The organism is Pseudomonas sp. BGI-2, from assembly GCF_004310295.1.
Classification (GTDB): Bacteria; Pseudomonadota; Gammaproteobacteria; order Pseudomonadales; family Pseudomonadaceae; genus Aquipseudomonas.
Genome location: NZ_SISB01000008.1, coordinates 57,672 through 115,342 on the forward strand (window position 1 = coordinate 57,672; position 57,671 = coordinate 115,342).

36 protein-coding genes and 4 pseudogenes (2 of these 40 cut by a window edge) are annotated in these 57,671 nt (G+C 60.5%); 28 read left to right on the plus strand and 12 right to left on the minus strand.

All coding sequences use genetic code 11. The features are described from left to right. Together EYC95_RS07810 and pvdM are read right to left on the minus strand one after the other, a co-directional pair. On the minus strand, positions 1-1,106 hold the 5' portion of the coding sequence (locus EYC95_RS07810) for an aminotransferase class V-fold PLP-dependent enzyme (protein ID WP_131059838.1). 175 nt of this gene lie to the left of the window's left edge; 1,106 of the gene's 1,281 nt are visible here — the first part of the coding sequence; the start codon lies at positions 1,104-1,106; its stop codon lies beyond the left edge, outside the window. Between the two features lie 29 nt (positions 1,107-1,135). After that, entirely contained in the window at positions 1,136-2,485 is a 1,350-nt protein-coding gene (pvdM, locus tag EYC95_RS07815; protein ID WP_131059839.1) for a pyoverdine-tailoring dipeptidase-like protein PvdM, read from the minus strand. 301 nt (positions 2,486-2,786) lie between these two features. On the opposite strand from pvdM, the gene EYC95_RS07820 reads away from it, so the two are divergent. Next, positions 2,787-4,415 (plus strand): PvdJ/PvdD/PvdP-like protein, encoded by a 1,629-nt coding sequence (locus EYC95_RS07820; protein ID WP_131059840.1) that lies wholly within the window; start codon positions 2,787-2,789, stop codon positions 4,413-4,415. Positions 4,416-4,529: 114 nt separating this feature from the next. On the opposite strand, the gene EYC95_RS07825 is transcribed toward EYC95_RS07820, so the two are convergent. From EYC95_RS07825 to EYC95_RS07835, 3 genes are read right to left on the minus strand one after another with little or no spacing between them, the layout of a single operon-like run. Beyond that, on the minus strand, positions 4,530-5,924 hold the full coding sequence (locus tag EYC95_RS07825) for an efflux transporter outer membrane subunit (RefSeq protein ID WP_131059841.1): 1,395 nt from the start codon (positions 5,922-5,924) through the stop codon (positions 4,530-4,532). 7 nt (positions 5,925-5,931) lie between these two features. Next, positions 5,932-7,905 (minus strand): MacB family efflux pump subunit, encoded by a 1,974-nt coding sequence (locus EYC95_RS07830; protein WP_131059842.1) that lies wholly within the window; start codon positions 7,903-7,905, stop codon positions 5,932-5,934. After that, on the minus strand, positions 7,906-9,078 hold the full coding sequence (locus EYC95_RS07835) for an efflux RND transporter periplasmic adaptor subunit (protein WP_131059843.1): 1,173 nt from the start codon (positions 9,076-9,078) through the stop codon (positions 7,906-7,908). 482 nt (positions 9,079-9,560) lie between these two features. On the opposite strand from EYC95_RS07835, the gene EYC95_RS07840 reads away from it, so the two are divergent. The 6 genes and pseudogenes from EYC95_RS07840 (at position 9,561) to EYC95_RS07865 (ending at position 17,036) form a co-directional block, all read left to right on the plus strand. Next, positions 9,561-10,043 (plus strand): sigma-70 family RNA polymerase sigma factor, encoded by a 483-nt coding sequence (locus tag EYC95_RS07840; RefSeq protein WP_131059844.1) that lies wholly within the window; start codon positions 9,561-9,563, stop codon positions 10,041-10,043. 122 nt (positions 10,044-10,165) lie between these two features. Beyond that, entirely contained in the window at positions 10,166-11,503 is a 1,338-nt protein-coding gene (locus EYC95_RS07845; protein WP_131059845.1) for a lysine N(6)-hydroxylase/L-ornithine N(5)-oxygenase family protein, read from the plus strand. A gap of 322 nt (positions 11,504-11,825) precedes the next feature. Beyond that, a pseudogene (locus tag EYC95_RS07850) lies at positions 11,826-12,536 on the plus strand (cation transporting ATPase C-terminal domain-containing protein); the annotation flags it as partial. A gap of 102 nt (positions 12,537-12,638) precedes the next feature. Next, positions 12,639-13,049: a response regulator gene (locus tag EYC95_RS07855; protein ID WP_131059846.1), complete on the plus strand. Its 411-nt coding sequence runs from the start codon at positions 12,639-12,641 to the stop codon at positions 13,047-13,049. 142 nt (positions 13,050-13,191) lie between these two features. Continuing rightward, positions 13,192-13,812 carry a response regulator transcription factor gene (locus tag EYC95_RS07860; RefSeq protein WP_131059847.1) on the plus strand — a complete coding sequence of 207 codons (621 nt, stop codon included), beginning with the start codon at positions 13,192-13,194 and terminating at the stop codon, positions 13,810-13,812. A gap of 36 nt (positions 13,813-13,848) precedes the next feature. Further along, positions 13,849-17,036 (plus strand): annotated as a pseudogene (locus EYC95_RS07865) (transporter substrate-binding domain-containing protein). Positions 17,037-17,039: 3 nt separating this feature from the next. Here the strand turns inward: EYC95_RS07865 and dkgB are convergent. From dkgB to EYC95_RS07885, 3 genes are all read right to left on the minus strand, one after another. Further along, positions 17,040-17,843: a 2,5-didehydrogluconate reductase DkgB gene (dkgB, locus tag EYC95_RS07870; RefSeq protein ID WP_131059848.1), complete on the minus strand. Its 804-nt coding sequence runs from the start codon at positions 17,841-17,843 to the stop codon at positions 17,040-17,042. A 234-nt stretch (positions 17,844-18,077) separates the two neighbouring features. Continuing rightward, on the minus strand, positions 18,078-18,617 hold the full coding sequence (locus tag EYC95_RS07880) for a PaaI family thioesterase (protein ID WP_131059850.1): 540 nt from the start codon (positions 18,615-18,617) through the stop codon (positions 18,078-18,080). A gap of 94 nt (positions 18,618-18,711) precedes the next feature. Next, positions 18,712-19,620 (minus strand): LysR substrate-binding domain-containing protein, encoded by a 909-nt coding sequence (locus tag EYC95_RS07885; protein WP_131059851.1) that lies wholly within the window; start codon positions 19,618-19,620, stop codon positions 18,712-18,714. A gap of 104 nt (positions 19,621-19,724) precedes the next feature. Between EYC95_RS07885 and EYC95_RS07890 the strand changes: the two genes are divergently transcribed. The 4 genes from EYC95_RS07890 (at position 19,725) to EYC95_RS07910 (ending at position 23,600) form a co-directional block, all read left to right on the plus strand. Next, positions 19,725-20,591, plus strand: coding sequence for a pirin family protein (locus EYC95_RS07890; RefSeq protein WP_131059852.1), 867 nt, complete (start codon positions 19,725-19,727; stop codon positions 20,589-20,591). A gap of 125 nt (positions 20,592-20,716) precedes the next feature. Next, positions 20,717-21,343, plus strand: coding sequence for an isochorismate family cysteine hydrolase YcaC (ycaC, locus tag EYC95_RS07895; RefSeq protein WP_131059853.1), 627 nt, complete (start codon positions 20,717-20,719; stop codon positions 21,341-21,343). Between the two features lie 182 nt (positions 21,344-21,525). Continuing rightward, positions 21,526-22,968, plus strand: a complete 1,443-nt coding sequence (locus tag EYC95_RS07905) for a mechanosensitive ion channel domain-containing protein (RefSeq protein WP_131059855.1) — start codon at positions 21,526-21,528, stop codon at positions 22,966-22,968. A gap of 191 nt (positions 22,969-23,159) precedes the next feature. Further along, positions 23,160-23,600 carry a carboxymuconolactone decarboxylase family protein gene (locus tag EYC95_RS07910; protein WP_131059856.1) on the plus strand — a complete coding sequence of 147 codons (441 nt, stop codon included), beginning with the start codon at positions 23,160-23,162 and terminating at the stop codon, positions 23,598-23,600. Here the strand turns inward: EYC95_RS07910 and EYC95_RS07915 are convergent, their stop codons facing one another. Next, positions 23,601-24,875 (minus strand): DHA2 family efflux MFS transporter permease subunit, encoded by a 1,275-nt coding sequence (locus EYC95_RS07915; protein WP_256656918.1) that lies wholly within the window; start codon positions 24,873-24,875, stop codon positions 23,601-23,603. It lies immediately after the preceding gene. Positions 24,876-24,953: 78 nt separating this feature from the next. Here EYC95_RS07915 and EYC95_RS07920 point away from each other — a divergent pair. From EYC95_RS07920 to EYC95_RS07930, 3 genes and pseudogenes are all read left to right on the plus strand, one after another. After that, positions 24,954-25,238: pseudogene (locus EYC95_RS07920) on the plus strand (MFS transporter); the annotation flags it as partial. 181 nt (positions 25,239-25,419) lie between these two features. Continuing rightward, positions 25,420-27,147 (plus strand): ShlB/FhaC/HecB family hemolysin secretion/activation protein, encoded by a 1,728-nt coding sequence (locus EYC95_RS07925; protein WP_131059857.1) that lies wholly within the window; start codon positions 25,420-25,422, stop codon positions 27,145-27,147. A 105-nt stretch (positions 27,148-27,252) separates the two neighbouring features. After that, positions 27,253-31,764, plus strand: coding sequence for a hemagglutinin repeat-containing protein (locus tag EYC95_RS07930; RefSeq protein WP_131059858.1), 4,512 nt, complete (start codon positions 27,253-27,255; stop codon positions 31,762-31,764). A 120-nt stretch (positions 31,765-31,884) separates the two neighbouring features. Here the strand turns inward: EYC95_RS07930 and EYC95_RS07935 are convergent, their stop codons facing one another. Both EYC95_RS07935 and EYC95_RS07940 read right to left on the minus strand, forming a co-directional pair. After that, positions 31,885-33,066, minus strand: coding sequence for an acetyl-CoA C-acyltransferase family protein (locus EYC95_RS07935; RefSeq protein WP_131059859.1), 1,182 nt, complete (start codon positions 33,064-33,066; stop codon positions 31,885-31,887). Continuing rightward, positions 33,063-33,845 (minus strand): enoyl-CoA hydratase, encoded by a 783-nt coding sequence (locus EYC95_RS07940; protein WP_131059860.1) that lies wholly within the window; start codon positions 33,843-33,845, stop codon positions 33,063-33,065. Before EYC95_RS07940 ends, EYC95_RS07935 begins: the two co-directional genes overlap by 4 nt. 229 nt (positions 33,846-34,074) lie before the next feature. Between EYC95_RS07940 and EYC95_RS07945 the strand changes: the two genes are divergently transcribed. From EYC95_RS07945 to EYC95_RS30525, 13 genes and pseudogenes are all read left to right on the plus strand, one after another. Continuing rightward, positions 34,075-35,178 (plus strand): polyamine ABC transporter substrate-binding protein, encoded by a 1,104-nt coding sequence (locus EYC95_RS07945; RefSeq protein ID WP_131059861.1) that lies wholly within the window; start codon positions 34,075-34,077, stop codon positions 35,176-35,178. A gap of 31 nt (positions 35,179-35,209) precedes the next feature. Further along, positions 35,210-36,628, plus strand: coding sequence for an aminotransferase (locus EYC95_RS07950; protein WP_131059862.1), 1,419 nt, complete (start codon positions 35,210-35,212; stop codon positions 36,626-36,628). A gap of 53 nt (positions 36,629-36,681) precedes the next feature. After that, positions 36,682-37,518: a helix-turn-helix transcriptional regulator gene (locus tag EYC95_RS07955; protein ID WP_371928409.1), complete on the plus strand. Its 837-nt coding sequence runs from the start codon at positions 36,682-36,684 to the stop codon at positions 37,516-37,518. A 598-nt stretch (positions 37,519-38,116) separates the two neighbouring features. Further along, a complete protein-coding gene (locus EYC95_RS07960; RefSeq protein WP_131059864.1) occupies positions 38,117-38,479 on the plus strand; it encodes a DUF6124 family protein in 363 nt (120 codons plus the stop codon). A gap of 493 nt (positions 38,480-38,972) precedes the next feature. Beyond that, positions 38,973-40,385, plus strand: coding sequence for a TolC family outer membrane protein (locus tag EYC95_RS07965; protein ID WP_131059865.1), 1,413 nt, complete (start codon positions 38,973-38,975; stop codon positions 40,383-40,385). Between the two features lie 133 nt (positions 40,386-40,518). Next, positions 40,519-42,657, plus strand: coding sequence for a type I secretion system permease/ATPase (locus EYC95_RS07970; protein WP_131059866.1), 2,139 nt, complete (start codon positions 40,519-40,521; stop codon positions 42,655-42,657). 96 nt (positions 42,658-42,753) lie between these two features. After that, positions 42,754-44,169 carry an HlyD family type I secretion periplasmic adaptor subunit gene (locus EYC95_RS07975; RefSeq protein ID WP_131059867.1) on the plus strand — a complete coding sequence of 472 codons (1,416 nt, stop codon included), beginning with the start codon at positions 42,754-42,756 and terminating at the stop codon, positions 44,167-44,169. Between the two features lie 77 nt (positions 44,170-44,246). Beyond that, positions 44,247-44,723, plus strand: coding sequence for a hypothetical protein (locus EYC95_RS07980; RefSeq protein ID WP_131059868.1), 477 nt, complete (start codon positions 44,247-44,249; stop codon positions 44,721-44,723). A 226-nt stretch (positions 44,724-44,949) separates the two neighbouring features. After that, positions 44,950-51,330 carry a S8 family serine peptidase gene (locus EYC95_RS07985; RefSeq protein WP_256656916.1) on the plus strand — a complete coding sequence of 2,127 codons (6,381 nt, stop codon included), beginning with the start codon at positions 44,950-44,952 and terminating at the stop codon, positions 51,328-51,330. Between the two features lie 231 nt (positions 51,331-51,561). Beyond that, complete coding sequence (locus tag EYC95_RS07990) at positions 51,562-52,062, plus strand: sigma-70 family RNA polymerase sigma factor (RefSeq protein WP_131059869.1); 501 nt, start codon at positions 51,562-51,564, stop codon at positions 52,060-52,062. 40 nt (positions 52,063-52,102) lie between these two features. Next, a complete protein-coding gene (locus tag EYC95_RS07995) occupies positions 52,103-53,077 on the plus strand; it encodes a FecR family protein (RefSeq protein ID WP_131059870.1) in 975 nt (324 codons plus the stop codon). Positions 53,078-53,174: 97 nt separating this feature from the next. Continuing rightward, on the plus strand, positions 53,175-54,529 hold a 1,355-nt coding region (locus EYC95_RS30520; protein WP_256656917.1), incomplete at its 3' end, for a TonB-dependent receptor. A 1-nt stretch (position 54,530) separates the two neighbouring features. Continuing rightward, positions 54,531-55,598, plus strand: a pseudogene (locus EYC95_RS30525) (TonB-dependent receptor family protein); the annotation flags it as partial. Between the two features lie 176 nt (positions 55,599-55,774). Here EYC95_RS30525 and EYC95_RS08005 read toward each other — a convergent pair. Next, entirely contained in the window at positions 55,775-56,926 is a 1,152-nt protein-coding gene (locus EYC95_RS08005; RefSeq protein WP_131059872.1) for an MFS transporter, read from the minus strand. 271 nt (positions 56,927-57,197) lie between these two features. On the opposite strand from EYC95_RS08005, the gene EYC95_RS08010 reads away from it, so the two are divergent. Further along, positions 57,198-57,671 carry the beginning of an SRPBCC family protein gene (locus EYC95_RS08010; RefSeq protein ID WP_131059873.1) on the plus strand. The gene runs 678 nt beyond the window's last position, so 474 of the gene's 1,152 nt are visible here — the first part of the coding sequence; the start codon lies at positions 57,198-57,200; its stop codon lies off the right edge, out of view.

A 57,671-nucleotide genomic window follows, 5' to 3' on the forward strand; every position in this document is an offset into this window, starting at 1 on the left:
AAGGTGAAACCGGCCGACAGGTCCGGGCTTTTTGGCGTGACCAGTTCGATCTGCGGGTGTTCCAGCAGCCGGTTTTTCGCATAAGTGTTAAGCGCGTGAATGCGCGCCTGCACCTCGGCCTTGCCCAATTCCAGGTGCAGCTTGAACGCTTCGTCCAGGGCCCAGCGGTGTTCGAAGCTGTGGTAGCCGCCCGGCGTCATGATGGTCGAGAAGGTGGTGGCTTCGGAGAAGGTCGGAATCGTCGGTGTGACGTCCTTGAGCTCAGCGGAACGGGCGCAGATGATCCCGGTGCCGCGCGGGCCGAACATCCATTTGTGGGTGCCGGTGATGAAGAAGTCGCAATGCATGTCGGGGAAGTCGAGGTCGTCGACGCCGAAACCGTGCACGCCATCGACCACATACAGGATGCGGTCCTTTTCCTCGCGATTGCGATTCTGCTCCTCCACCAGTTTGCCGATCTCTCCGATCGGCAGTTTCACGCCGCTGCCGGACTGCACCCAGGTCATGCCCAGTACGCGGGTTTCGGGACGGATACCTTTGGCGATCGCGCCCAGCACCTCATCCACCGAGACCTTGTGACTGTTCTCGAACAGTTTGAGCTTGCGCACCTTGACCCCGTCCTTTTGCTGGCGGTAACCCAAGGCGTAATTGGTGGCGTAGTGTTCGTGCTCGCTGGTGAGAATTTCCTGATCCGCGCGCACATGGATGCCGCCATAGATCAGCGACAGGCCTTCGGTGGTGCTGCCGGTCAGCGCGATTTGCTCAGGCTTGGCCTTGAGATAGCGGCCGGCCCAGACGCGAACCTCCTGCTCGCGTTTTTCGGTTTCGCCCAGGTCCCAGTCCATCGCCAGGCCCGGGTTGCGGTCGAGGTTGGCGCGGTGGCGTTCAATCGCCTCACGCACCGGACGCGGGTGGGACGTCACCAGAAAATTGGCGAAGTGCAGGTAGTCCGGATCCTGGTCGAACAACGAGCGCAATTGCGCCCATTTGTCCTTGGGCTGTGGCGTTGGATTGGCAGCCAGCGCCTGCAGATTCACGGCAGAACTCAGTGGCAGGCCAGCGGCGAGAATACCGGCCTGCTTGAGGAATGAACGGCGGTTAGTCATGAACTCGGTTCGCTTATGCAAAGGGGGAATCAGTTTTTCGCAACCGGTTTGGACGACTTCTGCACCTGGTCCCAGACCCGCAGGAAATTCCCGCCCCAGAGCTTGGCGATATCGGCCTCGCTGTAGCCGCGACTGATCAGCTCGGCCGTCACGTTGCGCGCTTCGCTGACATCCTTCCAGCCATCCAGACCGCCGCCGTCGTTGAAGTCGGAACTGATGCCGACGTGGTCGATACCGATTTTCTTCACCGCGTAGTCGATTGCGTCGCCGTAGTCCTTGAGCGTGGCTTTCGGTTCTTCGTCGACGATGGCGTAGAGCTGGCTGGCGTACTCGCCGAAACGCTGTTCGGACCAGACGGTGATGATCGGGTCACCCGGCATCAAAGCCATTTCCAGGCCTTGCAACGGTTGCAGGTCGAAGCGTGCGCGCAGGGCGTTGAGTTTGTCCTGAGTGGCCTGGCTCAGCGGACGGATATAGGTGGGAAAGCCGACAATCTGCACCACGCCGCCGCTGTTTTTGATCAGTTGCATTTCCTGATCACTGAGGTTGCGCGGGATGTCCACCAGTGCACGCGGTGCCGAATGCGAGGCGACCATCGGGGTGCGGCTCAGTCGTGCGACTTGCTCCAGGGCCTTGGTCGACATCTGCGACACATCGATGATCACGCCGAGGTCGTTCAGGCGGTGCACGGCCTGCTTGCCGATCTCCGACAGGCCACCGAGGGCATCCCGCGAATCATTGAAGAACGGCAGCGGTCGAGACGAATCAGCCCAGGCGTTGTTGCCCACGTAACTGAAACCGAACATGCGCATGCCGCGAGCGGCCCACGTGTCCAGGGCGTTCAGGTCGTTGCCCAGCGGATAGGCGTTGAGCATGCTCATGAAGATCGCGAATTTGCCTTCGCCGTGCAGGCGGCGGAAATCGTCCGGGGTGTAGGCGATGGCGACCTGGTTGGGAAAGTCGCGAACCATCGTGCTGATGATTTTGTAGCGGGTTTCCTGCTCGAACCGGGCTTCGTCGACGAAACCGGCGGTCGGGCGATGCGGGGCGTTGGCGCCGTTCCAGATTTCCGGCCAGCCGAAAATCGTCAAGGCCGCGCCGGACAAGCGTCCGCGGCCAGTCTTGACCAGGTCGAATTGCCCGGTGCCATCCTTGTCCGCTTCATTGCCGGCGGTGCCGAAGTCCAGCGGGACGGTGACGTGGCTGTCAAAGGAGAGGAGGCGCTCTTGCAGCTCATCGGCCTGTTTCATCACCTTGATCGGGTAGCCGGGATTGTCTTTGAACCAGTAATCCCAGGCCGCAAAGCCTGCCCCGGCACTGATCGCCAAGGCCAGCGGCAGGCCGATGTAAAGAGCCTTTTTCGAACGTGGTTTTGTCATTGCAATCTCAGTCAGGTTCGCCACCCCGGTGCGGGCGCAGGGGCCTTTGCTATCTGGGAAGAACGAGTGGCTGGTCAGAAAATTTAGGCGGATTCACCCGCGGTAGTGATCGTTCCCACGCTCCGCGTGGGAATGCAGCCCGGGACGCTCCGCGTCCCTTCCAAAGCCGAACGCGGAGCGTCCGTTGAGGCATTCCCACGCAGAGCGTGGGAACGATCTTTCGGGGGCACCATAAATTTTTGGAGGCAACAAACGTTCTAGCTTGGATAAAGCCTGCTTCATGGCTGACACAGGTAGGGCAATGACGATTTCTCGACGATGGTTCATGGCAGGCCTGGCGCTGACCGGCGCCGCCGTGCCTGCGGCTTTTTATGGGCATCGCGAATGGACGAAACCGGATCCGGCGATCACTCCCGGCGAAGCTTCATTCGATGTGGCGGATGTCGCAGGCCAGCATTTGGCGAACACCTTGCGGGGCGTCTGGCAGATTCGTTTCGAAGGTCGAGACGCCGGTATCGAAGGCCTGCCACGGGACGGGCTGGAACTGCTTCTCGACGTCGGCCACAAAGGTCGCGGCTTGATCGGGTTCCTCGACACCGCCCAGCGTTTGCGCTCCAGCGATGAACCGCGCTACCGGGTGCTGGGCGATCTGGCGGAAGCCAAACCGGCTGAACTGAGCTGGCGGCTGGTCAGTGCCGACGCTACCAACGGCACGCCGGATTATGAATTCAGCATGGCCCTGGATGAAGTCTGGGCCGGTTTCGGCAATGCCGGCAGCGGTACACTCAGCGGCCGGGTGTTGAACCTCGATCGCCCGCTGATGATGACCGCGCAGGATAATCGCTTCATCGCCGTGAAGCGTGTTTTTCCCGAAGCTCGCGAGCGAACCGGTCTGAATGCACCGCTGCTGGCCTGGCTGGTTTCCGCCGAGCATCGGCTGTTTCACCAGCTCTGGCATGCCTCGCGGGACAAGTGGCACACCCTGTCCGAGGACAAGCGCAACGCCCTGCGTGGCATTGGCTGGCAGCCCGGCCCGCGGGACAAGGAGCGTGATGCCCGTGGCGCGCGCAAGGACCGCAACGGCTCGGGCGTGGACTTTTTCTTCATGCACCGGCACATGCTGGGTACAGCGCGTTCGATGCAGGATTTGCCGTCATGGCAGCACTTTCCGTTGCCGCAGCCGGAACTGGCTCGTGATCGCATCGGCTTCGCCAATTACTGCGATAACCACGACGGCACCGCGCTGCCGCCGACCTGGCGGGCCGACGACGATGCCGAGTATTCGCAATGGGTCAGCGACATCAAGACCGCCGAGACTTACCACAGCAACTTCCAGGTCTGGGAGTCGCGCTACCGTGATCCGCGTTATCTGTCCAAACTCACCCTGGGGCAGTTCGGTTCAGAGGTCGAGTTGGGGCTGCACGACTGGCTGCACATGCGCTGGGCCTCGGTGCCGCGTGATCCGTCCAATGGCCAGCCGGTGCCGTTCGCCCGGGATCCGGCAGACTTCTCCGCGCGCTGGTATGCGCCGGAAAACGACTTCCTCGGCGACCCGTTTTCCTCCCATGTGAATCCGGTGTTCTGGCATTTTCACGGCTGGATCGATGATCGTCTGGAAGACTGGTTCCGTGCGCACGAGCGCTTTCATCCGGGGGAGGTGAGTCGGCTGGAGGTCAACGGCGTGGCGTGGTTTGCGCCGGGGCGTTGGGTTGAGGTGAATGATCCGTGGCTCGGGCCGAGCACCCATGGGTGCAGCACGACGCCGGGGTTGCAGACGGGCAAGTCGGTTGAGATGGACCCGGAAACCATGAAACTGGCGCTGCGCATTACCTTTGGCGAAGACGAGAAAAAACTGGCGGACCTGTTCCGCAAAGTGCCACAGCGGCCTTGGTATGCGCGGCATCTGAAGGTGAAGCCGGTTACCACTTAAGCGGGTGATACCGCGTTATCGTTCTTCGCGGGCAAGCCTCGCTCCTACAAGGGCGTCATTTATCCCTGTAGGAGCGAGGCTTGCCCGCGAAGAGGCCCTCAATAACAGAGCAAATCACAAAACCTGCCACCCACCCCCCAGCGCCTTGTACAGCGCAATACTCGCCTGTAACCGCGACAACCGCAGTTGCACATTCAAATCCTGCGCCGCATACAGCGTGCGCTGGGTCTCCAGCACCGTGAGCAAATCCTCGGCCCCGGCCTGATAACGGCTTTGCGCAATATTGAATGCGGTCTGCGCCTGGTTCAGTTCTTCGCTTTGCCACTGGCGCTGTGCATCCAGCCCACGAATGCTGTTGAGGGCTTTTTCCACGTCGGCGAAGCCATTGATGATCGCCCCGCGATACGTCTCCAGCCGTTCTTCCTGGCGGGCCGTGGCTTTATCGCGCTCGGCGCTCAAGCGACCATTGTTGAAGACCGGCGCAAGCAATCCGGCGGTGAGGTTGTAGAAAGGACTGCGCAGAATGTCTGCCGCCTGATCGGCTCCCGATCCCAGTTCGGCGCTCAAGGTCACCTTCGGCAACATCGCCGCGCGGGCGACGGTGACGTCGGCTTGTGCGGCGGCCAGTTGCGCTTCGGCACGGGCGATGTCCGGGCGACGGGTGAGCAGCTCGCTGGGTACGCCCGCCGCGATGGTCGGCCATGACAGTTGCTCAAAGCGCTCCTGATCCAGCGCCAGTTCCTGAACCGGCCGGCCGAGCAGCGCAGCGAGTCCAATCAACGCGTCCTGCGCCTGTTGCTGCACCAGCGGCAATTGCCGTTGTTGCGCCGCCACCAGGCTCTTCTGCTGCGCCAGTTCCAGCGCTGTCGCAGAGCCCGAATCAAAACGCGTCTGCACCAGTTTCAACACGTTCTGAGCGTTCGCCAGGTTCAACTCGGCGATGCGACTTTGCTCGCGCAGCGACAAGGTCTGCGCGTAGGTATTCGCAACACCGCTGAGCAGCGTCAATTCCACGGTGGCCTGATCGAACTCGCTCGCCTGCAACCCGAATTGCGCGCTGTCACGGGAGGCCCGTTGACCGCCCCAGAAATCGATTTCGTAACTGGCACTGAGGCTGGCGTTGAAGTAATCGACGGCCTTGTTATCGCTGTCGGCATCGAGCTGGCTGTAACCGTTGCCGCGCAGCAGTTTTTGTCGATTGGCGTTCAGGGCACCCTTGACTTCGGGTAGCTGAGAACCGCCGGCAACCACCGTCTCGGCCTGCGCCTGGCGCACCCGTGCGATGGCGGCGGCCAGGTCGTAACTGCCGACCCGCGCCTGCTCGATCAGTTGATCCAGCTGCGGGCTGCCGAACTGCGTCCACCATTGCAGGTTGCTGCGGGTGGCGCTTTGCGTGTGCGGCGATTGCCAGGAAGAGGGCGGAGCAATGCCGCTGTCCGGGCGCTGGGCGGGCGTGCCGCAGGCACCGAGCAACAGGCAGAGGGTCAGTAAACTCAGTTGCGGCTTCATGGGGAGATCATTCACTGGTAAGGGCCGTGACCGGGTCGAGTCGGGCAGCTTTGCGGGCCGGCATGAAGCCGAAGACAACACCGGTGACCAGGGCGCAGCCGAAGGCGCCGAGCACCGCTATCAAAGAGAACGCGACGGCGACTTCGCTGAGGATCAGCACGCCGCCGACGATCAGCGCCAGGGCGATCCCGGCGAGCCCACCGACCACCGACAGCATCACCGCTTCCGTCAGAAACTGACGGAGGATGTCGCGCTGGCGGGCGCCGGTGGCCATGCGGATGCCGATCTCCCGGGTTCGCTCGCGCACGGTCATCAGCATGATGTTCATCACGCCGATCCCGCCCACCAGCAGCGAAATGGCGGCAATCGAGCCGAGCATCAACGACAGGGTGTTTTGCGTGCGCGCTTCGGCCTGGATCATCGCGGCGTTGTTGGTCAGTTCGAAATCCTTCTTGCCGTTGTGCAGGCGCAGCATCAATTGCTCGATGGCAATCTCAGTCTCCTTGACCTTGCGTGCGTCGGCGGCGGCGATGGCCACGTACTCGGGATTGTGGGTGCCAAACAGCCGCACGCTCGCGGCGGAATACGGGATGGCGATGCGGTCGTCGCTGTCGGAATCGCCCGAGCTGGCGCCTTTTTCCGTGAGTACGCCGACTACCTGGAACGGCACGTTCTCGATCAGGATGTACTGGCCGATCGGGTTGGCTACGTCCTTGAGCAACCTGGTCCGCACTTTGTGGCCAATCACCGCAACCGCCGCGGCGTTGCGCTCATCGTCCTGGGTGAAATAGTTGCCTTGCACCACCGGCCAGTTGAAAATCGCCGGGAAATTGGTGTCGTTACCGCCAACGTAGCTCAAGTGGTCGAGGTTGCCGAAGCGCACCCCGGCTTCCTGACCGTTGACCGGCATGATCCGCGTCACTTGCGGCAGGCTTCCCACCGCCGCGACGTCATCCAGGGTGACGATGCCCAACGGCGTACGCGGATTGGGTGATGAGCCGCTGAGGTAAATGATGTTGGAGCCGAAAGCACCCATTTGCGCCATCACCTGGCGTTTGCTGCCTTCGCCGACGGCGAGCATCACCACCACCGACGCCACACCGATGATAATCCCGAGCAGTGTCAGTGCCGTGCGAAAGCGGTTGATCCACATCCCCCGCCACGCCGCTTGTACGGCGTCGATCAGTTCGCCTTTCCACGCGCCGGTGGCTTGCGCTCCTTCCGTCAGACGCTTGCGCAGATCCACCGCTTGCAGCGCGCCGGGGTTGGCCGAGGTTTGCGCTTCAGGGTTGTCACGAGCGCTGTCGCTGATGATCAGCCCGTCACGGATTTCGATGATGCGTTTGGCCCGGGCCGCGACTTCGCGGTCGTGGGTGATGATGATCACCACGTGGCCCTGGCTCGCCAGTTCGTCGAGCAGGGTCATCACCTCGGCGCCGCTGTGGCTGTCGAGGGCGCCGGTGGGTTCGTCGGCGAGGATGATGTGGCCGCCGTTCATCAAGGCGCGGGCGATCGACACCCGTTGTTGCTGGCCGCCGGAGAGCTGATGCGGACGATTGCCGGTACGTGAGGCCAGGCCGAGGCGGTCGAGCAGGGCGGCGGCGCGGGCGTGGCGTTCGGCCGCCGGCAAGCCTGCATAGATGGCCGGCATCTCGACGTTTTCCTGGGCCGAACCAGACGGGATCAGATGATAGCCCTGGAACACAAAACCGAAGGCCTCACGGCGCAGCCAGGCCAGCTCGTCGCTGTCGAGGGCGGCGACGTTTTGCCCGGCGAATCGGTATTCGCCCGACGTGGGGCGGTCGAGGCAACCGAGGATGTTCATCAGCGTCGACTTGCCGGAGCCGGAAGCACCGACGATCGCCACGAACTCCCCGGCATGGATCGACAGGTCGATGCCGCGCAACACGTGAACTTCAGGTGAATCGCCGCCGCCGTAGGCTTTGCGGATGTCCTGCAGGTCGATCAGAGGCGTCTGCATTCAGCCGCCACTCCCGTCGGCCGGGCCGATCAGCAGGTGATCGCCTTCCTGCAAACCGTCGAGGATCTGCACCCGCAGACGATCGCTGATACCGGTGCGCACGTCGCGTTGCTGAATGCTGCCGTTTTTGGCGACGACCTGGGCGATTTGCATGTTGGCCTCAGTGCCGGCCTGCAACGCCGCGACAGGCGCAGTGAGGGTGTTTTTCGCCTGATCCGAAACGAAGAACACTTGGGTGGTCATTTCCGCCATCAACGCGTTGTCGGCGTTATCGACGTCCAGCAACACCGTATACAGCACCACACGCGCGCTGCCACTTTTGCTCGAACTGGCCGGGCTGCCGCCACCCTGGCTGGTCTGATCCAGCGGCTTGGGCGGCACTGGCAGAATTTGCCGCACGGTGCTGCTCCAGCGTCGGTTGCCACCGCTGAGGGTGGTGAACCAGGCGGTCATGCCGGGTTTGACGTGGCCGATGTCGGCTTCCGAAACCTCGGCCCACACCGTCATCGGCGACAACTTGGCGATGCGCAGAATCAGCGGTGTTTGCTGCTGGGCGTTGAGGGTCTGGCCGACCCGGGCGTCGAGTGCAACCACGGTGCCGGCCATCGGTGCGTAAATCCGCGTGTAACCGAGTTCGGCCTGATCGCTGCGCAGGCTGGCCTGGCCCTGACGGATCTGCGCCTGGAACATGTCGATGCGGGCCTGGGTGGCGCGCAGCTCGGCCTGGGCAGTTTGCACGTCTTCTTCGCGGGTTGCGCCGCCAGCCTTGAGGTTCTGTTGGCGCTGGTATTTCTGCCGGGCCAGTTCGTGCAGTGCCTGTTGTTCCTGAAGCTGCGCCTTGAGGTTCTCGATGGAGAACCGGCCGGCGTCGAGTTTGGCTTGCTGGGTGGACGGATCGATCTCCACCAGCAATTGGCCTTCCTTGACCACGTCGCCGACTTCCACGTGGATCTTCTGGATCTGCCCGGACGCCTGGGCGCCGACGTCGACATAGCGCCGGGGTTGCAGGGTGCCCAACGCGGTGACGCTGCTTTCAATGTCGCCACGGCTGACTTGCACGGTGGCGAATTTGTCCCGCCCAGGCGGGATCACTTGCCAGGCGGCGATGGCGATAACGGGGATCAGACAAAGTGCTACAAGCAGGGCGCGTCGGGTCTGTCGGGGACGTTTCATGCAGGGTTCCGGCCAATGGGTATCGGCCCGTCGTTCAACCTGCGCACATAAACCGGCGACAGCCGAACGCTGTCGGGGAGCCGACAGACACGGGGAGCTGTCCTGTAAACGAGGAAAGTAGCGGGGAATTTAGGTGCGGACACAGGTCGATACAAACAGACTGCGGGCGCTTGTGTGGCGAGGGGATTTAGCGAAACGTCGCACCGCCCCGTTAGGCTGCGGAGCGGCCCCGGCATTTCAAAGTTAAAGCGCATTAACGACTGCTTCGCAGCCTAACGGGGCGGTGCGACGTTTCGCTAAATCCCCTCGCCACAAGGTGTAGCACATGACTATTTATCGGGTAAGTCAAACCAACACTTTAAATCTATATGAGAATTACTATAAATTACGCGGCTCGAACTGCCACCATCTTGCCACTGCCTATTTCGGCGGTCGCCGAGGTGGCTCAAGGACAGAAACCGCACCCTGTGCGGCCGGGAGTCATGTTGGAAAACTACTATCGCGAGCTGGTGTGTTTCCTGAACGCCAAGCTAGGCAACCGTCAGGTTGCCGAAGATGTGGTGCATGACGCTTATTTGCGGGTGCTGGAGCGTTCCAGCGACACGCCGATCGAGCAGCCCCGGGCATTCCTTTATCGCACCGCGCTGAACCTGGTGATTGACGATCATCGGCGCAATGCCTTGCGCCAGGTCGAGTCGCTGGACGTGCTCGACAACGAAGAGCGCTACTTCACACCATCGCCGCACAACTGCCTCGATCACGGCCAGCGCCTGGAGATGCTCCAGCGTGCCTTGGCGGAATTGCCACGGCTGTGTCGCGAAAGTTTTCTGCTGCGCAAAATCGATGGCCTGTCGCACCCGGAAATCGCTGAACAACTGGGCATCTCGCGCGCGCTGGTGGAGAAGCACATCGTCAATGCCATGAAACATTGCCGCGTGCGGATGCGCCAGTGGGACGCCCATTGATCCCTTCTCTCTAAATTTTTTTTCATTGTCCTCGTTCCTACTCAACAGACGACCTGCTGTCCTGCATCAGGTCACTTCGGCTTATTCCCCTTGTTGAGGGGTTCATCCAGAGGACACTGGAAATGACACAGGCAATTGCATCGCCCATCGTTCACGACCTGATCGGCGTCGGTTTCGGCCCTTCGAACCTGGCGCTGGCCATCGCTCTGCAAGAGCGCGGGCCGAACCAGGGCGAGCTGGATGTACTGTTTCTCGACAAGCAGCCCAACTACAGCTGGCACGGCAATACCCTGTCGACCCAGAGCGAACTGCAGATTTCCTTCCTCAAAGACCTGGTGACCCTGCGCAATCCGACCAGCCCGTATTCGTTCGTCAACTACCTCAAGCATCACGGCCGTCTGGTGGACTTCATCAACCTCGGCACGTTCTATCCGTGCCGCATGGAGTACAACGATTACCTGCGCTGGGTCGCCGGCCAGTTTGAAGCCCAGAGCCGCTACGGCGAAGAAGTGCTGACCATCGAGCCGGTGCTGCACAACCAGCAGGTCGAGGCGCTGCGGGTGATCTCTCGCGACGCCACGGGGCATCAACATGTACGCACCACCCGTTCGGTGGTGGTCAGTACCGGCGGTACGCCGCGCATTCCCGAAGCGTTCAAGGCGCTCAAAGGTGACGGCCGCGTGTTCCACCACTCCCAGTACCTGGCGCAGATGGCCAAGCAGCCTTGCGTGAACAATCAGCCGATGAGCATCGCGATCATCGGTGGCGGTCAAAGTGCGGCGGAAGCCTTCATCGATTTGAACGACAGCTTCCCGTCGGTGCAGGTGGACATGATCCTGCGTGGCTCGGCACTGAAGCCGGCGGATGACAGCCCGTTCGTCAACGAAGTGTTCTCGCCGGAGTTCACCGACCTGGTGTTCCAGCAGGCGAGCAGCGAGCGCGAGCGTCTGGTCAACGAGTACCACAACACCAACTATTCGGTGGTGGACATCGACCTGATCGAACGCATCTACGGCATCTTCTATCGCCAGAAAGTCTCGGGCGTCGCGCGCCATGCGTTCCGTACTCTGACCACGATCGAAAAAGCCACCGCCACCGAGCGCGGCATCGAACTGGCGGTGCGCAACAATGCCACTGGTGAAGTCACGGTTCGCCTTTACGACGCCGTGGTCCTGGCCACCGGTTACGAGCGCCAGATGCACCGAAAACTGCTGGCGCCGCTGGAGCAGTACCTGGGTGATTTCGAGGTGGATCGCAACTACAAGCTGATCACCGACGAACGCTGCAAGGCCGGCATCTATATGCAGGGCTTCTGCCAGGCGAGCCATGGTTTGAGCGACACCTTGTTGTCGATCCTGCCGATTCGGGCGGATGAGATTGCCGGTTCCTTGTATGACCATGGAAAGAACCGTGGGCATAGCCGGTCGGTGGTGGATTTGTTGCTAGCGACTGCCAGCTAAATCTTCGGCGCCTGTCAGGCCGCCATCGCGAGCAGGCTCGCTCCCACAATGGACCTGTATTCACAGGACAAAATGTAGGAGCGAGCCTGCTCGCGAAGAGGCCCTGAAAAGCACCACAAATCTTGAAAGCTGAACCCTTCCTGAAGAACCCCGCAATTCTCCCACCACCCACCGTTCCTTCGTTTACTCTCCAGAAATCGGGGCGTAAGCTTCGCGCGTTTTCATCAATAGCGGAGACCCTCAGTGGGTACTTGTTCGAGTGACAGTAGTCGGCCGGATTCGATAACCGGCACCTTCCCGGCAAGATAACGCGCAGCCTGGCAGCGCCGTGGACATCGCCAAGGAAGCGGCCGACATCATTCTGCTGGAGAAGAGCCTGATGGTGCTGGAGGAGGGCGTGCTGGAAGGGCGCCGGACCTTCGCCAACATGCTCAAGTACATCAAGATGACCGCCAGCTCGAACTTCGGCAACGTGTTCTCGGTGCTGGTGGCCAGCGCGTTCATCCCGTTCCTGCCGATGCACCTGCTGGTGCAAAACCTGCTCTACGACATTTCGCAGATCGCCATCCCGTTCGATAACGTCGATGAAGAAATGCTCGGCAAGCCGCAGCGTTGGCAGCCAGCGGATGTCGGGCGCTTCATGCTGTTTTTCGGCCCGATCAGTTCGATCTTCGACATCACCACGTTTGCCCTGATGTGGTACGTGTTCGACGCCAACACACCGGACCATCAAACCCTGTTCCAGTGCGGCTGGTTCGTGGTCGGGTTGCTGACGCAGACGTTGATCGTGCACATGATCCGCACACCGAAAATCCCGTTCCTGCAAAGCCGCGCGGCGATGCCGTTGATGGTCATGACCGGGATCATCATGGCAGTCGGGATCTTCCTGCCAATGGGGCCGTTGGCGCACTACTTCAAATCAGAGGCGCTGCCGTCGCTGTATTTCGTGTTCTTGCCGGTGATTCTGCTGGCGTACATGGGGCTGACTCAAGCGGTGAAGGGATTCTACATTCGGCGGTTTGGATGGCAGTAATTGCCGGAATCTGCAGTCATTTAGGAAAAGTCCTACAGAAACCTGTGCGCGCCTCCCGTAGCCTCGCCGCATCAAAAACCAGCCATCACACAAGAGGCTCTGATGCCGAATAAAGCCTTACGCATCCTGATCGCCGACCAGCAGCACTTTCACCGGATGAACATCGAACGGCTGTTCAATCAACTCGGCTATTACCGGGTGGCGCCGGTGCAGGGGCTTGCGCCAATGCTGACCCTGATCGAATACGGTTGCGAGCCGTTCGACCTGGTGGTCGTCAATGCCGCGCTGGCGGCAGGCGAACTGGATGTGCTCGGGTACTTCCTCAATAACCGGCAGGTTCGCCATGCACTGATTTTCGACGGCCAACGGGCGCACTTGCCGCCGATCCCGGCCTGTGAGCAACAGAAGATTCAGGTGAGCCACGCAGCGCTGCCTGATCTGCCGTGCATTCAGCGGCTGATGACGATCATTGATCCATCGCCGCAGGAGCGCGATCAGCGGTATGCCGGGTGATGGCGGTTTACCGTTCGTCGGTACTGTCATTTCTTACAGGTAGATTCTGCCTTTCCTCCATGCAACAGTCATGGCGCAGCCGTTGCGTCTACCCCGACGTTATCCCGTGGGCATTCGCTGAGTCTTTGCACAGGGAGTGGCCATGAAGTCAGTGCTGATTGTCGACGATCATCCGGTGATTCGAGCCGCACTCAAGCTTGTACTTGAACGGGAAGGTTTCAAACGGATTCATGAGGCGGCAAGTGTTGGGGAAGCGTTGACGATACTGCGTCAGCATCCGGTCGATGTGCTAATCCTGGATCTGGTGATGCCTGACGGCAGTGGGCTGGATCTGCTGGAGCGAATCAGGTCCAGCGCCTGGAAATGTGTGGTGCTGGTTTTCACTTCGCTCGATCCGCTGTTTTTCCAGGAGCGTTGCATGCGCGGTGGCGCCTTGGCGTATGTCTCGAAAACCAACAGCCTGGATCAATTGCACAAGGCGCTGCACGCGTTGATGGCGGGCTACACCTATTTCGCGCAGCTGGTTTCCAGCCCGATGAACCCGCTGCAACACAGTGAAAAAAAGATGATCGACTCGCTTTCCAACCGAGAGATGAACATCTTGCAGCACCTTGCCCGAGGCCTCTCCAACAAGGCGATCGCCAAAGCCATGAACCTGAGCCACAAAACCGTCAGCACCTACAAAACGCGTTTGATCATAAAACTGGGGGTCGTGGCGGCGGTGCATCTGCGCGATTTCGCCATACGCAATCACCTGATCTGAGTGCGCCCGATCGTGCATATCTTGCTTCTGATCCTGATGGTGTGCCTGGTGCCCCCGGCGTTGGCCTCGATCGCCGGCGAGCCTGAGCGCTTGCAGCTGCTGGGGCGTTCCACAGTGGAAGGGTACGAGGTCCCTCTGGAGAAACAGGACCGCCAATGGCTGCGCAACAAGCGTGTGTTGCGCGTCGGGGTGAGCGGGCCGGACTACCCGCCGTTCGAGGTGACGCGCAATCACGATGAGCTGGAAGGCATCACCGCCGATTACACCGCGCTGGTCGCGCAACTGCTGAACGTGCAGATCGAGGTGCTGCGTTATGTCACGCGTGAAGCGGCCATGGAGGCCCTTAAATACGGCGAGCTCGATGTGCTCGCGACTTCGAACAGCTTTGAGCTGGCCGACCCCGAGCTGATCCTGTCCAGTGCGTATGCTGAAGATCAGCCGATGCTGGTCACCCGTCTGGACGAGCGCATGCCAGTGGATCTGGCGGGCAAGCGCATTGCCATGGCCGATGACTATCTGCCGGCGCAAACCGTTAAATCGTTCTATCCCGAGGCCAGCCTGCAACGTTATCCGTCGGCGCTAGATGCGCTCGGGGCGGTGGCGTATGGGCAGGATGACGTGTACCTAGGGGACTTCATCAGCGCTAATTACCTGATCAACAACAACTACCTCAATGACATTCAGATGATCGGGCCGGCCGGCCTCGACGCTAACCCGTTTGGCTTCGCACTGGCTCGGGACAACCTGCCACTTAAGGAACTCATCGACAAGGCGCTGGCGGCGATCCCCATGGATCAGCGCTCAATCATCGAGCAGCGCTGGAGCGCCGGCAGGGCCAAAGTGGCGGGACAGCAGCGCGTGAGTCTGAGTGAGAGTGAACAGCGCTGGCTGGATCAGCATCCAATGGTGAAGGTGGGCGTCGTCGGGGACTTTGCGCCGTTGACCTTCTACGATGCCGAGGGTCGATTCAGTGGGTTGACGGCGCAATTGCTGACGCTGATCAGCCAGCGCAGCGGTTTGAACTTTAACGTGTTACGAGGGCAAACCCTGGACCAGCAAATCCAGCGACTCAGAGCCGGCGAAATCAAGGTCTTGCCCGCCATCATCCCCATGACCAAAGACGTCGCCGGATTGCACTTTACCCGGTCCTATATGGCCCATCCGTACACACTGGTCAGTGCAACAACCCCCGGTAGCCCGACGACGCTGGACGATCTGGCCGGCAAACGCCTGGCGATTTATCCCCGTCATCCGATGCGCGCGTTTATTCAGGCGCGGGCGCCGCAGGTGCAGATGGTAGATGTACAAAACCCGGCCGAAGGTCTGGAGCTGGTGGCGAAGGGACAGGCCGATGCCGCGCTCAGTTCATTGTTCATGACCCGTTACCTGATCGCCCGGTATTACCAGGGACGTTTACGGATCAGCAGCACCGTGGGCGATGAACCGGCGCGCATCGCCATGGCAACCGGCCGTGATGAACCGGAGTTGCACTCGATATTGAACAAGGCGTTGCTGAGCATTTCGCCCGAGGAAATGGACGATCTGGTCGCTCGCTGGAGCAATGATGTGGTGGTGGATGACAGTTATTGGCTGCGTCATCGCCAAGGTATTTTGCAGGCGTTTACCGCGGCCGCGGCGTTGTTGATGCTGGCCCTTGGATGGATCGCCTGGCAGCGTCGGCAGATTCGCCAGCGCCAGCAGTGGATGCAGCAGTTACAGGTGGCCAAGGATGCGGCGGACGATGCCAACCGTGCCAAAACCACGTTTCTGGCGACCATGAGCCATGAAATCCGCACGCCGATCAATGCCCTGATCGGCTTTCTGGAAATGGCCTGGAAGCGTGCAGAAGAGGGCGTCGCCGATCGCGTCTCCCTCGAAGTCGCCTCCACGGCTGCGCAGCAGTTGCTGGCGTTGATCGGCGACATTCTGGACATCGCGCGTATTGAGTCCGGGCATTTATCGCTGACCCCCGAACGCGTCAATCTGCGTGATCTGGTGGCGTCGGTGTGCCGGGTCTTTGAAGGACTTGCCCGGGAAAAGCACCTGGCGTGGCGCGTCGATCTGGACCCGCGCAGTGATCGCGCAGTGTTGATCGACCCCACACGCTTCAAGCAAGTGCTGTCCAATCTGTTGAGCAATGCGATCAAGTTTACCTGCGAAGGCGAAGTGAGCCTGACGCTTCGGGTCATACCCGGTACGTTGGGGGGCCTGGCGGTGAATGTGCGCATTGAAGACAGTGGCATTGGCATCAGTGCGACCGACCAGCAGCGGTTGTTCAGTCCGTTCGTTCAGGCCGGCAACAGCCAGCAATCCGCCCGCAAGGGATCCGGGCTGGGGTTGGTGATCAGCCGCACGTTGTGCGAAATGATGGGCGGCCGGCTGGTGCTGCGCAGCGTCCTCGGACGGGGTTCGCAGGTCGAGATCAGCCTGTCGCTGATCGCATTGAAACCGCTGCCTGCCGATGAATCGGTGAAAAGGACGGTGGTGCAGGTCCCCACGCGGCCGCTGACGGTTCTGGTGGTTGATGATTACCCGGCCACCGCTTGTTGCTCTCAAGTCAACTGAGCTACCTGGGGCATCGCGTGATGGAGGCCGAGGATGGCGGGCAAGGGCTGGAACTGTGGCGGGCACACGAGTTTGATGTGGTCATCACTGACTGCAATATGCCAAAACTCAGCGGTTATGAATTGACCGGCGCGATACGCGATGAAGAGCGCGCGCAAGGCCTGCCGCCGACGCTGATTCTGGGTTTTACCGCCAATGCGCAGCCTGAAGAAAAGGTCCTGTGCCTTGAAGCGGGTATGGACGACTGCCTGTTCAAACCCATTCGGCTGGCGGACCTGAGTGGGTGGTTGGCTGGCCGGTTTGCAGAGACGACGAGCAAACAACCCTCATCGTCAGAAATCGACCTGAGTGAGTTGGAGCAGTACGTCGGTGAAGACCGGACGTTGATCAATCAATTGCTGCGCGAACTGGCAGTGACCAATCGGCAGGACCGTGAACATCTGCTTCAAGCCCACGCTGGCAACAATCTCCCCGTTCTGCAAGACCTGGTGCACCGCATCAAGGGCGGTGCGCGCATGGTCCGGGCCCAACGGCTGATCGAGTGTTGTGAAGCGCTGGAACGTGCCTGCGGCGAGGGTCGCGCGGCATTGATTGACGAGGCCGTCGATCAATTGCAGGACGCAATGCGAAGTCTCGATCAGAGCCTTGAGCAGAGCTGACGCTTAATCCCAATGCGGTGCGATGCCTTTCGGGCTGGTCAAGCGCTGGCCACGATCCAGGCTTGCAATCAACGCCATGTCGGCCTCGCTCAATTGCAGGGCACAAGCTTGCAAATTGCTTTGCAGGTTGGCGCGTTTGGTAGAGGAGGGGATGACCGCGTTACCCAGCTGCATGGCCCAGGCCAGTGTGACTTGGGCCGGGGTTGCCTGAAGACGATCGGCGATTTGCTGGATGACCGGGTCTTTCAACACTTCGCCGTAGGCCAAGGTCATGTAGGAGGTGATCTGGATGCCTTGGTGCTGGGCAAACTCGACGACCTTGCGGTTTTGCAGGTACGGGTGCAGTTCGATCTGGTTGGTGGCGATGTTCTCGGCACCGACCGCTGCAATCGCCTGCTGCATCAGGTCGACCGTGAAGTTGGAGATGCCGATCTGCCGGGTCAGGCCCAGTCGTTTGGCTTCGAGCAAGGCGCCCATGAACTCCTCGACCGGCACTTGATCTTCCGGGGACGGCCAGTGGATCAGCGTCAGGTCCAGGTAATCGGTCTGCAGTTTGCGCAGGCTCTCTTTGAGGCTGTCAATCAACCGGTCTTTGGCGAAGTTGGCGACCCAGATTTTGCTGGTGATGAACAGCTCTTCACGGGCGATACCACTGGCGGCAATGGCCTCGCCGACCTCGGCTTCGTTTTCGTAGATTTGCGCGGTGTCGATCACCCGGTAACCCAGCGCGAGGCCGGTGCTCACCGAATCGATGACCACCTGGCCTTGCAAGCGAAAGGTACCGAGACCGAATGCGGGAATAGACATCAATGACTCCAGGGGTTGCAGTGGGAATGGACAGGAGTATCCCCGGCTGCCTCCCTGTGAAAAACAGCTGGATGGGCAAAGCAATGTTTACCGCAAGTCATGAATCGTTGGCAGCCTGGGGGATTGTTGGTGTCTGGTCGGGCGCCTTCGCGGGCAAGCCTCGCTCCTACAGGAATTTGCTAGATTTTGTAGGAGCGAGGCTTGCCCGCGAAGGGAGCGCCTCGGTCCTGAAGCTTACCCCCGAGCTTCAAGAATCATGCAAGTGGTCGACCCGGTCGCATACAACCGCCCATCCACATCATAAATCCGCCCCTCGGCCAGCGCGGTAGAACGGCCCAAATGCACAATTTTGCCTTCGGCCCGAACCGGTCCGCTGGCACCGGTCAACGCGCGGACGTAGCTGATGCGCAAGTCCAGCGTCGTGTACCCCTGGCCCTTCTTCAACTGAGTGTGAATCACGCAGCCCATGCACGAATCCAGCAAGGTCGCCGCGTAGCCGCCATGCACGCTGCCCAGCGGGTTGTAATGCCGCGAGTCCGGCGCGCCCTGGAAAATGAACAGCCCGGCCGACCATTTAATCGGGATGAAGTCCATCAAGGCGCCGACGGGTGGTGAAGGCAGTACACCGTCGCCGATACCCTCGAAAAACTCGGCGGGCGACAGCGCGCTGACCTCGGCCACGGACAAACTGCCAGGGCCAGCCAGACGCGAGCGCATGGCCTGTTCCTGGGCGATCCATTGGGCGAGGGTGGCGTCGCGGTTGGGGCTTTGCATGAGGATGTCCTCAGGCGGGAGCGGATATTATGGTTGTAATCCGCATCGATATTATGTCCGAAGTAAAACTCCGCCAGCCCCGTGTGTCGCGTTATCAAGCGATATCGCTGAGGTTGAATTCCTCGCCTAAAAAGTCGATCAACGCTCTGACCGAGGGCAGCAATCCGCGACGTGACGGAAAGATCGCGTGCACGATTCCGCACTTCGGCGCCCAACCCGACACCAGTTCAACCAATCGCCCGGCCGCGATGTCATCGCGCACCACCACGCTCGGCAGGTGCGCAATGCCGATCCCGGCGAGCACGGCGTGGCGCAAGGCCAACAGGTCATCGGTGACCATGCGCGGTGCGTGTCGAATCATCGCGCTGGCGCCGTCCGCGCCGAACAATTCCCACTGATATTCACGCTGCGCCGCTCCCCAGTGCAGGCTCGGCAAACCGCTGAGGTCGGCCGGGGAGGCGGGCGACGACAGGTGTTCGCCAAAGGCCGGGCTGCCCACCAGGCACTGCGTGCTGTTGCCCAGCACCTTCATCACCATGTCGGTGTTTTCCAGCGGTGGAAAGCGCACCCGCAGGGCAATGTCGAATCCCTCGTGGATCAGATCGACCCGGCGGTTGGTGCTCTCGATGAACAACTCCACTAACGGGTACTTGAGCATGTAGCGGGTCAGCATCGGCCCGACCCAGGAGTTGAGCAGCGCCGTCGGGCAACTGATGCGCACCAGCCCTTGAGGTTCGGAGCGATTGCGTTCGATGAGTTCGGCGGCGCTTTCCGCCTCCACGCGCATGGCCAGGCAGCGCTGGTAATACGCCTGGCCGATTTCGGTCAGCGAACAGTGCCGACTGGTGCGGTGCAGCAGGCGTACACCGAGGCGCTCTTCAAGCTCGGCAATGCGTCGGCTGAGCTTGGATTTGGGCATGTCCAGCGCCCGCCCGGCCGGGGCGAAACCGCCGTGTTCCACCACTTGGGTGAAGTAGTACAGGGTGTTGAGGTCTTCCACCATCGTTCTCCAGGTAGAACGCCAAGGCTTATTTTTGCAGTCTAGTGCATCAAAGGCTGCGGTTTTAAGCTTAATCCATCGCGTCAAACAACGAATTTGGAGGCAGGATGAAAAACATCATCGGTATCTACACCAGCCCACGGACCCACTGGGTCGGCGACGGTTTCCCGGTTCGCACGCTGTTTTCCTACGACAACCTGGGCAAACACATCAGTCCGTTTTTGCTACTCGATCATGCGGGCCCTGCTGAGTTCACCCCGACCACCGAGCGTCGTGGCGTTGGTCAGCATCCACACCGCGGGTTCGAAACCGTAACTATCGTTTACAAGGGCGAACTGGAGCACCGCGACTCTACCGGCAGCGGCGGCAAGATTGGCCCTGGCGATGTGCAATGGATGACCGCGGCGTCGGGGATTCTCCATGAAGAATTCCACTCCGAAGGGTTCGCCAAGAGCGGCGGCACCCTGGAAATGGTTCAGCTGTGGGTCAACCTGCCGGCCCGGGACAAAATGGCCGATGCCGGTTATCAGACGATTCTCGATGGCGACATCCCGAGCATCCCGCTCAAGGACAAGGCTGGCAGCCTGCGCTTGATCGCTGGCGAGTTCGAGGGGCACACCGGCCCGGCGCGCACGTTTACGCCGATCGACGTCTGGGATCTGCGCCTCAACGGCGGCAAGCTGTTGACCCTGGATCTGCACGACGGTCGCAACACCGCGCTGGTGGTGCTGCGCGGCACGGTTCAGGTCAACGGCCAGGAACTGGTGCGCGAAGGGCAGTTGGCGTTGTTCGAACGCGATGGCCATCAGCTCAGCCTGGAAGCCAATAACGACGCTGTGGTGTTGCTGCTCAGCGGCGAGCCGATCGACGAACCGATTGTCGGCCACGGCCCGTTCGTGATGAACAGCGAGCAAGAAATTCATCAGGCCTTTGCTGACTTCCAGTCAGGCCGGTTCGGTCGGATGAGCGATTGAACACTTTGTTGTACTGCGCTGGCGTGCCGGACTTGGGGACTACCCTTGCCTGGCCGCGTTTAACCCACATCAGGATTCATTCAAGCCGGCCCGTTCGGCATCGATAAAAAGCGAGGATTACTCCCATGACTACTTCTTACAGACGTCTCGACAAGGATAACGCCGCCGTTCTGTTGGTCGATCACCAGGCGGGTCTGCTTTCTCTGGTGCGCGACATCGAGCCGGACCGTTTCAAGAACAACGTGCTGGCCCTGGCTGACCTGGCCAAGTACTTCAAGCTGCCGACCATCCTCACCACCAGTTTCGAAACCGGTCCGAACGGCCCACTGGTGCCTGAACTCAAGGCGCTGTTCCCGGACGCGCCTTACATTGCCCGTCCCGGCCAGATCAATGCCTGGGACAACGAAGACTTCGTCAAGGCAATCAAAGCGACCGGCAAGAAACAGTTGATCATCGCCGGCGTGGTGACCGAGGTTTGCGTGGCTTTCCCGGCACTGTCGGCCCTGGCTGAAGGCTTCGATGTGTTCGTGGTGACCGACGCTTCCGGCACCTTCAACGAACTGACCCGTCAATCGGCCTGGGACCGTATGTCGTCCTCCGGCGCGCAATTGATGACCTGGTTCGGCCTGGCCTGTGAGCTGCATCGCGACTGGCGCAACGACGTGGAAGGCTTGGGCACCTTGTTCTCCAACCACATCCCGGACTACCGCAACCTGTTTACCAGCTACAACGCCCTGACCGACAGCAAATAACCCTGACAACACTCATCCCCTGTGGGAGCGGGCTTGCTCGCGAAGGCGGAGTAACATTCAACGACTAAGTTGACTGTTACACCGCTATCGCGAGCAAGCCCGCTCCCACAGTTTTTTGTGGTGTTATCAAATCCGCAATTGCTCCTACACTGTGCCCATCCGTACATGGCTGGAGTTGCTTGATGCTGTCACTGCTTACCGATCACCCATTGATCTGCGCGATGATTTTGATCCTTATCGATCTTGGGCTATGGCGCCTGCTCAGTGCCAATGGCAGCAACTGGAAACTGGTCGTACGGCTGGTGATTTTCGCGCTGTTCAGCGTCTTACTGTTCAACGAAGGCTTGAACCCGCTGGAGCCGGCACCGTGGGCCGATAACGTGCCGCTGCACCTGGCGGCCACGGGTTTGCAGATCGGCTGGTGGCTGTTCGGCGCGCGTACTTTGACCGTGCTGATCGGTGCGGTGATGATGCAACGGGTCGGGCACACCGGGCGGTTGCTGCAGGATTTGCTCGGTGCGGTGATCTTTTTGATCGCCGTCATCGCCGCCCTGGCCTATGTGCTTGAACTGCCGGTCAAGGGCGTGCTCGCCACCTCCGGTGCGTTGGCGATCATCGTCGGCCTCGCCTTGCAAAGCACCCTGAGCGACGTGTTTTCGGGGATCGTCCTCAACACCACCAAACCCTATCAACTGGATGACTGGATCTCCATCGACGGCACCGAAGGCCGGGTCACCGACATCGACTGGCGCGCCACACGCCTGCAAACCTCCCAGGGCAGCATGGCGGTGATTCCCAACTCGCTGGCGGCCAAGGCCAAGATCATCAATTTCAGCCGACCGAGCGATATGTTCGGCGTCTCGATCAGCCTGCAACTGAGCCCGCACGCGCGCCCGCAAACGGTGCTCGACGCGCTGGAGCGGGCGATGCAGGGTTGCCGTTTTCTGTTGAACAAACCGGCGCCAAACGTATCGTTGAAAGGTTCCAGCGCCAGTGGCGTGGAGTACGAAATCAGTGGTTTCGTAGTCTCCATGGATCAGAAGCGCATTGTTCGCAACCTGCTGTTCGACCTGGCGTACCGGCATTTGCAAGCATCCGGCGTCAGCCTGTTGTCGAGCGTCGAATCCAACGCGCCTGCCGAGCTGTCACGGCCGCGGGCGTTGCTGGACAGCTCGAACATTTTCTCGACCCTGCGCCAGGAAGAGAAAGACACCTTCAGCCAGAACATGAAGCTGCAAACCTTCCGCGCCGGTGAAATGATCTTGCCGGCGGGGGAGGTCAGCGATCACCTGTTCATCATCGAATCCGGCGTGGTCTCGGTGCAATTGAGCCGTGGCGGGATCAAGTTTGAATCCGGGCGCATGGGGCCGGGCGAGGTGATCGGCGAGGGCGGGGTTTTGTCCGATACCGCGTTGCCGGCCGAGTTTAGCGCCAAGACCGCCTGCAGCTTGTACCGGATCGAGAAGGACTACCTCAAACCGTGCCTGGATGCGCGCCACGACATCAGCGAAGCGATGAAGGCGTTGCTGGATTTCCGTTTGCACAAGGCGCAGTCGTTGACCCAGGAAGTGCCGAAGGTGGTGGCGAAGAGAGGGTTTTTGCAGTGGTTGCGTAACCGGGCTTAGTTCTGCGGTGGATGGCCGCTACGCGGTTTGCGGGCAAGTCGGCAGCAGGCTCGCCGCAGAATGTGCGGATCAGCAATCCACCATCGTCAAATCCTTCAATGGCCTCCTCGACTTCTGAAATATTGGCTATTTGTCAGCGGAGCCGACAGGACTAACTTAGCTCCGCCCCCCCCTTGCTATTAGAGCCCACCATGAAACCTCGCATCGATTTCTACACCGCTTCCCCCGACGCACTCAAAGCCATGATCGCGCTGGAAACCGCGGTGTCGAAGCTGCCGCTGGAAAAGACCCTGATCGAGCTGGTCAAGCTTCGTACTTCGCAAATCAACGGCTGCGCCTTCTGCCTGGATATGCACAGCGCCGATGCCCGAAAGGGCGGTGAAGACGAGCGCCGTCTGTACACGCTGTCGGCCTGGCGTGAAACGCCGTTCTTCACCCCGCGTGAACGTGCGGCGCTGGTCTGGACTGAATCCTTGACACTGCTGAGCCAGACTCACGCGCCCGATGAGGATTACGAACTGGCGGCGTCCGAGTTCAGCCCGAAAGAACTGGTCGACTTGACCGTGGCCATTACCACCATCAATGCCTGGAACCGTCTGGCAGTCGGCTTCCGCAAAATGCCTCAAGCCTGATCAGTGAGCGTCTGCTGACGGCGCGGCCGGTGGTTGCACCTTGCGCATCAAGGGCACCATCGTCGTGGCGATGATGAAGCAGACCATAATCATCAGAAACGCGTCGCCATAGGTCTGGGTCTGGGCTTCGCGAAAGGTCAGTAGCCATAGCTGATGCAGGCTGGCGGTGACGCCCACGTCACCGCTTTGGCCGAGGGCGGCGAAGTTGTTGCCCACCTGGAACAGCCACTGATTCAGTGATTCGTTGGTGCTGTTCAGGTGCTCCGCCAACCGGGTGAAGTGCAGGTTGGTGCGGTCGTTGAGAATGGTCGCACACGCGGCGATGCCGATGGCGCCCCCCAGGTTTCGCATCAGGTTGAATAGCCCCGAAGCATGTTTGAGCCGCGCCGGTGCCAGTCCGCCGAGGGTCAATGTCACCGCTGGCGGCACCGCCAGTTGCTGGGCAATTCCGCGCAGTGCTTGCGGCAGCATCAATTCTTTAGCCCCCCAGTCATGGGTGATCGGGCTGAAATCCCACATCGACATCGCGAACAGCCCAAGGCCGGTCATCATGATCCAGCGCAGGTCAATGCGATTGGCCAGAAAGGCGTACAGCGGAATCGCCATGATCTGGAACACCCCGGTGGAGAAAACCGCCAGACCAATGTCCAGCGCACCGTAGCCACGCACCCGGCCAAGAAACAACGGCGTCAGGTAAATGGTCGCGAACAGGCCGATCCCGGTGACGAATGAAAAGAAACAGCCGAGGGCGAAGTTGCGGTCTTTCAAGGCGCGCAAATCGACGATCGGGTTGGCCACGTGCAAGGTTCGGCCGATGAAGGCCAGGCCGGCCAGGCCGCTGATCCATGCCGTGGTCAGAATCGTGCTGTCACTGAACCAGTTCCAGCGCGGGCCTTCTTCGAGGGTGTATTCCAGGCAGCCGAGAAACAGCGCCATGAATACCATGCTCAAATAGTCGGCGCCCTTGAGCAGCGACAGTTCCGGCTGGTCGATTTTCACCAGCATCGGCACCGCTACCGCGACGAAGATACCCGGCACCAGGTTGATGTAGAACAGCCAGTGCCAGGACGAAATGTCGGTGATCCAGCCACCGATCACCGGCCCCAGGGTCGGTGCCAGCGAAGCCACCGCGCCGATGGTCGCGGCCGCGATCACCCGTTGTTTGCCGGTGAAGAAAAAGAACGCGGTGGTGAACACCAGCGGGATCATCGAACCACCGAGAAAGCATGCCGATGCACTGATGGCGAAGGCGAAGACTTTGGTCGCCGTCGCCATGCTGGCAGCATTGCGGTGGCTGCCGAAGAAGCGTTGCTCGCCAACCTCGACGCCACCGAACAACTGCAACACGCGGTGATCGGCCAGGCCTTTGCCGTCGCCCCGCAACAAGCCGCGCAAACCCTGTCGGTGTATTTCCTGGCGTTCGCCTTCGGCGTGGTGGTGTGGGGGCGGATGTGTGATCGCGTCGGCCGTCGGCCCTCGATGCTCGCCGGGTTGGCGTTGTATGCCGGTGCCTCGGTGCTGGCGCTGAACGCCCGCACGTTCGAGGCGCTGCTGATGGCCCAGGCGCTGGCCGCGTTCGGTGCGGCGGTGGGCTCGGTCGTCACGCAAACCCTGCTGCGCGACCGCTTCAAAGGCGCAGGGCGAAACGTTGCTGCTGTTCGGCGCGCTCGCCTTGGTGTTGGCGGGAACAGCACGCAAACCAATTGTTTAAGAAATGTAAGCGTTGTAGGCAAATTCTTGCATTTGTGTAGGAACGATCTGACTATCACTCGCATTGATGGGATGGCATTAAGCCATTTGATGATGACAAGGATGTTGAGTGCCGGATTCGTTTCGCGTTGTACCTCGTCGTAGATCCTCGCCTTGCACGCTGTTGTTGGCTTCGTCGTTGAGCCTGAGTGTTTTTACACTCCAGGCGGCAGAGCCTTCCGCCCCAGGTCAGGAAGTGCTGCGCCAGCAACAACAGCAACAGCGCGATCTGCAACAACTGCAACTGGACCAGCGCCGTCGGCAACTGGAACGCGGCAGCTTTGGTCCGGCACCGTTGACGCCGGCCGTCTCCGCCAGTGCTCCTGCCGATGAACGCTGCTGGCCCCTAAGTGGCACGCGCGTGGGCGGTGTCACCCTGATCAGCAGCCAAACGCTCAACGAGCGGATCAAACCGCAACTGTCGTCGTGCATGGGCGTCGGACAGATCAACCATCTGCTGGCAACCATCACCGGCCTCTATGTGGACGCGGGCTACATCGCCAGCCGGCCGTACCTGCGCAGCGCTCCGGCAGCCGGGCAATCGCTGGACATCGTGGTCGATGAAGGTTACGTCGAGTCCATCGAACTGGCCGACCAGAGCCTGCCAGTGTCCCTCGGCGGGGCGTTCCCCGGGATGCTCGGCAAGCCGCTGTACCTGCGCGATCTTGAGCAAGGCCTGGATCAGCTGAACCGCTTGCGTTCGCTTGACCTGACCGCCGACATCGCCCCCGGCACCCAGCCCGGCGCCTCGCGAATCATCCTGCGCTCGCGCTCCAGCGGTCAGTCACGCTGGGCGTTGGGCCTGGGCGTCGACAACCTCGGCAGCGCCAGCACCGGGCGTGATCGCGACACCTTGAGCCTGAGCCTCGACAGTCCGCTGGAGCTCAACGACGCCCTCAACGTGAGCGTCAGCGACACCCTCAATCACGGCGATCGTTACAGCCGTAACGCCAGCGTTTACTACGCCATTCCTTACGGTTACTGGACCTACAGCGTATTCGCCAGCCATGCCGAATACCGCGCGCCGTTCAAACTCAGCACCCTGAAATTCCACAACACCGGCATCACCGACCAGCTCAGCGTGCGCGCCGACCGGGTGTTGTGGCGCGATCAAAGCCGTCAGCTCAGCGCCAATCTGCAACTGGCCCACAAAGACGTCGACAGCTATCTGGAGAACATTCGCCTCGGTATCCAGAGCCCGACCCTGACCGTGGCCGAAGCCGGTTTGAACCTGTTCTGGCTCAACAGCGCCGTGTGGAATCTGGACGTCAATTACGCCCAGGGCCTGCGCTGGCTCGGTGCTGATGACGATGCACCGCGCCAGGTCAACAACCTGCCCAAGGCGCAGTTTCGCAAGTACCGCGCCGGCCTCAGCCAGTGGCGCAACGGTCGGTTCGGCCAGCAGACGTGGCAGTGGCAAAGTCAGTTGAACGTGCAGTACAGCCCTGATCCGCTGCCCGCCATCGAACAACTGCTCGGCACCGATGATTCCGCCGTGCGCGGTTACCGGGTCAACAGTGCGTCCGGCGCCAGCGGCGCGATCTGGCGTAACACGTTGCGTCTGCCGTTGCGCAGCGATTTGCCGGTGCTGGTCACCCCGCGCCTAGGTCTGGACAACGGCTGGATCAAGGCCGACCACGGCGCCCAGGGGCAACGCCTGAGCGGTGCCAGCGCCGGGGTCAACCTGAGCTGGAAAAACCTGCAAGTGGACGTCGATTACCAACGCAGCCTCAACACCCCCAGCGGTTTAAGGCATGAGCCAGAGACCTGGCTGATGCGCGTGGGGTTGCAGATATGACCACCGCCTCACCCTATAAACATTCAGCCGTCGGACCTGTGCGCGACAGCCTCGGCAATCATCCCAACGCGCAACGTGATGCCGCACTTTTATTGAGAGGTTCCTATGCCTGAACAAACATTTGCGTTCCATCTTTCCCCTCGGGGAAAACTGCGCTGGGCGATTGCCAGCCTGTTCCTGATTGCCCATCTGCCAAGTGCTCTGGCGGGTGGTGTGGTGGTCGCGCCGGGCCCCGGCGGCAACGCGCAACTGCAAACCCAGGGCGGCGTGCCGATCGTCAATATCGTTGCGCCCAATGGCTCGGGCCTGTCGCATAACCAGTTCCTCGACTACAACGTCGATCGCCAGGGCCTGGTGTTGAACAACGCCTTGCAGGCCGGGCAGTCCCAGCTCGCCGGGCAACTGGCCGCCAACCCGCAACTCCAGGGCCAGGCCGCGAGTGTGATCCTCAACGAAGTGGTCAGCCGCAACGCTTCGGCCATCAACGGTGCCCAGGAAATCTTCGGCCGCGCCGCCGATTACGTGTTGGCCAACCCCAACGGCATTTCGGTGAACGGCGGCAGTTTCATCAACACGCCGAACGCCAACCTGGTGGTCGGCCGCCCCGAATTGAACGACGGCAAGCTGCAATCCCTGAACACCCGTGATGCCTCCGGGACGTTGCAGATTCAGGGCGCGGGCCTGCAAAACCGTGAGGGCTCGATCAACCTGATCGCCCCGCGCATCGACAGCCAGGGCAGCCTCAACGCTCGGGATCAGCTGAGTCTCACCGTCGGCCGCAATCAAGTGGATTACGCCTCGGGTCAGGTGAAAGCCGTGGACCCGACCGGCAACACCAGCGATCAACGCATCGACGCCAGCCTGTTTGGCGCCATGCAGGCCGGGCGCATCAACATCGTCAGCACCGCCGAAGGCGCGGGCGTGCGGGTCGGGCCGGTACAGGTCGCGGGCCGCGATGGCGTGCAGATTCGCTCGGCAGGGGATTTGAGCATCAGCGGCCAAGCGGTTCCCGACAGCCTCGATGTGGTCCAGGCCGGCGTGCGCAGCAGCCAGGGCGACGTCGGCCTGCACAGCGGCAAGGACCTGACCCTGGCCGCCACCGACGTCAGCGGTCGCGACGTCAAACTCGCCGCCGGACGCAACCTGACCCTGACCACCGTCGAAAGCCGCCATCTCCAGGAGAAACGCGAAAACTGGAACAACAGCACCATCGGCATCACCTGGGAAACCTACGATCGCACGCAGACCGACAGCGATTCACGCCAGCACGGCAGCCGGATTCTCGCCAGCCGGGACGCGCAACTGTCGTCCGCTGGCGACACGGAATTGAACGCTGCCAAGATTGAAGCGGCAAAGAATCTCAGCGTGCAAAGCGGTGGCGATTTACGCCTGAGCGTCGCCACCGAAAGCCACACCCAGACCGATCAGGGCAACCACCGCAAACACCTGTGGAAAGCCGATTGGGACACCCGCAGCGAAGAGCAGCGCAGCATCACCAGCCAACTGAAGGGCGGCAACATCGCCCTGCAGACCGCCTCGTTGCTGCGTTCCGAAGGTGCTGAGCTGAACAGCGCCGGCGACATCCACCTCGCGGGCAAGCAGGTGGAAATCACCAGCGCCAGCCGCACTCAGCGCAACAGCGACAACCGTTACTCGGGCGATCTGGTGGGCGGCGGTTTCTTCGGCAAGACCGGCGACGCCGATCAGGGCAAAACCCAGAATCAGGGCAGTAAAATCAACGCGTCCGGCAAGCTGATCGTCAAGGCCGATGACGTACGCATCAGCGGCAGCCAGGTGCGCGGCGGTTCTGAATCCAGCGTCATCAGCGACAAGGGTTCGCTGGTGATCGATGGCGTGCAAGACACTTCCCACGCCAACAACCACGACAAGGACAGCAAGTTCTTCGGCATCACCAAGGACGAAACCCGGCAGAACGCCAAGGGCAGCAGCACGGTGCGCAGTGAGCTGACGTCGGACAGCAACCTCACGCTCAAGAGCGCCAAGGACATCGAAGTGGCCGGTTCCACGGTCAAGGCCGGCGGCACTCTGAACGCGGAAGCGGCGGGGGATGTGCAGGTGCATTCCGCACAAAACACCCGCGACAGCAGCACGACCACCGAGACGCGCGGCTTCGATGCCTACGCCAAGGAAAACGCCCCAGACGCCGGCCAGTATCGTGCCGGTGTGCACTACGAAGACAAGCAACAAAACATGACCAGCAACGACGTCAAACAGCAGGGCTCAAGCCTCAGCGCCGGCACTGTGCAACTGACGGCGGGAGGCGACCTGACGCTTAAAGGCGCCGAGGTCAATGCGACCCACGGCGATACGACGCTGACCGGCAAAAACGTCTCGCTGCTGGCCGAGCAGGACAGCCACAGCACCACAACGGACAAAACCAGCACCAGCGGCGGCTTCTACTACACCGGCGGCCTCGACCGTGCCGGCAGCGGCGTCGACTTCGCGCACACCACCTCGCAAGACACCACCGGCAAAACCACTGCGCAAACCACGGGCGTGCAGAGCAGCGGTATCCTGAACATCAACACCGGCAAACTCACCACCGAAGGCGCGCGTCTTGATGCCGGCAAAGGTCTGAATGTCGCGGCGGTCGATGTCGACAATCGCGCCACTAATAACACTGACAGCAGCACCCATAAAGACAGCAGCTGGTCGGCGGACATCGGTGCCAACGTCGAGTACAAGGACATCGCCCGGCTGATCGCCGGTGCGGTCAAGGACGTGCTGGCCGGTAAAGTGCCGGACAAGGATGCACTGGCCAATCTCGGCCAGCCGAATGTCGGCATCGACCTCGCTATCGGTCATCAGAACACCCGCCACACCGAGCAAACCGGCAACGCCGTGGTCAGCCAGTTCAAGGGCGGCACCGTGGACGTGAAAGTCGCCGGGACGTTGCAGGACCAGGGCACTCAGTACCAGGCGAGCGCGGGCAAGGTAAACATCACCGCCGATACGTTGGTGGCGAGCGCTGCGAGCAATACCCGCAGCAGCACCGATCAGGCACTGGACGCCAAGGCAGATGTGCGGGTCTACACCAAAACCGGTGAGGACGTGAACGTCGCCGGCAGTGGTGCGGGCGGAAGCAGTCGGACGCACAAGGACAGCTCCAGCGCCGTGGTCGGCAGCTATGCCGGCAGTGAAGGAGTGAACATCAACCTGCGTGGCGATGGTCAGTTCGAAGGCAGCCATTTTGACGGCGGGCAGGGCGGTGTTGCGATCAAGACCGGTGGTGAACTGGCGCTGAACCAGGCCAATGATCGCCAGAGCAGCGACACCTCCAGCCTGCGCGGGAACGGCTCGTTGAACGTCGGCACTGCGCCGGGCACCAACGGCACCAATGTGGATCTGGGCGCCGGTTTCCAGCTCGATCACACCGGCAAACAGACCCGGGACAGCCAGGCTCAGGTAGCGAGTATTCAGGGCAAAGGTCCAGTGCTGCTGAGCAGCGATGGCGACCAAATCCTGCAAGGGACGAAGGTCGACACGCTGGGCGGTATTGACCTGAAGGCTGGCGGCAAACTCGATCTGCAAGCGGCGACCGACACCCACAACACCACCGGCAGCAACCTAGGGGGTGGCCTCAAGGTGGGCGGCAGCAAAACCAGCACAGAGAAAAGCGCTGATCAGGGCGGAAATCTGAGCGGCAATTTCAACATCGGTCGGGTCAATGAAACGACCCGGACCTTCACCGGTGGCCAGCTCAATAGCCAGGACAAAATCGCCCTCAGCGGCGATGCGATCCACCTGCAAGGCACCCAAGTCAACGCCCCGAGCGTCAGCCTCGATGCGCATCGCGGCGGCATCTATCAGGAATCGGCCCAGTCCACTCAGACCCGGACTAACTGGAATGTGGCACTGAATGCCGGCGGTAACCTGAGCAACAGCACACCGGTTGTCACGGATGAAAAGAACGTCGTCGCCAGTGATCACGGCTTCAATGCCGGGGCCAAGGTCGGAGTTGATGTTGTGCGCGGCACGAGCCAGCAGAACAGCCAGATCAAGGCTGACAGCGTGGTGTTGAACAGCGCGGGGGATACGTATCTGGCGGGGGCGCGGATTGATGCGGCGACCGTCAGCGGCAAGGTGGGCGGTGACTTGAACGTGGAAAGTCGCCAGTACAGCCAGACCAGCGCCAAGCTTGATGTGGACCTCGGCCTGACGGGCAAGAAGGCTGCACCGGCCGATAAGGACAACGTGGCCGAGAACAGCAAGCTGGGCGGAACCGACTACAAACCGACGCTGAAACTGGAAGGCGATTACGCGCACAAAGACAGCGTCGGCCAGGCTTCCGGCATCAGTGGCACCCAGGGTGTGAACCTGAAGGTTGGCGGCGCAACACAACTGACCGGCGCGCGGATTGCGGCCACTGAAGGCCGTGTTGACCTGGGTGGTTCCGAGGTCAGCACTGCGAGCGTGAGCAACCGTGATTACGGGGTCAACGCCGGTCTGGATTTGCCTGAAAAGGCAAAAGGTGAAGGCGGCAAACCGGTTGTTTCAACCCCGGATGAGCACAGCGTCAAACTCGGTCCTGTAACCCTTGGCGGTCATTACGACAGCCAATCGCTGCAGGCCGGGATCGACGAAAAAAACATCTAAACCGCAAGACCCTGTGGGAGTGAGCTTGCTCGCGATAGCGGCCGTACAGTCGAGAAAATTCTTGACTGACATACCGAAATCGCGAGCAAGCTCCCACATTTGATTACTGTCGCTCTAACCTCAAACCCGCTCAAAAATCGCCGCAATCCCCTGCCCACCACCAATGCACATGGTCACCAGCGCATATCGGCCGTTGACGCGGTGCAATTCGTGGATAGCTTTGGTGGCAATCATTGCCCCTGTCGCGCCCACTGGGTGACCGAGGGAAATGCCCGAGCCGTTCGGGTTGACCTTGGCCGGGTCGAGATCCAGTTCCTGGCTGACCGCGCAGGCCTGGGCGGCGAAGGCGATGTTGGCTTCGATCACGTCCATATCAGCGGTCGTCAGGCCTGCGCGTTTGAGTGCCAGGCGGGTGGCGGGAATCGGGCCCAGGCCCATCAGTTCTGGTTCTACACCGGCGTGGGCGTAGCTGACCAGGCGGGCGAGCGGGCGCAGGTTGTTGGCCTGAACTGCCTTGCCGGTGGCCATGACCAGTGCCGCGGCACCGTCGTTCAGGCCCGAGGCATTTCCGGCAGTGACCGAACCGTCCTTCTTGAACGCCGGCTTCATCTGCGCGAGTTGTTCAATCGAGGTGGAACGAGGATGTTCGTCGATGCTGAACAGCGTTGTTTCCTTGCGATCGCGGATTTCGACCGCAGCAATCTGCTCACTGAAGTAGCCATTGGCGATCGCGAACGCCGCGCGTTTTTGATCTTCCAGGGCGAGGGCGTCCTGCATGTCGCGGGTGATGCCGTTGCGCAGGGCGACGTTCTCGGCGGTGATGCCCATGTGGATACCGTGGAACGGGTCATGCAGGATGCCCAGCATGTAGTCGATGGCCTGAACGTTGCCCATGCGTGCACCCCAACGGGCGGACGGCATCAGGTACGGGCCGCGGCTCATGGATTCGGCACCAGCGCCGATCGCGATCTCGGCGTCGCCGAGCATCAAGGTCTGGGCCGCGCTGATAATGGCTTGCAGGCCGGAACCGCAGAGGCGGTTGACGTTGTAGGCGGGTGTTTCTTTCGGGATGCCGGCGTTCATCGCGGCGACCCGGGAAATGTACGCATCGCGGGTTTCGGTCGGGATCACATTGCCCATCACCAGATGGCCGATTTGCGCCGGGTCCACGCCGGAGCGCTCCAGGGCTGCCTTGACGGCCGTGGTCGCCAGATCGGCCAGCGGGACATCTTTGAGCGAGCCCCCAAAGGAGCCGATGGCGGTGCGTGCGGCGCTGACAACAAATACGTCTGGGGTGTTCATGAAGGCGTTCCTGTAGAGGGGTTCTTTTCGGTGCTGCGATTAAGGAGTGCGTTCAACGCCGCCTGCGCTTCAGGGGTTTTCAGGCGCTTGATGAACAGCAAATTTTCTTGGCGAAGGGTGGCTTGCAGTTCCGGCATCGACGTCTGTTTGAGCAATTGCCGGGATTGACGCAGGGCTTCCTGGGGGAGCGCCAGCAGTCGACGCGCCATGTGCTCGGCGGCCGCCAGGCACTGTGGTCCGTCGTCGAATAGTTCGTTGGCCAACCCGCACGCGACGGCAGCGGCACCGTCCAGGCTGTCGCCCCAAAGCAGCAAGCGCGCTGCCCGGGCATGGCCGAGCAGGCGCGGCAGCAGCAGACTGGCGCCAAACTCCGGGCACAGGCCCAGGTTCACGAACGGCGTGCGCAACCGGGCATTGCGGGTGACCAGCACCTGATCGCAATGCAGAAGCAGGGTGGTGCCAATTCCGATGGCCGCTCCGCATACGGCCGCGATCAACGGTTTTTGCAGGTGGATGACCACGCGCATCAGGCGAAACGCCGGGCTGTCCAGATCGGTCGGCGGATGCTGGAGAAAATCCGCCAGGTCGTTACCGCTGGTAAAGCACGAGGCTCCGCCCGTGAGAATGATCACGCCGGTTTCAGCGTCTTCATCAGCGGCCAGCAACTGGTCGGCCAGCTGCGTGTACATGCTGTTGTTCAGCGCGTTGAGTTTGTCGGGGCGGTCAAAGGTGAGCGTCAGGACGCCTTCATTTCGTTCTTGTTTGATCAGGTCGTTCATGTACGTGCCCTGGGTGATCTGTATGTGGGGCACTCTAAGCGCGGGACCGGCGCTGGATCTATGACAAAACAAGTCAACGAAACTGCTGCTTTTTGCCATGTCGGGCAGTCACGAGCGCCGCAAACCGGCTCACACACCCATTCGGGGTATGGTGCCGTTGGCTGAATCGCTCAATAGTGGATTCATCCGCTCATCCAGATCGGAACTCGCTTGATAAGGTGAATTTGCTATGCGCAAGGCCTTCTTGGTGATGCTTGGTGCGTTAGTTTTACCGCTGTCGGTAGGCGTCCACGGCGCCGAAGTGGACGATAACAACACGCTGCGGCTGTATAACTGGGCGGATTACATCGGCGAAAAAACCATTGCCGACTTTCAGAAAGCCACGGGCATCAAGGTTATTTACGACACCTTTGATGCCTATGAAACGGTTCAGGCCAAGTTGCTCACCGGCCACTCCGGGTATGACCTGGTGGTGTTGAACGCCTCCCTCGCGCCCCCGCTGATCAAAGCCAAAGTGTTCCAGCCACTCGATAAAAAGTTGCTGCCAGGCTGGACCAACCTTGACCCGAAAGTCTTGCAGGACTTGCAGGGGTTTGATGCCGGCACACTGTACTCGGCACCCTATACCTGGGGCAGCAACGGCATTACTTACAACGTCGACAAAATCCTGGAACGCATGCCGGATGCGCCGATTGGCTCGTTGGCGATGATCTTCGATCCGAAAATCGTCGCGCGTTTTGCTGATTGCGGCGTGACCCTGGTCGATGCGCCCACTGAAGTCATTCCACTGGCCCTGAAGTACCTGGGACGAGACCCCAGAAGCGCAGCGCCCGAAGATCTTAAAGCCGCTCAGGATTTGCTCTTGTCGGTCCGGCCCTACATCCGCAAGTTCGACTCGGTCAACTACCTGACCAGCCTGCCCAATGGCGATGTGTGCATGGCCATGACCTGGTCGGGCGATTACGCGACCGCCATGGCCCGCGCCGAAGAGGCCAAGTTGAAAATCAAACTGGCCTATTTCATTCCCAAGGAAGGTTCGCTGATCTGGTTCGACAACTTGTACATCCCCGCCGATGCGCCGCACGTGGCCAACGCACACAAGTTCCTGGATTACTTGATGCAGCCACAAGTGATGGCGGACGTGACTGACTACATTCATTACGCCAACAGCAATGCGGCGGCCACGCCGTTGGTGCACGCCGATGTGCGCAACAACCCGGCGATTTATCCCGATGACGAAACTCGCCAGCGGCTGTTTCCGCAGAAAACCCAGGATGCAAAAGACATGCGCGCCATGACCCGCGTCTGGAGCACGGTGAAGAGCGGAATTTGATCGTTTAATTTTTCGGTTTGAGGTTCTTTGTATGGCAACTCCAACTAAGAAAACAGTGTCCGACGTTGATAATGCCCAATTGGTCAAAGCCGACAAAGCGCACTACATGCACGGCTATCACATGTTCGACGAACACGCCGAACAGGGCTCCCTGAACATTGTTGCCGGTGACGGCGCCTATATTTACGACACCCAGGGCAATCGTTTTCTGGATGCTGTCGGCGGCATGTGGTGCACGAACATCGGTTTGGGCCGAGAGGAGATGGCACTTGCGATTGCCGACCAGGTCCGTCAACTGGCGTACTCGAACCCGTTTTCCGACATGTCCAACAACGTCGCCATCCAGTTGTGCGAGAAACTCGCCAGCCTGGCTCCCGGCGATCTCGATCATGTGTTCCTGACGACCGGCGGTTCCACTGCCGTGGACACCGCGTACCGGTTGATTCAGTACTATCAGAACTGCCGCGGCAAACCGGAAAAGAAGCACGTCATCGCCCGTTTCAACGCGTATCACGGCTCCACCACGCTGACGATGTCGATCGGCAACAAGGCCGCCGACCGTGTGCCGGAGTTCGATTACGCCAACGACAAGATTCACCACGTCTCCAACCCCAACCCTTACCGGGCGCCGGATGGCATGGACGAGGCGCAGTTTCTCGAGTTTCTGATCAAGGAGTTCGAAGACAAGATTCTGTCCATTGGCGCGGACAAAGTGGCGGGCTTTTTTGCCGAGCCGATCATGGGCTCCGGCGGGGTGATTATTCCGCCCAAGGGTTATCTGAAACGCATGTGGGAAGTCTGCCAGCGCTACGACATTCTGTTTGTCGCTGATGAAGTGGTGACGTCGTTCGGGCGCTTGGGCAAATTCTTCGCTTCGTATGAAGTGTTCGACGTTCAGCCGGACATCATTACCACGGCCAAGGGACTGACATCGGCTTACTTGCCATTGGGCGCCTGCATCTTTTCCGACCGCATCTGGAAAGTCATCGCCGAGCCCGGCAAGGGCCGCTGCTTTACCCACGGCTTCACCTACAGCGGCCACCCGGTCTGCTGCACGGCGGCTTTGAAGAACATTGAAATCATCGAGCGGGAAAACCTGCTGGAGCATGTCGATGTCGTCGGCGCTTATCTGGAACAGCGTTTGGCGACACTCAGCGACTTGCCGTTAGTGGGCGATGTGCGCTGCCAGAAGTTCATGGCCTGCGTGGAATTCGTCGCCGATAAACGTACCAAGGCGTTGTTCGCCGACGAGATCAACATTGGCGAAATGATTCATTCCCGGGCGCAGACCCGAGGGTTGCTGGTGCGGCCGATCATGCACCTCAATGTCATGTCACCGCCGCTGATCCTGTCGTGTGCGCAGGTGGATGAAATCGTCGAGATCCTGCGGGTGTGCATTCTCGAAGTGGCGGGCGAACTTGAGCAAAACGGCCAGTACTTCGGCCAATGAGTTCGTCGAGTCCGCGGTTACCAGGTGCCGGCTCACCGGCTAGACTGCGGGGCATGAGCAAACCAAACGACGACACCTTGATCGCCTTGCCCTTCGGCGCCTTGCATAAGTGGCACGGCGAGATGCGCCAGGCATTCGCCCACATCGATGAGCCCGACGCGCTGCACTTTCTTGCGTCGGCCTTCGGGCATCTGGTGTCCATCGAGTCGGTGATGATCAGCCTGGAGCACAAGGACCGCCCGCCACAGCTGTTGTATCAGCGTGGCATACCGGAAAAGTACCGGGAGTCGATCATCGACCGCTATTTTTCCGGCGGCTACTTGCTCGACCCGTTTTGCCTGGCGGTGGAGCAGGGGCTGGCCGAAGGGTTCTATCACCTGGAGGACATTGCCCCGGACAACTTCTTCGACAGTGAGTACTACAAGACTTACTACTTGAAGGCCGGGAGTTCGGAAGACAGTTTTTATATTGTCGATACCGGCAATGACACCCAGGTGTCGGTGAGCCTGTTTCAAGGCTTTGGCGGGGAAGGTCTGCGGGTGGAACAGCTGAATCTGCTGCGGGCGGTTGAGCCGCTGGTGCGGGAATTCATCTGCGAGTTTGGACGCCGGGGTTTACAGCACAGCGCTGTCAATCAAGGCGTGCGCGATGATCTCAAGCAACGCGTGCAGTCCGCCTTCGAGCAGTTCGGCTGCGACTTGCTGACCGAGCGCGAGCGGGAAGTGGCGCACATGGTGCTCCGGGGTCACTCCGTGAAGTCCACGGCCAGCCTGATGAGCATCTCGCCAGAGACGGTGCGCATGCACCGCAAGAATCTTTATCTGAAGTTGAATATCGGTTCACAGTCGGAGTTGTTTGCGCTGTTTATCGAGTGGTTGCGCAAGCACTGATCAGCAATTTCCAACCCTCCAAAAACCCTGTGGGAGCGAGCCTGCTCGCGATGCAGGCAACTCGGTATCACTCAGGAACCGAGGTGATGCTATCGCGAGCAGGCTCACTCCCACAGGATCCTCAGCGAACACAAATTTTGTGCACGACGCAAATCAAAATGTAGGAGTGAGCCTGCTCGCGAAAGCGGAGTGTCATTCAGTATTTAAGTGGGCTGACACAACGCCTTCGCGAGCAGGCTCGCTCCCACAAAAAAGCGCTCGTGTTTAAAAGTGTTTAGCGTTACTTCCTGAAAGCTACAGCGCCTTGCGCCGTTGCCTACGACTACGCCAGAATCCGCCGGCTTGTGCGCTTCGGCCCCCCTCGGTAACTTGATCCCCGTCACTGATTCCCAGTGATCGGGTTTAGTAGCCCGAGGTACGAAGCATGCACAGGCGTCTGTCAGACAGGTATTTCCATGCCTGTACCTGATGGTGGCTGTGCGTAGGGCGCCCTCGGGCGCGCCGGCTTTGTCTTCGTTCCCCGGTCTACTAACCTGCGTACAGCCGCCACCCTTCGTATTAGTAGCGAGGCGTGGCTGCCCACAAGGAACGAATCAATATGTGCAAAGTTACTCCAAACCCGCCAGACACTGATCCGGCATCCCCCTACGAATCACTCGATTCCAAAAAGCTCCACGAAGCCGCCGAACGCGCCCTCGATCACTACCTCAACCCGGCCGCTCTCAAAATCCCGGTCGCCCGCAAACCGAGCACCATGTTCATGGTCGCCCCCGATATCAAAGATGAAGACCTGTTGGCTCACACCTGTGAGTCGTTAGCCTCGGCGAGTGTGATGGCGAGTGAATTCGCGGGGTATCTGCAAGGCCCGCATCGGCATACGGCGATGGCCATTCAGCAGATCATCATGCTCGCAGAGCTGGCAGCGAATCGGATGCTGGATAACGTCGAAATACCCAAGTAGCCGCAGCAAAATCGCGCCATCGTTATTCCCGAGCAAACCTGCTTCCATGTTCAGACTTGAGGGGGGCTCGCGTGACAGCAGGGTCAGGCGTTTATCGCGCCTGGCCCTGCATCGAATTCTGTCAGGCTAAGAATTCAGGGTTGCCGGGCAACATAGAATCTCCCACAGGTTTGCACTTTGATTGACCGGCTCAGACTGCGGATGGCCCTTGAATCCCATGGAACTCCAACGGATGGACGTGATGCACCCAGTGCTCGCTTTATTTGCCGGTAGAGATCACCAAGGTGCCGGCCAGGTTCGGCTGTCCTCGCGAACACCTCGATCTGGAAATACGGGCGATCCGGCGTAGAACAATGCACTGACATAGCAGTCTTTTTTACCGATGGTGGCCAGTAGCTACATTTCTGCCTTGTTACGACGCGAGGCCAAGCGTAGGATGCGCGCCCTGATCAGCATGGCTGAATCGTTTTACCGCAACTCGACATGGATTGTTATGACTGCCCCCTCCCGTTTTTTTGCTCCGCTGTTCTCCCTCTCGCTAATGACGCTCCCTGTGCTGGCCGACGCCAGTTCCGATCGTGCCGATTTGCTTGGGGTTTACCGTCAGGCGGTTGAGCACGACGCGCAGCTGTCGGCGGCGCGGCATGATTACCTGGCCCGGCGCGAAAGTGTTCCGCAAGCCCGGGCCGGTTTATTGCCAACGCTCAACGCGGGCAGCACGGTGGAGTCGGTGCGTCTGCAACGTGATGAGCCAGGCCTCACACGCTCGCGCAGTACCGCGGTATTTCAAGCCAGTCTCAACCAGCCGCTGTTTCGTGCCGATCGCTGGTTTCAACTCGAAGCGGCTCACGCCAGTACCGCACAAGCCGAGCTGGAATTGGGCGCCAAGGAACAAGGGCTGGTGCTGACAACCGCCCAGGCCTATTTCGAAACCTTGCGTGCGCTGGATTTGCTGGCGGCGTCCAAAGCCGAGGAAGCGGCGCTCAAGCGCCAGCAGCAACAGGCTCAGGCGCGTCTGCAGAATGGCGCCTCGAGCATCACCGATGTGCTCGACGCGCAGGCCGCTTTTGACAACGCCGGTGCCAATCGAAAACTTGCCGAGCGCAAGGTTGATGATGCGTATGAAGGGTTGTCCCGTCTGACGCGCCAGGCGTACTCGTCAATCGAAGGCATTGCGCACCAGTTACCGGTGGAGCTTCCGGCCCCCAACGATGCCAATGAGTGGGTGAGCCATGCGGTACGGCAGAACCTTGCCTTGCAAGCCAGCAATTACGCGGTGATCGCCGCCGAGCAAACCCATCGGCAGCGCAAGGCTGGTTATGCACCGACCGTCGACGCGGTGGCGTCGTGGCGCAAGGGCGACAACGACAGCTTTGGCTACAGCAACCCGACGGACTTCGGCCGGGATGGCTACCGGGGCAATGTGGCCCAGGGCAGCATCGGCGTGGAGTTGAACATTCCGTTGTACAGCGGAGGCATGACCCGTTCGCAAGTGCGCGAAGCGACCGAGCGCCTGGCACAAAGTGAAGACGAGCGCGAAGACCGGCGCCGCGAAGTGGTGCAGAACACCCGCAACTTCTACCGCGCGGTCAACTCCGATATCGAACAGGTGATGGCCCGCCGACAGACCATTCGCTCCGGCCAGGCCTCGGTGAAGGCCAACCAGGTAGGCCGTGACCTGGGCTCGCGGAACACCGCTGATGTGCTCAACGCCCAGCGCCAGTTGTACAGCGCGGTGCGTGAATACAACAACGCGCGCTACGACTACATCATCGACACGCTCAAACTTAAACAGGCGGCGGGGACATTGAGCCCCACCGACCTGACCGATCTGGCGATGTACCTGACCAAAGACTACGACGCCGATCGCGATTTCCTGCCGCCCGAGGAGCGCAGAGCACTTTGATTGCTGATTCATACAGGTGAGAGAAAGAAATCTCATGCGGTGATGTCACATTGATACTAATTGTTTCAAGATTGATATAACCTGTTGAAAGATTGATGAATTTTTTGCCGTCATTCGGCATGCATGGACGCTTATGAGCAATGAAGGAAGGGGCGCTGAGTCGCCCATGGCAGACACAGGTCTCGTGTGTCTGGTGATGCTGGCCCGGTTTCATTCGGTGGCAGCCTCTGCCGAGCAATTGGCCCACGAGTTCGCCCCCGCGCAACAGCCGTTCACGTCACGTGAACTGCTGCTCGCCGCACGTAAGCTGGGGCTCAAGGCCAAATCGGTCAACACCACCATCGCCCGTCTGGACCGCACGCCGCTACCGGCGATTGCGACAAATAGCGACGGCACGTTTTTCATCATTGCCAAGCTGGATCAAGGCAAGGCACTGATTCAGGATCCGCGTGCGGAGCGCCCTGAAGTCATCACCTTCGAAGACCTGGCGGCGCGCTGGACCGGCGAACTTTTGCTGGTGCGTTCTGAGTCTGGCCTGCCGGGTGAAACCTCGCGATTTGACTTCACCTGGTTCATTCCGGCCATCGTCAAATACCGCAAGTTGCTCGGCGAAGTGTTGCTGGTGTCCTTTGCCTTGCAGCTGTTTGCGTTGGTCACGCCGTTGTTTTTCCAGGTGGTGATGGACAAGGTCCTGGTGCATCACGGCCTGACCACCCTCGACGTGATCGCCGCCGGGTTGTTGGGCATCATGCTGTTCGAGTCCGCGCTCAGCGGGTTGCGCAGCTACGTGTTTGCCCATACCGCGAGCCGTATCGACGTGGAACTGGGCTCGCGCTTGTTCCGGCATCTGATCAACCTGCCATTGGCTTATTTCCAGGCGCGGCGCGTCGGTGATTCGGTGGCCCGGGTGCGTGAGCTGGAGAACATTCGCAGCTTCCTCACCGGCAATGCCATCACCTTGTTGCTGGACGTGCTGTTCTCCGTGGTGTTCGTTTTGGTGATGTTTTACTACAGCGGTTGGCTGACCCTGATCGTGCTGCTGTCGTTGCCCTTGTACGTGCTGGTCTCGCTATTCGTCACCCCTCTGTTGCGTGCCCGGTTGCAGGACAGCTTCACCCGGGGCGCGGAGAATCAGGCGTTTCTGGTGGAGACCGTGAACGGCATCGATACCGTGAAATCCATGGCCGTCGAGCCTCAGGCCATCCGCAAGTGGGACAACCAGATGGCGGCCTATGTCGCCGCCGGTTTCAAGACCCAGACCTTGTCGACCATCGCCAATGAAAGCGTGTCGTTGATCGGCAAACTGGTCACGGTCGCGACCCTGTGGCTGGGCGCTCGATTGGTCATCGACGGCCAACTGTCGGTGGGCGAACTGATTGCCTTCAACATGCTCGCCGGTCGTGTCAGCGGCCCGATCATGCGCCTGGCCCAGTTGTGGACCAGCTTCCAGCAAACCGGCGTTTCGGTGCAGCGTCTGGGCGACATCCTCAACACCCGCACCGAACTGTCCCAGGCCACGCGCAGTGCGTTGCCGCCGCTGCGGGGGCAGATCGAATTCGACCAGGTGCATTTCCGTTATCGCGCCGATGGCTCGGAAGTCCTGCGTGGGGTCAGCCTGCAGATCGCGGCCGGTGAGGTCATTGGTGTCGTGGGGCGTTCCGGCTCCGGTAAAAGCACCCTGACGCGACTGCTTCAGCGCTTGTACGTGCCCGAGCGCGGCCGGGTGCTGGTCGATGGCATGGACCTGGCCCTGGCTGACGTTTCCTCCCTGCGCCGACAGATCGGCGTGGTATTGCAGGACAACATGCTGTTCAACCGCAGCATCCGCGAAAACATCGCCCTGAGCGATCCGGGCGCGCCGCTCGAAGCGGTGATGCACGCGGCCACCATGGCCGGCGCACATGAGTTCATTCTGGAACTGCCCGAAGGCTACGACACCATGGTCGGCGAGCACGGCACCTCACTTTCTGGCGGTCAACGTCAACGGGTGGCCATCGCCCGTGCCTTGATCGGCAACCCGCGAATTCTGATTTTCGACGAGGCCACCAGCGCCCTGGACTACGAGTCCGAGCGGATCATTCAGCAAAACATGCAGAGCATTTGCGCGGGTCGCACGGTGATCATCATCGCGCACCGGTTGTCGGCGGTGCGCGATGCGAATCGCATTCTGGTGGTCGATCGCGGGCAAATCGTCGAGCAGGGCAGTCATGCCGAATTGCTCGCCCATCAAGCCGGCCACTATTCGCGACTGCACCGTATGCAACAGGGCTGAGCAGCCTTTCAGATAGTTCGTTATTGATCTGTCCACCGCGCCTCATGTCAGGCGCGACGGCAGTCACCGTATTCCGGATTCAAGGATCGATTTCCCATGAGCGCAACGCCTTCGTTAATGCAGCGTTACCGTCACGCGTGGCGCGAGTCCTGGCGCCAGCGCAAACAGATGGACAGCGTTCAGCGCCTGCCCCATGAGGCGCAGTTTCTCCCTGCCGCGCTGGAGTTGCAGGACACCCCCGTGCACCCGGCGCCAAGGATCTTCGTCTGGAGCATCATGGCTTTTGCGGTGTTGGCGCTGCTTTGGGCCTGTGTTGGCAAGATCGAAGTGGTCGCCGTGGCTTCGGGCAAGATCGTGCCCAGTGGCAAGACCAAGCTGATTCAATCCAGTGAAACGGCGGTGGTCAGGGCGATTCATGTCAGCGACGGTCAGGCAGTGAAAGTCGGCGAGTTGCTGGTCGAACTCGACCCGACAGCCGCCGACGCCGACGTCAGACGGATTCAAAGCGACCTGCTCGCCGCCAGAATCGACGGCGCCCGCAGTGCGGCAATGCTCGATGCGATCAATCAGCAGAAACCACCGGCATCGCTGATCGGCGCAATCACCGACGCCGATCCGCAACAGGTGCTCAGCGCCCAGCGCTGGCTGCAAGGGCAGTACCAGGAATACCGCAGCAGCCTGGAATTGGTCGACGCGGAAATCCTCCAGCGCAACGCCGAAATTCAGTCCGCCCGGGCCCAGGTGGCCAGCCTTCGGCAAACCGTGCCGATTGCCACGCAACTGGCCGAGGACTATCAGCGTTTGCTCGCGCAGCAATACGTTGCCCGGCACGAATACCTGGAAAAAGAACAGGCGCGCCTCGACCTGCAACGCCAATTGAGCGTGCAGCAGGCCAGCGTCCTGCAATCCACCGCCGCGCAAGGCGAAGCGCGGCGTCGGCGCGAAGGCGTGGTCGCGCAAAATCGCCGCGCCATGCTCGACCTGCAACAACAAGCCAATCAAAAAGCCGCCAGCCTGGTCGAGGAACTGGCCAAGGCCCGCTACCAGGAAACCCTCACCAGCCTCACTGCGCCGGTGGACGGCACCGTCCAGCAACTGGCGATCCACACCGTCGGCGGAGTCGTCACCCCGGCCCAGCCTTTGATGGTCATCGTGCCCACCGACCAACCGGTCGAAGTGGAAGCCATGCTGGAAAACAAAGACGTCGGCTTCGTCCGCGCCGGCCAACCGGTCACGGTCAAGGTCGAAACGTTCACCTTCACCAAATACGGCACCGTCGCCGGTGAAGTCCTCAGCGTCTCCAACGACGCCATCGACGATGAAAAACGCGGGCCGATCTACAGCAGCCGCATCCGCCTGAAAACCGACCATTTGATGATCAACGGCCAACGCGTGGCGCTGTCACCGGGGATGTCGGTGACGGCGGAAGTGAAGACTGATCAGCGACGGGTGATTGAGTACTTCTTGAGTCCGTTGCAACAGCATATGGATGAGAGTTTGCGCGAGCGTTGAGGGTTGTACGGATTCGGGTGAGAAAGAGTCAGGATTGAAACGATAAATCCATCAATGTCTATGAAGTCGGAAATATTATGAAATTCAAGGTGGGTCATTTGAGCATTGCTCGTGGGTTGAAATTGATACTGGTGGTGGTGGGGGCTCTGACGATTCTGAAATATGGCGCCATAACCCTGTTATCGCTTAGTCCTGATTCCGATGATGATGTGACGAAGATGGCTTATCTGTCTCCAAACGGAAAGTACACCGCTGTTCATGTCACGCGTGCAGGGGGGGGCGCGATAGCGCCGTTTTGCTCGGACACGGTTTTTGTTTTTAACAGCCTGCAGACTACTGATGAAGTTATTGCTCACCCTGAGTACCAGGTTTATTCAGCTGAGTGTGATGTTTTTTTTGACCACGAAGCCTCACCGACAGTGAAGTGGGATTCAGACAGTGTTCTTCAAATCGATTTTGCAATTGGTGCAACCCGGATCGTGAGCCGAGACGTCAAGCTGCGCGCCTCGGACGCCTCTGGAAAGATACAGGTCAGGTTTTCTGCCTATCGCTAGAAATGGAATTTTCAAGTTTCCTCTTGAACGTACAAGAGGATTTTTAAAGTAAGGAAAGCAAGTGGCTAAACTGACGTTGATGCAGGGGCAATTTGGCAAGGACAGTTTTTCTGTACAAACCAAAGATGGAACACTCGTTGCAGCAAAATGGCTGAATGACGGGCTTGGCAGTTATGTTATGGATCCCCAGACCGATCAGCCGTTCATGGTGCCGGCGGATTATGATATGAAAGCCTCGATCGAACACTTCAAGAAAGTCAGGGAGGACTATGATGCGTCCTCTCTCAGCTTTCGGAACAGCCTCTACAGCGATATTTATGAGACCTTCAGGCAAAGTGGCGTGGGGGATCTTCAACGCTCTTATAACGGTGCTTCGCACACGACAGGTGCCGGCTTCGTTCCCAGCTTCACAAATGCCGCCTCTTTCAACTTCGGATTGATTTCAACCGTGTTGGGGCTGACCGAAACGGAAATTATTGGTGGAGGCGGTCTCTATAACCTATACAAGTCCTTCCGCGCCGGTGGTCAAAATATCAAGACTGAAGGCGAGTGGTGGAACAACGAGCCCAATGTCATTTCAATAAAAACCGGGATGTCGATTATTCATCCGGATCGTGACGGGCAACCGCTCATTGATCAGGGCGGACCGGCGTGGACCCCGCCAGCAAACCTGCTGAATATCGAAATCAACCCCGATCCGCAGGCGAGCCATCAGGTACAGCTCGAGAACCAGCGAACACGGGACGCCGCTAACGGCTACATCGATAATGCTGCGACACACAAAATCTTCACCCTCGACGGGATTCTCAACAAAACCGATTTCACCTCCACCCAAATGGCCAGCTTGGCCTCGGGCGGTATTCGGCCGGGTGAAATGCAGCTCGACCCCAACGCTCGCCCCAACACTTACCTGTCGCAGTTCTACCCGACCCCGAGCGCGACCAAGCCGGATTTCAGCCTGCGCAGTGCGGTTACCCTGAACGGTTTGTCGGCAATGTCGACGTTCAATACCTACGTCGACCCGCTGTTGCTGGACCTGACCGGCAATGGCGTGCACATGACCGACATTCGCGACGGCGTGCTATTTGATACCGACCACAGTGGCACGCTCAAACGCAGCGGCTGGGCGGATCGCACCACAGGCATGCTGGTGATTGACGATGGCACTGCCCAGGTCAAAGACGTCAGCCAGATGTTCTCCGAGTATTACGGTGGCAACGTCGGTGTCAACGGCGCGGCGGGCGAGGCGAAGTTCAAGGACGGTTTCGCGGCGTTGGCCAGTGAAGACGCGAACAAGGATGGCGTGATCGATCAGCACGATCCGCTCTGGAGCAAATTGCGCGTCTGGGTTGACGGCACGCATGACGCCAAAGTCGATGGCGGTGAACTCAAGACGCTGGCCGAACTGGGCATCACCCAGATCAATGTCCGTGCGGCGGCGTCCCCTCAAACCGAGATGCGTGACGGTAACAAGGTGCTCGCCACCGGTTCGTTCACGATGAATGGCAAGAGCCAGGAAGCATTGGCGGTGGATTTTCTGGGGGATCCGGTCAGCAATATCGTGACCAGCCAAGGCACTGGCACGAGGGTGACCTCGACTACCAGCGGCGCCAACACTCGCACCACCAGCGCTTACGCCAGCCAGAGCACAATGGGTGAAACGCTGGATGCGGCCAAACTGGGCGTGAACAATCTGTACGGCGGTAGCGGCGATGACACATTGATTGCTGCGCCGGATGGTAGCTGGCTTGTCGGCGGTGCTGGCAGCAACGCCTACATCGGCGGTCAGGGCGATGACGTTTTTGTCATCAGCGCTTCGGACGATACAAGAAACATTCGTGGCAATGGCGGCCGTGATACAGCCATTATCGTCGGCACCAAAGACGTCTTCCTGAACATGGCCGGCGCGGGGCTTACCATCGCCGAAGGTGGCGGCGGCAACGACGTCATTATGAGCGGCGGCACCGGCAGCGCGTTCATCAAGGGCGGTTCGGGCAACTCGACGCTGGTGGGCGGCTCGGGCAACGACGTTCTGGTCGGCGGCACCGGCCACAACACCATCATTGGCGGCAGCGGCAAAGCGGTGATTTATGCCGGGCCCCAGGGCGACACCATTTATGCCTCCGAAGCCGGCAGCATCATCCATGCCGGTGGCGGCGCCGATAAAATCTTCGGCGGTGCCGGTAACGACATCATCGAAGTCGGCCACGGCAACGCGACCATCGACGGTGACGGCGGGATCAACCTGGTCACGCTGCACGGCACCCATGGCGACTACCGCATCACCCGCACCGCGAACGGTTATGAAGTGGCCGACAAGGTTGCCGGGCGTGACGGCACGGTGACGCTGACCAATATCCAGAAGCTCAACTTCTCGGACATTTCCGCCGTTGACCTGCTCACCCCCAACGCGATGCCGGTGGCGGATGTGCTCACGCTCGACAAGGCCGGCAAGGCCTTTGATCGCACCCAGGTGCATCTGATCAGTGCCGAAAGCCTGTTGGCCAACGATCAGCGCCTCAACAGTCAGGGCGTGCTGCATATTGCCAACATCGGTGACGCGGTCGGCGGCACAGTCAGCCTCACTGCCCAGGGCGATGTGTTGTTTACCCCGGATGCGCATTACACCGGTCTGATCAGCTTCAAATACGGTGTGGCCGATGCGGCAGGCAATCTGTCAGCGTCGGTGGTGGACTTGGGCAGCGGCCAGACGGCACCGATGCGTGCCGGTGTGACCCTGCTGACTCCAGAGGTGCCACTTGATCCTTTGGCGGCTCAGGAATGGTATCTGAGTGACACTAACGTGCTGCCGGTCTGGAAGGACTACACCGGCAAAGGCGTGCGCATCGGTCAGTTCGAGCCGGGAGGCCAGTTCGCCACCGCGCCGGAAATCTTTGATGTCGCGCACCCTGACCTGGCACCGAATATCGATCAGGCCTGGCTGCAAACGCAAAAGACCAACGGCACCTTGCCGGGGCTGGTGTCCAACCACGCGACGATGGTGGCGGGTGTGATGGTCGGCGCGAAGAACGGCATCGGCGGCGTGGGCGTGGCCTACGACGCGAAACTCGGAGGCTACTACCTGGCCGGCAAGGGTGATGACCTGGCGGGACTGGGGCATATGGTCAGCTTCGACATTGCCAACAACAGCTGGGGCTTCACCAATGACTTCGCCCTCAGCAGTTATCAGGACGGCCACTTCACCACGGCCACGGCGCTGAGCATGAATGCGCAGTACGCGGCGAGTAACGGTCGTGGCGGCCTGGGTACGATCATCGTTGCAGCGGGCGGCAATAGCCGTGCTACCGGTGGCAATGCCCAGGGTTCGCTGACCAACAACAATCGCTTCTCGGTGGAAGTGGGTGCGATCAACGCACAGGGCGATTTGTCGACCTTGCAGATTGGCTCTTCGCCATTTTCCAATCCGGGTGCGAGCCTTCTGGTTTCGGCACCGGGCAGCAATGTCGTGTCCACCAGCCACATGCTGGAAACCGACCGCGGCTCCACGTTCGGCAACGATTACTCCAGCATGCAAGGCACCAGTTTTGCCGCGCCGATTGTCTCCGGGATCGTAGCGTTGATGCTCGAAGCCAACCCGAACCTGGGTTATCGAGATGTGCAGCAGATCCTCGCGTTGTCGGCGCGCAAGATCAACGACCCGTCCACCCAATGGAGCGATAACGCTGCCCACGGCTGGAACGGCGGTGGCATGCACACCAGCAATGACTACGGTTTTGGTGAGGTCGATGCACGGGCCGCCGTGCGCTTGTCCGAAGCCTGGATGACCCAGAGTACCGGCGCCAACGAGTACGTCTACAGCGCCTCCAGCGGTGCGCTCGGCAAGCCATTGGCAGCGGGCGCGACGCTGACATCGTCCATCGCGATGCAGGCCGGTTTGAATGTCGAGCACGTCGAAATCGACTTTGATGCCCAGGTCGGGCGTCTTGGCGATCTGACGCTCAAGCTGATTTCCCCCGATGGCACGCAAAGCGTGTTGCTCAACCGTCAGGGCAAAGTCCCGGATGGCATGCCGGGCGCCAGTGCCACCGACGTCGGCAGCACGCAGTCCGGGTCGTTCAAGTACACCTTCATGTCGACCCACGACTTCGGTGAGCGTTCGGCGGGTAACTGGACCTTGCAAGTGACCGATTCGGCTTCCGGTCTGCCGGTCACACTCACTACTTGGTCGTTGCGTTTGTACGGCAGCAAAACCACGGCGGACGACACCTATTTCTACACCGATGAATACCTCAAGTCAGTGGTCGGGCAGGCTAATCGCGCGGTGCTGGACGACGCGGTCAATGGTGGGGCGGGCGGGCGCAATACCCTCAATGCGGCGGCTGTTTCGGGGGATACCTCGGTCAACTTGCTGACCGGTGTCGCCAGCATCGGCGGCGCGGCGTTGACGGTTAAAAATCCGTCGGGCATTCAGAACATCGTCACCGGCGATGGCAACGACACACTGGTCGCCGGCATGGCCGATGCCTTGCTTGATGGCGGGCGTGGCAACAACTCGCTGGTGGGCGGCGCGGGCAAGGACTTCTTTGTGGTCCATCGCCGTGAAGCGGGCAGCGATACCCTTAGCAACTTCGAGGCCGGTCGTGGCGAAATCGTCGATCTGGTGGGCTTTGCCAGGAAGGCATTCGCTGATCTGGTGCTGACGCAGCAGGGCGCGGACGTCAAGGTCGACCTGGGCAAGGGCCAGAGCCTTATCCTGAAGAACCAAGTGCTTGCCGGTCTCAGTGCGGCGAACTTCAAGTTCCAGGACACCTTTGTCGCGCCGACGCCTTACGTCAACAGCGACGCGTCGGCGGTCAAGCCGCAGGAGGGGCTGGGCACCGTGGTACTTAACGGTGGCAGCAAAGGCGTGATGTACAGCAGCGATGCCCAGGGCAAACCGCTGGCTTCGCTCAACGGCACGATCTACAGCCATGACAGCGCGACCTCGGACGTGTTCGTGGTGGCGGCCCAGTCCGGCGTCAAGGATTACAACAACGCCTTGCGCGGGTTCCGTCACGGCATCGACAAGATCGACTTGCGCCAGACCGGCGTCACCGACTTCAGTCAGTTGATCATCGAGCACAAGAACCGCGCGACCTTCAATGGCCTGACGCAGATTCACGGGGTGTACGTGACGCGCATCGGTGCCCAGGGCAGCGATGCGAATACCAACCTGCTGTATCTGGATGCGCTGGATGTGGCGCAGATCAGTGCGACGGATTTCCTCTACGCCGACCCGGCACCGGCGGTGGTGCCAACGGTCGGACCGGTGCCGCCGGTGACCGGGCAGCCGACGGTCACGGTGCCGGGAACGCTGACGCCGATTGTCGAGCGCCCTGGCGTCGACAAACCTTCGGTGGTCACGCCGCTGCCTCCCATTGACCTGCACCCGACCATCAGCGTCCCGACGATTGATCCGGTGCTGCGACCTTCGGTCACGATTCCGGACTTTACGCTGCCGGAGACCAAGACGATTGAGCAGATCCTGGCGGAACGCGGTGTCGACCTGAATCCGAAAGTGTCGGAGCACAAAACCTTTGAACAGATCATGGCCGAGCGTGACGCGAACCGGGGTGCGACGACGCTGCCCGAGCGCAAAACCATCGAGCAGATTCTGGCCGAACGCGGCGTCGGTTCCCTGGAACCATCGAAAGTACCGGATATCGGCCCGGTCGGTCGTGATGTGGGGGACCGTACGCCGATTGATATTCCGAGACCACGGCCGTTTGTCTTCACGGATATCCCTACGGTCGATATCGCTCATCGTGACCTTAATATCCCGACTCGCCGACCGGTCACCGTTCCAGACGTCGTGAGTGCGCAAGATCCGCGCCTGAAGATCGATGACATCTGGGGCGCCGGGCAAACGGTGGACACTACGTTTGCGTCAATCCGGGACAGAATCCGCGGCGGTTCAACACCTTCGACAGCGGACCCTCTGCCGGCGGCCACCGACCCCAACGTCATGACGGTCAAAGGCTTCTTCGCCGATGTCACGCTGGGCGACGAGAGCAAGACCATCAACGTCGAAGCCTCGAATGCCAAAGTGCTTGCCGGCAACGGTGACAACAAGGTGAACGTGACGGGCCGCAGGGGCAATATCACCCTGGGCAATGGCAATAACGTTGTGAACGGTGACGTCGACAAGCTCACCGTCGGCCATGGCAACAACACCATTACCGACTCCGGGTCTTTCGCCAAGGTGAAACTGGGGGATGGCAATAACAAGGTGCTGGTCAGCGGCAACATGCCGACGGTGGAAGTCGGGCACGGGGTCAACGACCTCGAGTTCCGCGGCGGGATGGGCGAGTTGGTATTCGGCAAGGACATCAGCCCCGATCATCTGTGGTTCCAGCACAAAGGGCAGGATCTGCAGATATCGGTCATCGGCAGCAAGCAAGAGGTCACGCTGCACAACTGGTATGCCGATGCCCCTGAACGTCCACGGGACATCATGGCCGGCGACAGTCATCGGTTGATGGACCGTGATGTCGAGAACCTGGTTCAGGCGATGGCGGCGTTTGCGCCGGCGGCACCGGCGACCATGACCTTCGGCGCTGCCGAGCAACAGGCGTTGCAACCGGTATTGGCAGCCAATTGGAGGTAATCACCACGCAGTAGTCCGGTGACACGGCCCGCGATGATTTTCGCGGGCCTTCGGCCGTCTCGCTCGAGACCGGTCATCGTCTTCCCCATCCGCTTTATCGCCCTCAACGTCATACCCGGCTTGATGCTGTTTCCGGTTCCTCTTGAATGCACTCACGTGCCGACGGGAATCAATTGCTTCCCCTTAATAGGAAGCATTACTATTCACGCCCCGTCTCCACAGCACACCGCAATGACCCCCAAGTTGCCCCGCAGACACGGCTTTTTCGAGCATTACGAAGAGTTGGTTGGCACCTGGACCCGTCGCCTGAGAAATCGTCAGCAGGCCGAGGATCTGGCCCACGACACCTTCGTGCGGGTGCTTGAGTCCGATTCGTCGGCGGTGGAGCAACCTCGGGCGTATTTGCACCAGACCGCGCGCAACATCGCGGTGGATGGTTATCGGCGGGAGGACCGGCGGGGCGCCATGGAGTCGGAGGCGGTTGATCACAGTGTGTCGTCGTCCGGCGACCCGGAGCATTTCATGCATGCGATCCAGTTGGCTGATTCCATCGAACGGGCGCTCACCGAACTGCCGGTCAACTGCCGCAAGGTGTTCGTCTGGCAGAAGATCGAAGGCCTGACCCAGGCGGAAATCGCCGAACGCCTGGGACTGTCCAAGAACATGGTGGAAAAGTATATGATCCGCACCTTGCGGCATCTGCGCGACCGCCTCGACGGACTGCACCCATGATCGGCCGCGCCTTCTCACCCCCAGCCAAACAGGAACTTCCATGATGGATACTCGTGATTGTGCGTGCGGGCAAACAACGGTTCGCGACGACGCGGCGCGGTGGTTTGTGCGTTTGCAGGAACCGGCCGTGGACGTCGAAGAGTACCGGCGTTTCGAAGCCTGGCTGGCTGAACATCCTCAGCATCGCGACGAATTTCAACTGCTTCAGGGCCTGTGGTCGGCGGCCGATCTGCTGCCCGCCAAGCGTCTGCAAGCCCTCTGCGAAATCCTGCCGGCCCGTCGCAAACGTCAGCCGCTGGTGCGTTACGCGGTGGCGGCCAGTGTGATGGCCGTGGCGCTCGGGTTGGGGCTGTTCAGCGGCTTGAATCACCCGGCGACGTACACCGCCGAATATTCCACGGCATTGGGCGAGCGTCGCCATGTGGCGTTGCCCGACGGTTCGGTGATCGACCTGAACAGCCGCAGCCGCGTTCAGGTGCATTATGAAAAGGACCGTCGCGGCATCGAGCTGACTGAAGGCGAAGCCATGTTCAGCGTCGAGCACGATGACAGCCGACCGTTCGTGGTCGAGGCGGGCAGCGGCAAGGTGACGGTCACCGGCACACGTTTCGATGTGCGCCGCGACCTGACAGAAACCCGGGTGGCGGTGGAGCAGGGCACGGTGAAGGTTCAGGGCCAGGGGCCTGATGTCATCAGCCTCACCGCCGGCCTCGGCACTCGCGTCGATGCCAAAGGCGTGGTTGCTGCTGCTTACGCGGTCAATCCGGCAGAACTGACCGCGTGGCGCAGCGGTAAACTGGTGTTCAACAACGCCAGCCTCAGCGAGGTCGCCGCAGAAGTCTCGCGCTACCGCGAGAAGCCACTCACGGTCGGCAACGACAAAGTGGGCAATCTGCGCCTGACCAGCGTGTTCAAATCCGACAACACCGACGCACTGCTCAAGGCCTTGCCGAGCATTCTGCCGGTGGCCGTGCGGACCCTCGATGACGGCAGCCAACAAATAATTTCAAAATAGATTCAGGTTTTTTTTGAGTTCTTCGTCTTCTTGTCCAACTGCAACTGGTTTGCATTAACAGCCGCACACTCTTGCGATCTACAGGACAATGTTCGACGTGAAGAAAACCACCGCTAAAAACAACAATTCCCCTTGGTTGCGGCTCGCGCTCGCCTTGGCCGTCAGTGCTGCGTTACCGCAGGCATTCGCCGCCGACGGCATCCATGTTCCCGCGCAGCCGTTGGGTCAGGCCTTGAGTGAGTTGGGGCAGCAGACGTCGCTGCAGGTTTTCTTCAGCCCTGAACTGGTGGCCGGCAAACAGGCGCCAGCCGTCGACGGCGACCTCTCGCCGGAGCAGGCGTTGCGCCAATTGCTGCAAGGCAGCGGCCTGCAATATCAGATCGATGAAGGTTCGGTGACTCTGACGCCCGCGCCGACTTCCGCTACGGCTGGCCCGCTGGAACTGGGCGTGACCGACATCAAAGTCGTTGGCGACTGGCTTGGCGATGCCGACGCGGCGGTGGTGCAGAACCATCCCGGCGCCCGTACGGTGATCCGCCGCGAAGCCATGGTCGAGCAGGGCGCCATGAACGTCGGCGACGTGTTGAAGCGCGTACCTGGCGTGCAAGTCCAGGACGCCAACGGCACCGGCGGCAGCGACATTTCCCTGAACGTCGGCGTGCGCGGCCTGACATCGCGCCTGTCGCCCCGCTCTACGGTGCTGATCGACGGCGTGCCGGCAGCCTTCGCGCCGTACGGCCAGCCACAATTGTCCATGGCGCCGATTTCCTCCGGCAACCTCGACAGCATCGACGTGGTGCGCGGCGCCGGTTCCGTACGTTATGGGCCGCAGAACGTCGGTGGCGTGATCAACTTCGTGACGCGCGCGATCCCGGAAAAAGCTACCGGTGAGATCGGCACCACCCTGGAAACTTCCCAGCACGGCGGCTGGAAGCACATCGACACCGCGTTCCTCGGCGGCACCGCAGACAACGGCATCGGCGTGGCGCTGTTGTACTCGGGCGTGAACGGCAACGGTTACCGCGAGCGCAACAACGGCAATGACATCGACGACGTGATTCTCAAGACTCACTGGGCGCCCACCGATGTCGACGATTTCAGCCTCAACTTTCACTACTACGACGCCAGCGCGGACATGCCTGGCGGCCTGACCCAGAAGCAGTACGACGCCGACCCGTTTCAGTCCGACCGCAACAACGACAACTTCAGCGGGCGCCGCAAGGATGTCTCGTTCAAGTGGACGCGGCAGCTCGACGACCGCACCCAGGCCGAAGTGCTGACTTACTACACCGACAGCTTCCGTGGCAGCAACATCGCCGCTCGCGATCAGAAAACCCTGGGTTCGTTCCCGCGCACTTACTACACCGTCGGCATCGAGCCGCGGGTGTCCCGTGTGTTCGACGTCGGCCCGACCACCCAGGAAGTCAGTGTCGGTTATCGCTACCTCAAGGANGCCATGCACGAACAGGCGAGCCGCCTGGCGCTGGTCAACAACGAGCCGGTGGTGCGTCCGGGTTCGGACGGGCATGTGTACCAGGACCGTACCGGTGGCACTGAAGCCAACTCGGTCTACGTCGACAACAAGATCGATGTCGGTAACTGGACCATCACCCCTGGCATCCGCTTCGAACACCTCAGCACCGACTGGCACGACCGCGCCGTGCTCGACACCGCCGGCAGACGCGTACTGGAGAAGAACCGCAGCATCGAAAGCAACGAGCCGCTGCCGGCCCTGAGCGTGATGTATCACCTGTCGGAAGAGTGGAAGCTGTTCGCCAACTACGAAACATCGTTTGGCAGCCTGCAGTATTTCCAGCTCGGCCAGGGGGGCGCGGGGGACGAACCGGCCAATGGCCTGGAGCCGGAAAAGGCCAAGACCTATGAAGTCGGCACGCGCTACAACAATGAGGTGTGGGGCGGCGAGTTGACGGCGTTCTACATCGACTTCGATAAAGAGTTGCAATACATCAGCAACGACGCAGGCTGGACCAACCTCGGCGCGACCACGCACCAGGGCATCGAGGCATCGGTGCACTACAACATGGCGGCACTGGACCCGCGACTCGACGGCCTGACCGCCAACGCCGGGTTCACTTACACCCGCGCCGTGTATGAAGGTGAAATTCCAGGCTTCAAGGGCCGTGACCTGCCGTTCTACTCGCGCCAGGTAGCGACCGCCGGCCTGCGTTACGACATCAACCGCTGGACCTACAACCTCGACGCCTTCGCCCAGTCCAAGCAGCACTCACCAGGCGTTGCAGTGAACGCCGACGGCAGCTTCACCAACAACTACATCACCGAAGGCAGCGCCGATGGTCAGTACGGCGACATTCCGGGTTACGTGACCTGGAACGTGCGTGGTGGTTACGACTTCGGCGCGCAGCTGTCGAACCTGAAAGTCGGCGCCGGGGTGAAAAACATCTTTGACAAGCAGTACTTCACCCGCTCCAGCGACAACAACTCGGGGATGTACGTGGGTGCGCCGCGCACGTTCTTTGTGCAGGCCAGCGTCGGGTTCTGATAGACCGAGGTGACTTCATTCGCGAGCAAGCCCGCTCCCACAGGTTCAGTGGCGTTCATGGATTTTGTGTTCGACACGGACACTGTGGGAGCGGGCTTGCTCGCGAAGGCGGCTTCACAGTCGACAAAGCTGTTGTGTGACACACCGCTTCGCAATCCGACTTGCCCGCGAAGCTTTTAAACCCTCAACACTTTCCCGCCAATGGCCACCGCCACCAGCAGCACTGCCATCAACCCAAACGCAAAACTCAAACTGCTGCCATGGGCGATGAAACCGATCACTGCCGGGCCAGCGAGAATCCCTGCGTAACCCAAGGTGGTAATGGCCGGCACCGCAATATGCTCAGGCATGACCGTCTGTTTACCGACCGCGGTATACAGCACCGGCACAATATTCGAGCAACCCGCACCCAGTAACGCATACCCGACCAGCGCAGCCTCCCAGGCCGGCGCAAACGTCGCCAACGCCAGACCCGCCGCCGCCGTCAGGCCGCCGAACACCATCACTCGAGTCGCCCCCAGACGCCGGACAATCCTGTCTCCAGTCAGCCGCCCGGCGGTCATGGTCAGCGCAAACGCCGCGTAACCCAGGCCCGCGTACGCTGTGTCGATCCCGCGTTCCTGCACCAGGAACACCGCGCTCCAGTCGAGCGCCGCGCCTTCGGCGAGGAATACGATGAAACACATGCCGCCGATAAACAGCACGATGCCATGGGGCACCGCAAACGCAGGTCCCGAGCTTTCGCTGCCGTAAGGCAACAGGTGCGGCGCCGCTTTGAGCAAGGCCAGCACCAGCACGACAATCACCACCGCCATCGCCCCGAGCGGCGAAAGACCCAGGCCGAGCAGGGCGCTGACACCCGCTGCGCCGACAATCCCGCCGAGGCTGAACATCCCGTGAAACCCCGACATCATGTTCTTGCCGCTGGCGCGTTCGACGATCACCGCTTGCAGGTTCACCGTCGAATCCACCGTGCCCAGGCCTGCGCCGAACATGAACAGCGTGGCGATCAATGCCGGTATCGACGACACCGTTGCCAATAACGGCAACGCCGCGCAAATCAATAACGTTCCTCCGGTTGCCACTCGACGGCACCCGAAACGGGTCGCCAAGTGGCCAGCCATCGGCATCGCCAGAATCGAGCCCACCCCCAGGCACAGCAGCAACAGCCCGAGCGTTCCTTCGTCGAGCCCGGCCCGCGCCTTGGCATACGGCACCAGCGGCGCCCACGCGGCGATGCCCAGACCAGCGATGAAAAAGGCGATGCGGGTGGACATCTGTTCCAGGCGTCCGGGAACAAATGTGGCTTGGGTATTGAGGTTGGTCATATCGATCCTTGGCAAAAAACGTCGCGTACCCAAGGGACAGTGACTTACCCATGGGGTTCGGTCAGCGTCCGCGCAGGTTTGCGGTCAGGCAGGGCGACATCGTTGCACAGCCGGCGCCTGTGTCGCGAGTGCAAGTGCTTCCATTGATCGGTCGGTTTACGGAGGAACCTGTAAATTCTGACAGTTTACAGCACCTTTTTTTGCGCCTAGAACGAAGCCAGCTGTTCGCGATACATCAATGACTTGGTGATCAGGACAGACTGGAGGCGATATGGATCATCCCACTCAGGTTTTACTCTTGAAATCTCTGCTCACAATGATTGAGCAGCGACAGACCAGCATGGCCGATGCCATTTACTTGAACCCTGTCGAGTCATATACCAGCCTCGTTCAGCTGCAACGGGAACAACGGCATCTGTTTGACTTGCGACCCTTGATGATCGGGCTTGGCTCGCAACTGGTTTGCCCGGGTGACTACCTGACCGACGATTTAAGCGGTGTGCCGGTTCTGGTCGTGCGCGACAACGAGGGATCATTGAACGCTTTCATCAATGTTTGCCGACATCGTGGTGCGAGGCTGCTGATCGGATCGGGAAACATCGCGGGTGCGATGACCTGTCCGTATCACGGCTGGGCCTATGGTCTGGATGGGCGGTTGCAACGGCTGAATCCACCCGGCAGTTTTGAGGGGTTGAGTTGCGCCGAACGCAATCTGACTCGCCTGAGTGTTCTGGAACAGCATGGG

Excerpts from the sequence above, each read along its gene's own strand:
- pvdM (WP_131059839.1), bottom strand. The coding sequence starts at position 2,485 with ATGACAAAACCACGTTCGAAAAAGGCTCTTTACATCGGCCTGCCGCTG.
- EYC95_RS07820 (WP_131059840.1), top strand. The coding sequence starts at position 2,787 with ATGACGATTTCTCGACGATGGTTCATGGCAGGCCTGGCGCTGACCGGC.
- EYC95_RS07825 (WP_131059841.1), bottom strand. The coding sequence starts at position 5,924 with ATGAAGCCGCAACTGAGTTTACTGACCCTCTGCCTGTTGCTCGGTGCC.
- EYC95_RS07830 (WP_131059842.1), bottom strand. The coding sequence starts at position 7,905 with ATGCAGACGCCTCTGATCGACCTGCAGGACATCCGCAAAGCCTACGGC.
- EYC95_RS07835 (WP_131059843.1), bottom strand. The coding sequence starts at position 9,078 with ATGAAACGTCCCCGACAGACCCGACGCGCCCTGCTTGTAGCACTTTGT.
- EYC95_RS07840 (WP_131059844.1), top strand. The coding sequence starts at position 9,561 with ATGTTGGAAAACTACTATCGCGAGCTGGTGTGTTTCCTGAACGCCAAG.
- EYC95_RS07845 (WP_131059845.1), top strand. The coding sequence starts at position 10,166 with ATGACACAGGCAATTGCATCGCCCATCGTTCACGACCTGATCGGCGTC.
- EYC95_RS07855 (WP_131059846.1), top strand. The coding sequence starts at position 12,639 with ATGCCGAATAAAGCCTTACGCATCCTGATCGCCGACCAGCAGCACTTT.
- EYC95_RS07860 (WP_131059847.1), top strand. The coding sequence starts at position 13,192 with ATGAAGTCAGTGCTGATTGTCGACGATCATCCGGTGATTCGAGCCGCA.
- dkgB (WP_131059848.1), bottom strand. The coding sequence starts at position 17,843 with ATGTCTATTCCCGCATTCGGTCTCGGTACCTTTCGCTTGCAAGGCCAG.
- EYC95_RS07880 (WP_131059850.1), bottom strand. The coding sequence starts at position 18,617 with ATGCAAAGCCCCAACCGCGACGCCACCCTCGCCCAATGGATCGCCCAG.
- EYC95_RS07885 (WP_131059851.1), bottom strand. The coding sequence starts at position 19,620 with ATGGTGGAAGACCTCAACACCCTGTACTACTTCACCCAAGTGGTGGAA.
- EYC95_RS07890 (WP_131059852.1), top strand. The coding sequence starts at position 19,725 with ATGAAAAACATCATCGGTATCTACACCAGCCCACGGACCCACTGGGTC.
- ycaC (WP_131059853.1), top strand. The coding sequence starts at position 20,717 with ATGACTACTTCTTACAGACGTCTCGACAAGGATAACGCCGCCGTTCTG.
- EYC95_RS07905 (WP_131059855.1), top strand. The coding sequence starts at position 21,526 with ATGCTGTCACTGCTTACCGATCACCCATTGATCTGCGCGATGATTTTG.
- EYC95_RS07910 (WP_131059856.1), top strand. The coding sequence starts at position 23,160 with ATGAAACCTCGCATCGATTTCTACACCGCTTCCCCCGACGCACTCAAA.
- EYC95_RS07915 (WP_256656918.1), bottom strand. The coding sequence starts at position 24,875 with ATGGCGACGGCGACCAAAGTCTTCGCCTTCGCCATCAGTGCATCGGCA.
- EYC95_RS07930 (WP_131059858.1), top strand. The coding sequence starts at position 27,253 with ATGCCTGAACAAACATTTGCGTTCCATCTTTCCCCTCGGGGAAAACTG.
- EYC95_RS07935 (WP_131059859.1), bottom strand. The coding sequence starts at position 33,066 with ATGAACACCCCAGACGTATTTGTTGTCAGCGCCGCACGCACCGCCATC.
- EYC95_RS07940 (WP_131059860.1), bottom strand. The coding sequence starts at position 33,845 with ATGAACGACCTGATCAAACAAGAACGAAATGAAGGCGTCCTGACGCTC.
- EYC95_RS07945 (WP_131059861.1), top strand. The coding sequence starts at position 34,075 with ATGCGCAAGGCCTTCTTGGTGATGCTTGGTGCGTTAGTTTTACCGCTG.
- EYC95_RS07950 (WP_131059862.1), top strand. The coding sequence starts at position 35,210 with ATGGCAACTCCAACTAAGAAAACAGTGTCCGACGTTGATAATGCCCAA.
- EYC95_RS07955 (WP_371928409.1), top strand. The coding sequence starts at position 36,682 with ATGAGCAAACCAAACGACGACACCTTGATCGCCTTGCCCTTCGGCGCC.
- EYC95_RS07960 (WP_131059864.1), top strand. The coding sequence starts at position 38,117 with ATGTGCAAAGTTACTCCAAACCCGCCAGACACTGATCCGGCATCCCCC.
- EYC95_RS07965 (WP_131059865.1), top strand. The coding sequence starts at position 38,973 with ATGACTGCCCCCTCCCGTTTTTTTGCTCCGCTGTTCTCCCTCTCGCTA.
- EYC95_RS07970 (WP_131059866.1), top strand. The coding sequence starts at position 40,519 with ATGAGCAATGAAGGAAGGGGCGCTGAGTCGCCCATGGCAGACACAGGT.
- EYC95_RS07975 (WP_131059867.1), top strand. The coding sequence starts at position 42,754 with ATGAGCGCAACGCCTTCGTTAATGCAGCGTTACCGTCACGCGTGGCGC.
- EYC95_RS07980 (WP_131059868.1), top strand. The coding sequence starts at position 44,247 with ATGAAATTCAAGGTGGGTCATTTGAGCATTGCTCGTGGGTTGAAATTG.
- EYC95_RS07985 (WP_256656916.1), top strand. The coding sequence starts at position 44,950 with ATGAAAGCCTCGATCGAACACTTCAAGAAAGTCAGGGAGGACTATGAT.
- EYC95_RS07990 (WP_131059869.1), top strand. The coding sequence starts at position 51,562 with ATGACCCCCAAGTTGCCCCGCAGACACGGCTTTTTCGAGCATTACGAA.
- EYC95_RS07995 (WP_131059870.1), top strand. The coding sequence starts at position 52,103 with ATGATGGATACTCGTGATTGTGCGTGCGGGCAAACAACGGTTCGCGAC.
- EYC95_RS08005 (WP_131059872.1), bottom strand. The coding sequence starts at position 56,926 with ATGACCAACCTCAATACCCAAGCCACATTTGTTCCCGGACGCCTGGAA.